Source organism: Janthinobacterium sp. GL_088, from assembly GCF_057837845.1.
In genome coordinates this window covers 1,820,675-1,878,345 of sequence record NZ_CM174453.1, presented here as the reverse complement: position 1 = coordinate 1,878,345, position 57,671 = coordinate 1,820,675, and the positions used below count along the sequence as shown (strand labels likewise).

The window sequence follows — 57,671 nt, the reverse complement described above, 5'->3', positions numbered from 1 at the left end:
CAGCATATACCTAAAGTATTCTTTCAAGCATTAATATTAGTTTCAGCTCAGCCAATAATGTGCGTTTCGCGCCACATTTGCCATTTGACGGCGAGCCGGGTCGGCAGCAAACAGCACAAAGCCAGGGCCACCCACCAGTGACGCGACATGCCGCCGCTGGCGGCGCGACGCAGCCCGGCCAGCGCTTCGCCGCGCCGGCCCCGCGCCAGCGCCGCGCGCGCCACGCTGACGCGCGCATCCGACACCAGCCGCAAGGCGGAACGGCGCGCCGGATTGGCCGCCGGCCAGGCCCGGGCGCGCTGCTCCAGCCGTTCGAACGTGGGCGCCAGCACATCGACCGACTCGATCGCGCACAGGCTGCCGGCCACCTCGACACGGTAGGCCACCAGCTGTGCCGGCGTAAACGCCAGCGTCAGGCGCTCGGCCAGGCGGAACCACAGGTCCTGGTCCTCGCCAGCCGACTCGCCTTCCGGAAAGCACGGTTGCAAGGGCAACAAGTCGCGGCGCCAGATGGCCACCGAATTCGTGCAAAAAAACGGTCCGCCACGGCGGCGCCGCTCGAAAAAGTCGTCCAGCAGGCGCGTCTCGCGCACTGCCGCGCCCTGGTAGCTGAGCGCCGCCAGGCTGCTGTCCGGTATGCGTTCGAAGCCGCAGGCGAAAAATGACCCCGACGGATGCGCGCGCGCCATGGCCACCATGGTTTCCAGATACACGGGGCCATACCAGTCGTCCGCATCGAGAAAACAGATCAATTCGCCACGCGCTTCCTGGATGCCGCGGTTACGCGCGCGCGACACGCCGCCATTCGCCTGGCTTACCAGCCGCACGCGCGCATCGGCGCAGGCCAGCACGCGCTGCGCGCCATCATCGCTGGAACCATCATCGACCACCACCACTTCCCATTCGGCATGGGTTTGCGCCAGCACCGAGGCCAGCGCCGCTTCGATATACGGCCCCTTGTTATACAGCGGCACGATGACCGAGCACAGCATCAGGCCATCCCCGGCACGCGCACCTTGCGCGCCCTGACGGCCTGCTTGTCGGCCACCGGGAAATACGCCGTCACGATGATGAGCAACAGCAAATGCGTCATCGCCTCGGCGGCAAAGCCCGTCAGCGACAGCGGCACTTCGCTGATCGAACGGATGGCGATGAGGACGAACAGGGCCATCGACAGGCCCTGGCTGGCCCGCGCCGTGCGCGCGCAGGCATACAGCAGCGCCATGGCATACAGTACCAGGCCGATGGCGCCGATGGTGCCGGCGCTGGCCAGGCTCTGGTAAAACTGGCTATGCGCATGGGTGGCGTAGGGCATGCCGATGCTGACGCGGAACGCGTCATCCCACAGCGGCAAGCCGTAGCCGAAGACGGGATTCTTGTGCCATTCCTGCACCGCCACCTGCCAGATCACGTCGCGTCCCGTCAAGCTGATCAGGTCGAAGCCTTCGTTGCTCGAGGCAAAGCGCGCCAGCTTGGCGTCGAGATTGCCGAACATCACCAACAACATGCCCAGCACGCACAGCAGGATGAAGCAGAAGATGCCGATGATCGACAATTGCGGGCGGCGGTAATCGAACAGGCGCTCCTTGATCTGCTCGCGGAAACCGAAATACGCGACACAGGCAAAGCACAGGATACAGGCGACCCAGCTGGTTTTCGATTGCGCCAGCAACAGGCTGGCCAGGCCCATGCCCCAGGCGAACAGGTTCAGCAGGCGCGAAGCATAAGGCTTGCGCCACAAGCACAGCAGGAACACCACCACCATCGGTCCCAGGCTGTTGGCGTGATTGGCCAGGCCCGCATAGCGGATGCTGAGGAAGGGAATCAGGCCGTGGTAATTCTTGTTGATGACCATGTTCGGCTTCCAGGCAAACACGGCTGCGCTGAGCACCAGGAACAGCAAGGTAGCGTTGCGCATCGAGATGACGCTCAGGTCGACCTCCTTCGGCGTCATCAGCAAGGCCGCATAGCCGGCCAGGAACATGTACAGGTATTCATGCGACACATCGGTATGACGCCCCAGCAGGGCCGGGCTGACGATATTGCTGAGGAAATACACGAACAGCGCCCAGAACAGCAGCATCGGCATCGGCTGGACCTTGTCGCGCGAAGTCAGGCGGTGCAACATGCGCTCGCCGCAGGCAAAGATCACGAACAGGGACGTGAGCCGGCCAAACCAGGCGCTGGCCGGATGCCGCACCACCGTCTGCATGCCCAGCAGGAGGTCATTGCCCGAGATATCGCGGTTCGACAGGATGGCCGCCACGGCGATCGACAGCAGTACCGGATAGAACACATAGGGCACCAGTCCCGTCTCGCGCTTGCTGCCCCAATGAATGCTCAAGGCGATCACGAACACCACCACCAGCGCGGCGACCACGGCAAACAGGCCAAACAGTATTTCACTCATGTAGTTCTCGCGTATCCAGTAAGTTGTCGCGCGCGCCACAGCGGGCGCGCAGATAAGAGACCACCTTGGCCGGCAGCGGCGGGCTGAAGCGGGCCAGCATGCCCACCGCGCGCGCGCCCAGCAGTTCTGGCCAGGCCAGCACGGCCAGCAACAGGGTCAGGCCGCCGAACACCGCGCCGCCCAGGAAAGCGGGCAGCGGATGGCTGCCGCCCAGGCCGCCCAACACGGCGCCGCCACAGCTGCCGGCGGCGGCCAGCAAGCCCATGGCCAGGCCGCGCGCAGCCAGCGGCGCCAGGTCGCCCAGCCCCACCTGCAGGCGCACGCACGCCACCGTGCCCACCACCAGCGCCCGTGCCAGCAAGGTGCCGGCGGCGATCATGGCGACCACCGCCCCGCCCTGCCCCGCCCACAGCACCAGCGCCGCGCCGGCCAGCACGATCAGCGGCAGCTGCAGCAGGCTTTCCAGGTGCTTGCCGCCCGTATTCCATAAGATCGGCGTCGACATGCCCCACGTGATATACGCGGGCATGGCCAGCGCCAATATGCTCAGCACGATGCCCGACTCTTGCCACACCTTGCCGTACAACACGCCGATCAAGTCCGGCGCCGTCATCGCCAGCAGCACGAACAGCGGCAGGATGATGATCCAGATGGTCGCCAGCACCGACAGATAGGTGTCGCGCAGGCGCGGCAGATCGTCCTGCAGCTTGGCGCCCGTGGCCAGGAACGCCGGCTGCAAGGCGCTCAGGAACAGCGAATTGGGCGTATTGGCCAGGTTGTAGCCGACCGCATACACGCCCACCGCGTGGGCGTTGAGGAAGCGGCCCAGGAACACGCGGTCCATATTGTTCAGGCACCAGTTGCACAGATTCGTCACGAACACCGTCACGCCCACATTCGTCGAGCGCCGCGCGCCCTCGTACCACAGCAGCGGCTTGAGCGAGAAACGCGTGCGCGCATACGTCAGCACCAGCGCCGTGGCCGCTTGCCCCAGCCAGGCGCACACGAGAGTCCACACGCCGGCGCCAGCATACGCGAGCGGCAAGCCCACCAGCAGGTAGCCGACGATATAGCTGCTCACCTGGATGATGTTGAGCCAGCGGAAATCGAGGGCGCGCCGCAGCAGGCTGCTGCCCGGCGCCGTCAGGGCATTCAGCAGGCAGGTTAGGCTCATCCAGGCGATCACGGGCGCGATGCGCGGCTCCTTGAAATACGCGGCGATCCAGGGCGCCATGAAAAACAGCAAGGTCATGGCCGCCAGGCCCGTCAGCGCCTGCCACGTCACCGTGAAGCGCACGTCTTCCTCGCTGAGCGTGCGGTTTTGCACCAGCCCCCAGGAAAAGCCGAAATCGGCCAGGAAGTTGCTAAATGTCAGCACGATCAGTCCCATGGCAAACAAGCCGTAGTTTTCCGGCCCCAGCAGGCGCGCCAGCACCACTTGCGTGACCAGCTGCAGGCCAAACATGAGGACCGTGCCCATCGCCGCCCACTTGACGGCGCTGACGCTTTTCTTGTTGATGTCGCTGCTCATGATTCTCGCTGTCTGCCGCGCCGTGCCACGCCCGCTGGCACGCTCTCATCGTTCAAGCCATGCCTCATCCGGGCGGCGCGCCGATCAGGCGGCTACGCTGCGCCGGCGGCATGCTGGCCAGCAAGCCGTTGACGAAATCGGCCTGCAGGCGGTACGCGCGCGGCAAATCCGTATCGATGCTCGACACGCGGAACAGCATGGCGTCGGCGACGGTGCCCGTCAGGCCATAGCGCAATTGTTCCAGGCGCTGCTGCATGCCCACCTTGCTGATCTTGTCGCCGATGGTGATCCAGTATGTGATGGGCTCGCTGCGGTTGCCATTCACGGCCAACAAGCGCTTCACGGGCAGGCTGCCGTAGGCCGAAGCCAGCTCGCCATATTCGTCGCGTTCGACCTGGAAACCCTGCGCCGCGTAGCACACTTCCGGCTTATGCACGCCCATGTTGTCGCTCTGGTCGCCGCCGTAGGCGATCGACAGCATCACCCGTTCGCCGTGCGCATTGATGTAGGTGCGCGACAGGGTCTGGTTGTAGATCTTGTTCAGGCGTTCCTGGGTTTCCGGGTCCACCTGCAGCGGCACGATGGAACTGTCGACGCGCCACTCGCCGAAGGCTTGCGGTATCGCCGCTTCGAGCGAAAAACTCGGGCGCTGGTCGGCCATCTTCACGCCCGGCGCCACGCCGTGGCTGAGGATGGCCGCGCCCAGCAGCAAGGCGCCCAGCAGCATATTCATGCGCAGTGCCGCGTTCATGTCGACGCTCCCACGGTTGGCGCGCGGTCCGCCTGGCGCTTGCGCACGATCCACTGCAGCAAGCTGTCGACACTGAGGATCAGCAGCAGCGCGGAAATGAACAGCACCATGCCGGCGAAGCCATGCAGGAAGCCCTGCCCGGCCGCGTCGCCGAAGTAATACGTGATCAGGGTCAGCACGATCACGCGGATGACATTGGCCGTGAAGGAAATCGGCACGATCAGCAGGGCCAGCACGATGTTGCGGAACGGCGAAGTATGCCGCACCAGGTTCAGGTAAAACAGGCCCAGCGCTTCAAGCGTCAGCAAGGTCTGCAAGCCGGCGCAGGCGTCGGCCACCAGCAGCTGGTACTGGCCGATCTGCAGGATCACGCCATTGCGGGCGATCGGATAGCCGGCCAGGAAAAGCAGGTGTTCGGTCACATACGAAACCGCCATTTTCATCGGCATGGTCAGGGTCGTCACCAGCGGCAGCGGCAGCGGCACCATGAACAGCATGAAAAAGAAGGGAAACCACAGAATGCGCGCGGCAATCCAGCCGCGCTTGAGCAGCAGCAACGCCAGGCCGGTGCCGATCAGGGCGAGGATTTCCAGCGACAGGATGTGCTGCGAACGGCCCAGCACATACAGCAGCAGCGCGGCGGCCAGCAGCGGCCAGCCGGCGCGGGCCGGACGGGCGCCAGCGCTCTGCGCCAGCATCTCCGGCCATTTGCGGTAGATCAGCCACAGCGACAGGACCAGGATGATGGGGCCGTGCGCCTGCTCTTCGGTCGACCAGATGCCACGGAACAGCCCGACCAGGCTGGGCGCGAGCATGGCAAGAAAGCCCAACGCCAGCGGCAGCCAGTCCGGCACGGCGGAGCGGCCGGCCTGTGCCGGCGGCATGGCGTGGCCAGGCGCAGCCATCAAAAGTCGACCATCACGGAACCGACCACCTGGGCGCCGCTATGCGTCATTTGCTCGGCCATGGCCGCCACTTCCGCCATCGGCGTCTTGTTCTTGCGCGCCACCAGCAGCACGCCGCCGGCACGCGCGGCCACGGCCAGCGCATCGGAACCGGTGGCATACGCCGGCACGTCGTACAGCACCACGTCATAGCGGCTTTCCAGCTGCTTGTTGAGCGTGACAAAGGAGGTGCGGCTGAGCAATTCCTGCGGATTCGGCGGCAAGGTGCCGGCAGCCAGCACCGACAGCGCGACAAACGATTCCACCTTGGCGATGATATCGAGTTCGGCGCGGCCGGCCAGCACGTCGGACAGGCCCTGGCGCGTCTTCAGGTCGAAGATTTCCTGCTGGCGCGGCGCGCGCAGGTTGGCGTCGACCAGCAAGGTGTGCTCGCCCAGCTGGGAAAACACCACGGCCAGGTTGGCCGCGAACAGGCTGGCGCCGTCGCCCGGCTCCATGCCCAGCACCACCAGCGACTTGCTGCCGCGGGCGAACCAGCGCAGCATCAGCTGGCTGCGCACGGCGCGCAGGGTTTCCACCTGGTGGCTGAAAGGCTGGTAGGCGGCCACCAGTTCCTGCGGATACTTGCCGGCGCCCGGCTGCAGGTAGGGATAGTCGAACTGGCGCGCCAGCACCTGCTCGATATCGGCTTCCGTGATCAGGCCCAGGCGCAGGGCAGCTTCGCCGAAGCGGATGCCCAGTTCCTTTTGCATGCGCAGCACGCGTTCGGCGTTTTCCGGCGTGATCTTGCCCGATTCGAGCAACAGGCCGCCAATGCTGGAATCGGCGCCGCGCACCAGGGGTGCAGTAGTATTGAGGAGGTGTGGACTTGAAGTCATGATAGGTTCCATCTCAGTTCAGGCGCAAACGGCGCGGCAGCATGCCGCGCATGCGACGCTGTTTAGGTTTCCAGTCGACCACGCCGAACACGGGAATCTGCAGCACTTCGCTCAGATCCTGGTCGGAACGGATACGGCGGTCCAGCAATTCGGCCAGCAGTGCGATGCCGCAGCCCAGCATGAGGCCGAGGAAGATCGACAGCAGCACGTTGCGGGGAATCTTCGGGCTGTCCGGCTCGATCGGCGCCGTGGCCGGGTTGAGCATGGCGATATCGGACTGCTCCGCCTGGCCTTCGATGCGCGTCTGCGACAGGCGCTGCGAAGTCACGTCGAAGGCGCGCTGGGCGCTTTCCACATCCTTGCTCAGCACGCCCATTTCATCGCGCGTCCGGTTCAGTTCCAGCACCTTGGCTTTTTGCGCCGCCAGTGCGGCGCGGATCGCGCCTTCGCGCTGCTGCAGGATCTGTGCATTGTTGCCCACGCTTTGCGAGGTGGCGCGCGTCTGCTCGGCCAGGTCGCGGCGCAGCTTGTCCACTTCCGCCTTGGCGCTCTGGTATTGCGGGTGATTGCGGTCCAGGCGCTGGCCCAGTTCGGCCAATTTACCCTCGGCATTGCCCAGGCCCAGCTTCAGGCTCTGGATCAGCGGATTCGACGCCACGTCCGGCGATTCGGACAGGTTGCCGCCCTGCGCCATGCGCTGGCGCGAATTGGCTTCCATGGCCTGGCCCTGCGCCAGCACCAGTTGCGCCGACAGGTCGTTCAAGCGGTTCGATTCCACGTCCAGGCGGTTGTCGACGCTGACGATGCCGTTATCCTGCTGGTATTTCGACAAACGGCTTTGCGCGCGCTCGACGTTATCGCGCAGCAATTTGGTCTGGTCATCGAAGTAAGTCGTCGCCTTGCGCATCGGATCGACCTTCAGCTGGATGCTGACCTTTTGGTACTGTTCCGCAAAGGCGTTCGAGACGGCCGCGACGAATTGCGGGTCGGCGCCCTTGAAGCTGACATCGACCACGCTGCTTTCGCGCGACGGCATCACTTCGAGTTTCTTCAGCAGTAAGTCGGCCAGCCAGTCGCGCACCGTGCCCTTGCCTTGTGCCGCGTCATTGAACTGGGCGATCACGGCAGGGCTGCGCGCCAGTTCCAGCTGGTCGACGACGCGCAAGGCCACGTTCTTGCTGCCGATAATATCGACCTGGGTCGCCATGTAGCCAGGCAGCAACTGCCCCGGCATGGTCATGCCCGTCAAGGGATCGACGCCCTTGTAGTTCAGCAGCAGGGTGCTGGTGGCCTTGTAGGTCTTCGGCAGCACCAGGCTGACGCCCAGCGCCAGCGCCACGGTGATCATCAAGGTCAGCAGCACAATCTTCTTGCGCGCCCGAAGGATCAGCAATAGTTGGGTGAGGTTCATTTGGAAACTTTCAATACAAAAAGGTAGGGAGCCAGTTGCTCTTAGAACAGGCTTTCCTGGACATACACGACATCGTCGACGCGCAGCAGGTCGTCATGCTTGACCGGCAGCACTTCCATCTCGCCGGCCGCATTGCGGCGCTTGACGCGCACGCCGCGTTCGGTGCCGCGCAAGGTCAGGCCACCGCCCACGGACAAGGCTTGCAGCACGGTCATGTTGCGTTCCAGGCGGAAGGCGCCCGGACGCTGGACTTCGCCGTAGATGTAGAAGCGCGGCGCGCGTTCCACGTAGATGATGTCGTTGCCGCCCACTTCCATGTCGCCCTTCAGGTCGCCGTTGCGCACGATGTCGAGGATATCGGCCACGTCGCGCGTGGCAGTGCCGCTGCGCTTGCGGATCACGGTGATCTGGTCGGCGCCGTCAGGACTGACGCCGCCGGCCATGGCCAGCATGTCCATCACGCTGCGCTTGCCTTCCACCGGGTAACGGCCCGGGCGGTTCACCTGGCCCAGCACGGATGCCTGCTGGCTTTGCAGACTGGTGACGATGATGTTGACTTGCGCCTTGCGCAGGAAGCCGCCGCTCTCGAGCAGGCCGCCCAGTTTCTTTTCCGCTGCCGACGTGGACAGGCCGCCGACGGCCACCGCGCCCACCAGCGGGAAGGTGATTTCCCCCGCTTCGCTGACGCGCGTCTCCAGGCCCAGATCCGGGTTGCCGTAGACGGAAATTTTCAGCACATCACCAGCCCCAAGGGGGACATCGGCTGCACCGGCCATGCCTGCGGCGAGGGCCAGAAAGGCCGCCATCATCCAGTTTGCGAGTCGTTTCATGATTGCAGATTCCCGTTGGTAGATTGCTGATGTTTAACTACTTGTCGATAAGTCACTTATTTCAATCCCGCTACGCCGCGCTCATTGGCTTCATGCGCGCTGTTCACCGGCGCCGCTGCCGCAGGTGCCGCTGCCGATGCGCTGGCCGAGGCCGCCGCATCCTTGTTGAAATACTCGATCTTGGCGCTGGCGCGCAAACGCTTCAGTTCCGCTTCGGCCGCATCCTTGTTCTTCTTGTTGGCCAGGAACTGTTCGATTTGCGGCGCGGCCGCGTCCAGGCCCACCGGAGTGTCCTTGATATCGGCCAGCGCGATGAGCAGGCTGCGCTCGCCTTCGCGCACGATGAACAGCTGGCCCTTCGGCATCGATTGCAGTTTGCTGCTCAGTTCGGGCGCCAGGTCGGCGCTGGTGCGCGACACCTGGGTGCGGCCGAACGCGATCTTGTGCTCGTCGAGCCATTGCGCCACGTCTTCCAGCGACTTGGCGCGGTCCATGACGGCTTTGAGCTCATCGTTCAGCGCCGCCGTCGGGATGACCAGCTCGCGCAAATCGAATTGCTTGCGCTGGCTGAAGAACAGGGGATTTTTCGCGAAGTACTCTTCCACTTCGGTCTTGCTCGGGCGGGTGGCCGCGCCGATGCGCTTTTGCATGTATGCCTGGGCAACGATCAGCGCCTTGGCGCGCTCGATGGCTTGCATGACTTTCGGATCGCGGTCGACCTTTTCCTTGGCCGCTTCGTTCTGCAGCAACTGGCGGTCGATCAGCGACTCGAGCAACTGCTTGCTGGCCGCGGCCTGCTGCGGCGCCTGCACGCCGGCGCGTTGCAACTCTTCATTCAACTGCAGGACGGTGATTTCTTCGCCGTTCACGCTGGCCAGCGCCTGGCCAGCCTTTTTTTCCTTGTTGCCGCAGGCGGACAGGCCAGCAGCGGCCAGCAGAACCAGGGCGGCGCACAACAAACGTGGCGCGGGGCGGGAGTGAATAAAATGATTCAAGCGTGCTCCTTCGGATGACAGGTATGACGGGTGGAAAATCCGGCGCAGTATAACGGCCCATGGCCAGGCTGCACCGCACAGACGCCCCGAAAAAAATAGTTATTCGTCAAATAATTAACAATATTGTAAACATAATACACATAATGCATGACGACAAGCAAAATATTTGCTTAAAAATCTACTAATGAGATATAAAAACAACTATTTCCACAGTCTACTTGATTGCAAAAAATTATGTATTGCGTGGCTCAGACTGACTTTAATAACGATAGTTGGCGCGTGCCGTCCCTGACGGCTGCCCGTCCGGGTGACGCACGACCGGCAGGGGCAAGGCCGGATACTGCACACATCGTGAACCCTTTCCAAGAGGAAAGTAATGGCGCATGGCCGGCACGACTCGTGGCAAGGTGAGCGCGGAGTGGTCGCGTAATGCGCTGGTGCTCTATAGATGCTCCATTTTAACGCGTATTGACTCCGTGCAAAGTATATTCAAACGCTATTTTTTCCTGCTGGCAGCATACTGACGCTCAATGGGCGTTCTCGCGCGCCAGCACCACTTTGACCGTGCGCGCGATAATCCACAGATCCAGCCACAGCGACCAGTTGCGCAGGTAATCGAGGTCGAAATGGATGCGCGCCTCCATCTTGTCGAGCGTTTCCGTCTCGCCCCGCAAACCGTTGACCTGGGCCCAGCCCGTAATGCCGGGCTTGACCTTGTGGCGCAACATGTAACCCTTGATCAGCTTGCGGTACTGCTCGTTGTGCACGACGGCATGCGGGCGCGGCCCGACGATGCTCATGCGGCCCTGCAAGACGTTGAGAAATTGTGGCAACTCATCGAGCGAGCTGCGGCGCAGGAAAGCGCCGACACGCGTCACGCGCTGGTCGTTCTTGGTGGCCTGCACCACCGTGTCGCCATCTTCGCCCACCGTCATGGAACGGAACTTGTAGACGACGATCTCTTCGCCATACAGGCCATAGCGGCGCTGGCGGAAAATCACGGGGCCTTTCGAGGTGGTCTTGACGGCGATGGCGATGACCAGCATCACCGGCAGCAGCATGACCTGGATTACCAGCCCCAGCACGATATCGCTGCCCCGCTTGACCATGCTGTTAAAGCCCGTGAACGGCGATTCGCGGATGGCGATGACGGGCATGCCGCCCACGTTGTCGAAACGCGCCTGCATCAGGTCGAAGATATAAATATCGGGCAAGAAATATACGGAAGCCGTCGTATCTTCGAGCTCATCGAGCATCTTGCGGATGCGCGGCTGGGCCGAAATCGGCTGGCTGATGAAGATCATCTTGATATTGTGTTCGCGCACGTAGGTGGCGATGTCATCCATGCGTCCCAGCATGGGTTCGCGCATCTTTTCCGGCCAGCGGTCGTCCGTGCGGTCATCGAAAAAGCCATGCACCTGCATGAAGAGGTTGGCATTGCGCTCGACGGTGGCGGCAAACTTCAGGCTGGCGTCGTTGGCGCCGATGATGACCACCGAGCGCACTTCGCTGTCGCCGTCCGGGCGCAGGCTGAACCTGCGCCCGGCCAGGTGCCCGGCCAGCAGCACGAAGGGCGTGAGGACAAACCAGGCCAGCACCACTTCGGTATCGAAATGATAGGCCAGGCCCGTGGCCGAGCCCAGGAAGATGAGGATCAGCGCGACGATGGTCCAGCCGACGAGAATATCGCGCGCATAGGCCAGCATGCGGCCGCTGCGCCAGGTACGGTAGGGGTCGACATGCTGGAACACCGTCGACGAAATGAAGACGGCCAGTATCATCAGCACCAGCGTATAGCCAGTGAATGTCGAACCCGACAAAACCGTCATCAGGTACAGCAAGCCCATGATGATGATCGGGTCGAGGACGCGCTGGAAAAACGAAATCAGGGGTATATCATTGACAGTCATGTTGATCTTTAAAACTGTACGCTGCCATTGAAGGAAATGCCCTTGGCCCGGTAGCTGCCGCTATCGATGATGGCGACGCCTTCACGCCGCTCCTGGAACACGCGCACGCCCAGCTGGATTTTCCGGTGCGGCGCGTACGTCGCGCCCAGCGAGGCCGTGCGCGTGGTGTCGCGCCCGTCGCCCGGCAGCACCAGGCCGCTGACGGCCTCGAAATCGCGCCGTTCCTGGCGCAGCTGCGCATCGACGCGCACCTTCGACGTGGCCGTCCACGTCGCGCCCAGGCTGGCGCCCGTGTTCAGGCTGCTTGTCACCAGCGAATTGTCGACGGAACCGAATTCGCGCCAGACGATACCCGTGAAATTGACCTTGCCCAGAGGCTTCCAGTACACGCTCAACCGGCCATTCGTGCCGCTGGTGTCGCGCCCGGACAGCAAGTTGTTGCGATGGCGTACCCAGCCACCGAGGAACTCCACCTGCGTGATGTCGCTGTAATCCCAGAAGACATTGGCCTTGATCTCGTCCTGGCGATAGCCGTTGCCGTACACATTGGCATCGAACGCGCCGCGGTTCGGATACTTGCCATTCAGGTGGCGCAACTGCAGGCCGACGCGGCTATTGCTGCGTGCCAGGTAGTCAACGCCAAATTCCGTCGCGTCTTCCGTCCAGTTGGAAAACGATTGCGAGGGCAAGTCATACGAGTAGCGGTCGCGCGACAGGCCGCCGCGCACGCGCCAGCTGGGGTGGAAGCGCCAAGCGCCATTCACGTACTCGCGGCGCTGCGTGCGCAAATTGCGCACCGTGCTCTGGAAGTCGCTGAACGGCGTCAGGGTCTGCGAATAACTGGCGCCCACATGGCCTTCCAGGTGATTGGCGATGTGCCACTCCAGGTCGGCCAGGTAATCCTTGCCATCGTAGTCGAACTGGCTGAAGCGGTTGAAGCTCACCTTCGACCACTTGGCCTGGCCCGTCAGTATCTGGCGGCCGATGGGACGGTTGAACAGGAAGCCCGCCTGCAGCATCCGCGACGTATCCGAGCGGGGGCCGGAAAAGCCCGGCACGTCGTCCGGCAAGCGCATCAGGTTGTCGTCGTACGAATACGCAGTGGCAACGAAAGGCTTGATGGTGTCGCTGATATCGGCCACGGCGCCGCCGCTGGCCAGGGTACCTAAGAGTAACAGCGCAACCGGCAAACGTGGGCTGGCCGTGAAGGCGGCGGCAACGGCTTTTTTACGCAAGGAATTCAACATGGATTTTGTCTTTGAAAGATCACACAGTTGATAGGCAATACTACCAGTAAATCCAGTGCCCACCAGAAATAATCCAGAGCCCCAACACGCCGTTCGTCACGCCGTGCGCGAGGATGGGCGACCACAGGGACTGGCTACGCATGTACAACACACTATAGGCCGCACCGGCCATAATGCCGGCCAGCCATAAATTATGCTCAAAGCCAAACAGCAACACGCTGATGGCGAAGGCCTTGGCGCTGGCCAGGCGCGGATCGGCCCGCAAAAAATCCGGCTTGTCGATCCAGCGCAGCAGGAAAGAGCGCCAGAACAGCTCCTCCATCACGGGCACCACCAGCGCCGCGCCAGCGATGCGCAGCACCACCAGGCTCCACTCGATGCGGCCATCGGTGCGGGGATCGAAGCCGTCCGGGTTGCCGATGCGCATCCAGCTGGCGTCGAGATTGATCCACAGCAAAAAAACAACAATACCGCTGGCCAGCGCTCCGAGAATGGCACGCGCGCCCAACGGCGTCCACAGCAATTCCGTATAACTGCGGCGCCAGTACAACAACAAGCCCAGCACGACGCCGATCTTGACTGCATACAGCCAGCGCATATCCTGCGCGGCAACGCCCAGGCGGCCGAGCATGTCGGCAATAAAAATGAAGGAGAGATAGGCCAGGAATGGCGCTACCCGGGGCAAGGCGGCGCGGTCAAACATGCTGCTGCGCATCGGAGGTGAAGCCACGCGCCGGACGCGGTGGTCCGGAGCGCATGTTTTTCATGACAAACATGCATCCCCCGATGTAATAAATATAATTATATAATTATATCAAGCAGAACCGTTGCCGTGGCAAATAATCCTGACTTAATTACAACAGGGTATGCAAAAAAGCATCAGCTATTGGCGCGCGCCTCGATCTGCTCCCACTTTTCCAGCGCTTCCAGCAGTTCGCCTTCGATCTCGGCCACGCGCGCATTCAGGCGCTTGCCTTCGGCTGGCGTCTTCTTGTAGAAGTCCGGATGCGACAACTCGGCGGCCAGCACCGATTGCTCGTCTTCCAGCTTGGCGATCAGTTTCGGCAACTCTTCGAGTTCGCGCTGTTCCTTGTAGCTGAGCTTTTTCTGCTTGGCGGCCGGTGCGGCAGCCTCGACCTTGACGGCCGGCTTGCTGGCTGGCGCCGTGGCGATCGGCAAGGTGCGCACGCGCTCCCAGTCCGTGTAACCGCCGACGAATTCGCGCCACTTGCCCTCGCCTTCGGCGACGATCACTTGCGTGACCACGTTGTCGAGGAAGGTGCGGTCATGGCTGACGAGGAAGACGGTGCCCGTGTATTCTTCCAGCAACTCTTCCAGCAATTCCAGCGTATCGATATCCAAGTCATTGGTCGGCTCATCGAGTACCAGCACGTTGGCCGGCTTGGCGAACAAGCGCGCCAGCAGCAAACGGTTGCGCTCGCCACCGGACAGCGACTTGACGGGCGAACGGGCGCGTTCCGGCGCGAACAGGAAGTCGTTCAAATATGTCATCACGTGGCGGCGCTGGCCATTGATCTCGACCCAGTCACTGCCTGGCGCGATGGTTTCCATCAGGTTCGCTTCTTCATTCAACTGCGTGCGCATCTGGTCGAAATACGCCACTTGCAGCTTGGTACCCAGGCGGATGCTGCCCGTGTCCGACTCTTCCTGGCCCAGGATCATCTTCAGCAGGGTAGTCTTGCCGGCGCCGTTGGCGCCGATCAGGCCGACCTTGTCGCCGCGCAAGATGGTGGCGCTGAAATCCTTGACGATGACCTTGTCGCCATAAATCTTGGAAACGTTTTCCAGGTCCGCCACGATCTTGCCCGAGCGTTCGCCGGCCGAGACGTCCAGCTTGACTTGTCCCTGCTGGTCGCGGCGCGCATTGCGCGTCAGACGCAGCGCTTCCAGACGGCGCACGCGGCCTTCGTCACGCACGCGGCGGGCCTTGACGCCCTTGCGTATCCACACTTCTTCCTGCGCCAGGAACTTGTCGAACTTGGCGTTTTCCACTTCCTCGATTTCCAGTTGCTCCGCCTTGCGGGTCTGGTAAGCCGTGAAGTTGCCTGGATACGACAGCAAGCGGCCGCGGTCGAGTTCGATGATGCGCGTGGCAACGTTATCGAGGAAGGAGCGGTCATGGGTAATGAACAGCACGCTGCCCTTGAAGTCGCGCAACAAGCCTTCCAGCCACAGGATGGAGCTGAAGTCCAGATGGTTGGTCGGCTCATCGAGCAGCAGCACGTCGGGCGCCGACACCAGCGCGCGCGCCAGCGCCACGCGCTTCTGCATCCCGCCGGACAAGGTTTTCATCAGCATGTCGCCCGTCAAGTTCAAACGGTCGAGCACGGTTTCCACCTTGTTCGGCAAGCTCCACGCATCGGCCGCATCGAGTTTGACCTGGATGTCGTGCATGCGTTCCATCAGTTCGTCGTCATTGCCCTGGCCAAACTGGCCCGTCAGCGCATCGTATTCCTTCAGCCACGCCTGCGATTCGCCCATGCCGGAAGCGACGGCATCGAACACGGACATGTCCGGGTCGAATTGCGGTTCCTGCTCCACATACGCGATCTTGATGCCTTGCTGCATCACCAACAAGCCGTCATCGAGCTTGAACTTGCCCGAAATAACCTTCAACAGCGACGATTTACCCGTGCCGTTGCGGCCGATCAAGCCGACCCGCTCCGTGGTTTCCAGTGAAAATTCCGCGTGATCGAGCAGCGCGACGTGACCGAACGCAAGTTGCGCCGATGAAAGAGAAATGACAGCCATAATGAGTAAGAGTGCTCGGGCGCCGTCTCGCGCACACCGCGTGGTGTGCAAAACAGCCGCCGATTAGATGAATGAAGCACGCATTGTACCGATACTCGCGCAAGCATAGGCATATCTTGCAAACTGTCGGCTATAATTGCGCTCGATTCGCGACACATGGGACGTCTTGCACGCCCCGTGCCGCCGGATCCGGCATGGCAGCTTGCCACGCCTGAGCGTCCTCCCCGTAGCACAATGGATAGTGCACATGCCTCCTAAGCGTGGGATACTGGTTCGATTCCAGTCGGGGGGACCAATCACCTGCCACCGCGCCCTGCCGTACCCAAGCAATTCATCATCGAAACAAATTAACGAAGATCAATCCTCAAGCACGGGCGGCCCTGCGGCGCCAGCCTGCCAGCGACACGAGTCCCAGCAGCATCAGCGCATAGCTTGCCGGTTCCGGCACGGCGCTGACGCTAAATACTTGCATGGCGCCAAACGTGACATTCGGATAAGAGCCGTACGGCGCGCCATCGAGCAAGCTTGCGCCAAAGATGCCATTGACCGGATCGATGTACGAGTAACGCGAAGAAATACCATTGGTGCTCAGATCCGCCGACATGCCCAGGTCGGCGCCGATGCCGAACGTGGGGCCGGCGTTGATGTCATTGAAGGTTTGATACGATCCCACCGTGTCCAGCGCATAGGTTTTCGGCGTTTGCCGGAAATACTGGCCCGACGTCAGGTTGAAGATGAAGGCTGTGCGGTCGCGGTCTTCCGGCGTCATGTTGTAGTTGCCCGACGAATTCCAGCTTTGCGGGTTGTAACCGCCCACCAGCCAGGTCTGGCCGGCGGCGTTGCTCGCCTGCATCACGGAAAACGTGCGTCCCTTGCCGTCGGCGGCCAGGTGGAAGTCGCGCGAGGTGTCGCCCGCCGACTTCGTGTAGATGGCCGTCAGCGCCAGCGGCCCTTCGCCCAGCCAGGCGGACAGCTGCGCTTCCTGCGCGCCGTTGAGCAAGGATTGCGCCGAGGCGGCAGGAACGCTACCGATGCACAGCAAGGCACCGGCGAGCAAGGTGACGGGCTGCACCGCCTTGATTTTCAGCATGATTTGTTGTTGCATCGCTCCCCCTGTGTGATTACCGCGAATTTTCGGCATATCAATATAGCACAAGGAAATGCATTAATTGCATTAATTTATTTCAATTGAAATGCACTTAATACAACAGTTTACTGCAGCCATCATGGCGGCAGCACGGCCGTCACCTCGATTTCCACCCTGGCGCGATCCTCGATCAGGCCGGCTACCTGCACGGCCGTCATGGCAGGAAAATGCTTGCCGATCAGCTCGCGGTACGCCACGCCGATTTGCGGATACGCCGCCACATATTCCTTCTTGTCGAGCACATACCAGTTCATGCGCACGATGTGCTCGGGCAAGGCGCCCGCCTCGGCCAGCACGGCGACGATATTCTGCAAGGCCTGGCGCACCTGTCCCGCAAAATCATCCGTATGGAACTGGCCCTGCGCATCCCAGCCTATCATGCCGCTGACATACACCGTGCGTCCGCTGGCGGCGATACCATTCGCATAGCCGCGCGGCCTGGCCCATCCCGGTGGTTGTAAAACTTGCATATTGCTTTCCTCGTTGTTGATGCTGGTCATGCGTCCGCCGCCTCGCGCAGCAATTCGCGCGCGATGATCAATTGCTGTACTTCGCTGGCGCCTTCATAGATGCGCAAGGCGCGGATTTCGCGGTACAGGCGCTCGACCGGATGGTCGCTGACCACGCCCATGCCGCCGAACAGCTGCACGGCCGCGTCGATTACCTGCTGCGCCGTTTCCGTCGCCGTCAGCTTGGCCATGGCCGCTTCCTTCGTCACCTTGCGGCCCTGGTCGCGCTGCCAGGCGGCGCGGTAGGTGAGCAGCGCGGCCGCGTCGATACCGGTGGCCATCTGCGCCAATTTTGCCTGCGTCAGCTGGAAGTCCGCCAGGGTCTGGCCAAACATCTGGCGCTTTGTCGCGTGGCGCAGCGCTTCATCGAAGGCGCGCCGCGCAAAACCCAGGGCGGCGGCGGCCACCGACGTGCGGAACACGTCGAGGGTCGCCATGGCCACCTTGAAGCCCTGCCCCGCCTCGCCCAGGCGCTGCGACACGGGCACGCGGCAATTGGCAAAGCGCAGGCGCGCCAGCGGATGCGGCGCGATCACGGCGATGCGCTCGGCGACTTCCAGCCCGGGATTGTCGGCGTCGACGATGAAGGCGCTGATGCCGCGCGCGCCGGGCGCCTCGCCCGTGCGGGCGAACACCACGTAAAAGTCGGCGATGCCGCCATTCGAGATCCACGTCTTTTCGCCATCGAGCACATACTCGTCGCCGTCGCGCCGCGCCGCGCACGCCATGGCAGCCACGTCGGACCCGGCCTGCGGCTCGGACAGGGCAAAGGCGGCGATGCGCTTGCCGCTGGCCACGTCCGGCAAATAGCGCGCCTTGTTCTCCAAGCTGCCGAACAGGCCGATGGCGCCGGAACCGAGTCCCTGCATGGCGAAGGCGAAATCGGCCAGGCCGTTGTGGCGCGCCAGGGTTTCGCGCATCAGGCAAATGGCGCGCGTGTCGATCTTGCCATCGGTGCCCGTGGCGTATGTCAGCCAGCCGCCCTGCCCCAGTTGCGCCACCAGCGCGCGGCAAGCCGCATCGACGTCGGCACCATGCGCGTCGTCCAGGTGCTGCGTCGCCCAGGCATCGAGCTCGCGTTCAAGTTCGGCATGATGCGTTTCGAAAAACGGCCAGTCCAGATAGCTCATGTCACGCATGTCAGTTACCCTCGAATTGTGGTTTTTCCTTCGCCACGAAGGCGTGATAGGCGCGGTGGAAATCGTTGGTGGCCATGCAAATGGCCTGCGCCTGCGCTTCCGCCTCGATGGCTTCGTCGACGCCCATGTTCCACTCCTGCTGCAGCATTTTTTTCGTCATGCCGTGCGCGAAGGTAGGGCCGCTGGCCAGGCCGGCCGCGAGCAGCTGCGCCGCCTCGGCCAGCTCCCCGGGTTCGACCAGGCGGTTGAGCCAGCCCCAGCGCTCGGCCTCGGCTCCAGCCAGGGAGCGCCCCGTGTACAGCAGTTCGGCGGCGCGGCCCTGGCCGATCACGCGCGGCAGCAAGGCGCAGGCGCCCATGTCGCAGCCGGCCAGTCCCACGCGGGTAAACAAAAAGGCCGTCTTGCTGCGCGCCGTGCCGAGGCGGATATCGGAGGCCAGCGCCAGCATGGCGCCAGCGCCCGCGCAAATGCCGTCGATGGCGGCGATGATGGGCTGCGGGCAGGCGCGCATGGCTTTCACCACGTCGCCCGTCATGCGGGTAAACGCCAGCAAGCCTGGCATGTCGAGTTTTGTCAGCGGGCCGATGATGTCGTGCACATCGCCGCCCGAGCAGAAATTGTCACCGCTGCCCGTGATGATGACGGCCTTGACGTCGTCCGCATGCGCCAGCGCGCGAAACAGCTCGCGCAATTCCGCATACGAGTCAAAAGTGAGCGGATTCTTGCGCTCGGGCCGGTGCAAGGTCAATGTGGCGACGCCTGCGTCGACGGAAAACAGAAAATGCCGCGCGGCGTAGCCGGCCAGGCTGGCGCGGTTGCCTGGCAGGTCTTGCGGCTGGCCGGGTAAATGGCGCATGGTCAGTCCTTTGGGGGGGTGTTATTCAACTGCTGCTTCATGTGCGACAGCAGGTCGATCAATCGGGTTTTGTCGTCGGGCGTCACGCCGTGCAGCAGTTCCGCGATCCAGCCTTCGTGCACGCGCGCCATCTCGTCGAACGCGCGCCGGCCAGCCGGCGTCAGCTTGACGCTGTACGAGCGGCGGTCCTTCGGATCGACCACGCGCGCCACCAGTTTTTCCTGCTCCAGCTGGTCGGTGATGCCCGTGATATTGCCGCCCGTGACCATCATGCGCCGGGACAGTTCGCCCATGCGCAAGCCTTCGGGAAAGCGTTCAAGCTGCGCCATCAAATCGAAGCGGGGCAAGGTGATGCCGAAGGTGGCGCGCAGGCGCGTGCGCACCTCGTTTTCAATCTTCACCGTGCATGACAGCATGCGCAGCCACAGCTTGAGCGACTGGTGGTGGTCCTGCGTCAGCCTGCTGGCCAGGTCCAGCACGGGTTCGTCCTGTACGGATTCGTCCTGCATGTTATCGGGTTCTTTATCCATGGTCTTCATTCCGTTACATGACTTCGCCGCCGGCGACGGCGATCGATTGTCCATTCATGGCGGCCGACGCGGGCAGGCAGAGCCACGCCACCGCATCGGCCACTTCGCGCGGCTGCACCAGCCGCTGCTGCGGATTGCTGGCCGCCAGTTCCGCGCGCGCCGCGTCTTCGCCGCGCCCCGTCTTGCGCACGATGTTTTGCACGGCATGCGCCACCATGTCCGTTTCCGTGTAGCCGGGGCAGACGGCGTTGACGGTGACGCCGCGCGGCGCCACTTCCAGCGCCAGCGCGCGCGTCAGGCCGATCACGCCATGCTTGGCGGCGACATAGGCGCTGACATAGCGATAACCCTTCAGGCCCGCCGTCGACGCCACGTTGACGATGCGCCCCCAACCCGCTTCCAGCATGCCCGGCATGACTGCCTGGCAGCAGTGGAACACGCCCGTCAGGTTCACGGCCAGCATCTGCTGCCAGATGGCGGCATCCGTCTTGCCGAACGGCGCCGCATGCGCCTGGCCCGCGTTATTGATCAAAATATCGATGCGGCCGAAATGCGCGGCCGCATGCGCAAACCCCGCTTGCACGGACGCTTCCACGGCCACGTCGAGCACGCAGATGGCGACCCGGCCCGCATGGCCCGCCTCTTCCAGCTGCATGCGCGCGCGCGCCAGCCGCTCGCCATCGCGTCCAGCCAGGGTGACCCGCGCGCCCGCATCCAGCAAAGCGCCCGCGCACGCGAAGCCGATGCCGCTGCCAGCGCCCGTCACCAGCGCGTGTTTATCGGCCAATGCGCCGTCCAGTTGTTCCTTGCTCATGTCATCCTTCCAGCAGCCGCGCGGCCACCTGTTGCGGGCTGAGGCCCGTATTGGCGGCGGCCAGTTGCCGCTCGCGCTGCAGATTGCGTTCCAGTTGCTGCTGGCCCGGCCGGTACTGTTTCGGCCACGCTGCGCCTGTCCCTGCGCCTGCACCGCTGTAGCCGATGCGCGCCATTTCCGTCAGGGTCCAGGCCGGGTTGGCCAGGTGCGGCCGGCCCACGGCGCACAGGTCGGCGCGCCCGGCGGCGATGATGCTGTTGGCGTGGTCGGCCTCGAAGATCGAGCCGACGGCCATGCTGGCGATGCCCGCCTCGTTGCGCACGCGGTCGGCAAACGGCGCCTGGAACATGCGTCCGTACACGGGCTGTTCGAGTTTACTCACCTGGCCCGAGGAGCAGTCGATCAAATCGGCGCCCGCCTGCTTGAACAGGCGCGCGATGACGACAGCGTCGTCGGGCGTGATGCCGCCTTCCACCCAGTCGTGGGCCGAGATGCGCACGCTCATCGGTTTATCCTGCGGCCAGGCGGCGCGCATGGCGCGAAATACGCGCAGCGGATAACGGCAGCGGTTTTCCAGGCTGCCGCCATAGTCGTCCGTGCGGCGGTTGGTCAGCGGCGAGATAAAACTCGACAGCAGGTAGCCATGCGCGCAATGCAGTTCCAGCCAGTCGAAACCGGCGACGGCGGCGGCCAGGGTGGCGCGCACGAAGTCCTGTTCGATGCGCGCCAGGTCGCTTTCCGTGGCCGCGCGTGCCGTTTGCGACACGCCGGCCAGGTACTGCTGTTCCGACGCCGAGGTCAAAGGCCAGTTACCGTCCGTCAAAGGCAGGTCGATGCCATCCCACATGGGGCGCGTCGAGCCTTTCGCCCCCGCGTGGCCCAGCTGCAGGGCGATCTTCGCATCGCTGTTCGCATGCACGAAATCGACGATGCGGCGCCACGCCTGCGTGTGCGCTTCGCTGTACATGCCGGGACAGGCGGGCGTGATGCGCGCATCGGCCGATACGCACGTCATCTCGGCAAACACGAGCCCCGCGCCGCCCATGGCGCGCGCGCCCAGGTGCATCAGATGGTAGTCGCCCGCCACGCCATCGACGGCGCTGTACTGCGCCATCGGCGAGACGGCGATGCGGTTTTTCAGCAGCACGCCGCGCAGGCGGAAGGGCGTGAGCATGGGTGGCAAAGCCTCGTCCCGCACAGGTTCTTGCGGAAACACAACGCCAGCCTGCTCGCCCGCGCGCCGCGCCAGCCATTGTTCGTAGCCAGCCACATACGCGGGGTCGCGCAGGCGCAGGTTTTCATGCGAAATGCGCTGGCTGCGCGTGAGCATGGAATAGGCGAACTGCGGCGCCTCCATGGCGCTGTAGCGCTCGACGTTTTCAAACCATTCCATGGAATTGCGCGCCGCGCTCTGGATTTTCAGCACTTCGATGGCGCGCAGCTGCTGGTAGGCGGCCAGCGCGGCAGCCGTCCCGGCATGCTGGCCGAAGCAGCGCGCCAGCTCGATCGCGTCTTCCAGCGCCAGCTTGGTGCCCGAGCCAATGGAATAATGCGCCGTGTGGGCCGCGTCGCCCATCAGCACGACGGGCACGCCCTGCTCGTGATGCACCCATTGGCGGCAAACGATGCGGGGGAAGGTGATCCACTGGGCCGAGCCGCGCAAGTGCGGCGAATTGCTCAGTAAACCGTGGCCATCGAGTTCCTCGGCGAACAGCGCTTCGCAAAAGGCGATACCCTCTTCCTGGCTCATGGCATCCAAACCCGCCGCGCGCCACACGTGTTCCGGCGTTTCGACGATGAAGGTCGAGGTTTCGCCGTCATACTGGTAGATATGCGCCTGGAACCAGCCGTGCGGCGTCTGGCGGAAGGCAAACGTGAACGCCTCGAATTTCTTGCGCGTGCCGAGCCAGACGAAACGGCAATGCCGCTGGTCGATCTCGGGCTGGTAGCTGGCCGCATAGCGCGTGCGGATGCGGCTGTTCAAGCCGTCGCTGGCGATCACCAGGTCGGCGCCATACTGGCGCGCGATGGCCTGGTCGTCCTGCACTTCCGTCTCGAAGACAAGTTCCACGCCAAGTTCCTCGCAACGCGCCTGCAGGATGTTGAGCAGGCGCTTGCGGCCGATGCCGCAAAAGCCATGGCCGCCCGAGCGCACGGTCGCGCCCTTGAAGTGGATCTCGATATCGTCCCAGTGGTTGAACGCCTGCAGGATGGCGCGCGCCGTCGGCTCGTCCGCATTGGCCAGGTTGCCCAGGGTCTGGTCGGAAAACACGACGCCCCAGCCAAACGTGTCGTACGGGCGGTTGCGCTCGATGACGGTGATGCGGTGATGCGGGTTCTGCTTTTTCATGAGCAGGCTGAAATACAGGCCGGCGGGACCGCCGCCGATGCAGACAATATTCATGGGGTGTCCGTGCGAAGTTTGAAGCGCTGCAGCTTGCCCGTTTCCGTGCGCGGCAGGGATGGCAGGAAACGGATGGCGCGCGGGTATTTATAGGGAGCGATCTGCTGGCGCACGAAGTCCTGCAGTTCGGCCGCCAGCGCATCGCTGGCCTGGCAGCCCTCCTTGAGCACCACGTGCGCTTCGACAATCTGGCCACGCTCGGCATCGGCGCGCCCGACCACGCCGCATTCGGCGACGGCCGGGTGGCGCAGCAGCGCCTCTTCCACTTCCGGGCCGGCGATGTTGTAGCCGGCCGAGACGATCATGTCGTCGCTGCGCGAGCGGTAATAGAAATAGCCGTCGGCATCCATCTCGAAAGTGTCGCCCGTCAGGTTCCAGCCGTTCTGCACATACTCGCGCTGGCGCGGGTCGGACAGATAGCGGCAACCGGTAGGGCCTTTCACGGCCAGGCGGCCCGTCACGCCGGGCGGCTGCGGCACGCCGGCATCGTCGACGATGCATGCCTGGTAGCCTGGGATGGCCTTGCCGATGGCGCCGCGGCGGATGCCCTCGCCCGTGGCGGAAATGAAAATGTGCAGCATCTCGGTGGCGCCGATGCCATCCGTCATGGCCAGGCCCGTCGCCGCCTGCCAGGCGTCGCGCGTGGCCAGCGGCAGCGCCTCGCCGGCCGACACGCACAAGCGCAGGCTGCGCAGGTCGTGCTGCGCGGCCAGGGGCGCCATCTGGCGGTAAAAGGTGGGCGCCGTGAAGCAGATGGTGGCCTGATAGGCGCCGATGGCGCGCAGCAGGCCCTCGGGCGTGAGTTTTTCCAGCAGCACGGCGCAAGCGCCAAAGCGCAGGGGAAACAGCAGCAAGCCGCCGAGGCCAAAGGTGAACGCCAGCGGCGGCGTGCCGATGAAGATATCGTCGGCACATACCTGCAGCATGGAGCGGGGAAAGCAATCGCAGATGGCCAGCAAGTCGCGGTGCATGTGCATGGTGCCTTTGGGGACGCCCGTCGTGCCCGAGGTAAAGCTGATCAGGCAGACGTCGTCGGCCGCCGTATCGCACGCGGCAAACGGTGCAGCGTGGGCCGCCATGCGCTGCTCCAGTTCCGCGTCATCGGCGCCAAAGCACAGCATGGCCGGCAAGCCGGGCACGCCATCGAGCTCCGCGCGCAAGCCTTGCGCGCACAACACGGCATTGACTTCCGCCTTGATGATAATCGTGGACAGTTCGCGCGCGCGCAGCAGCGGCATGGTGGGCACGGCGATGCAGCCGGCCTTCAGCACGGCCAGCAGGCAGGCAGCCATCATGGGGGTATTTGCGCCGCGCAGCAGCACGCGGTTGCCGGGGATCAGGCGCAGGTCGGCCCGCAGCACGTGGGCGATGCGGTCGACCAGCTGCGCCAGCTGCGCGTAAGTCCAGCGCTGGCCGTCGGCGAGGATGGCGGTGCGCCCGCCACCGCCACTGGCCACGGCCCCGTCGAGCAGCGCGGCGACGCAATTGAGGCGCGGCGGATACTGCAGCTCGGGCAAGTCAAGGCACAACTGCGGCCAGAGTGCGCGCGGCGGCAAGTGCGCGCGCGCAAAGTCGTCCTGGGGAGATGCGGTGGTAGGCGAAGGGTCGCTGCTCATGCTCATCCTGGCTGATAGCGGGCGCACGCACAAGGCCCGGAAGCAGATACTTTAAACCTAAAGTATTTTTCCAGCAAGCGGAAAACAGCAGATTCAGTCGGCGCCGTCATCCTGGCGCAGCAAGCGCGCCTGCTGCCCCACGCTGCGCGCCAGCGCGGCCAGGGCCGTTTGCATCTGGTCGCCATCGAGCACTGCGGCCTGCAACAGGGCCATCATGCCAGCTTCCGCCCCATGCAAACCCAGGGTGCGGCAACCGAGGTGCAGCCGTTCGAGTTGCTGGCGCGCCTGGGCCGGTTCGCCGCGCGCCAGCAAGGCGTCGACCTGTTCGCTCGCGGCGTCGATCTGTCCCTGGAAGCCCGTCAGATACGCCAGCAGGCGGTCGCTGTCGATGCCCAGCCGCTGCAAGGTGTCGCGCGGCGCCTCGGCCGGCAAGGCCGAGACGTCGAAGCAGGCGTCGATATGCTGGCGCACTTGCTCCGGCTGGAAAGGCTTGACGATGTAGCCGGCGGCGCCGGCCTGCACGGCGTCGCGCACCGTGTCCTGGTCATTGGCCGACGACACGAGCACCAGCGGCATGGCGTCGAGCGCGCTGTCGGAACGGATTTTCTGCAGCAGTTCCATGCCGGACAGGCGCGGCATGCGCAAATCGCAGAAGCACAGCGACGGGCGCAAGCCGCCTTCGAGCTGTTCCCACGCCGCCGCGCCATCCTCCGCTTCCACGATATCGTGCACGCCGCAGCTGTCGATCAGATGCATCAATACCATGCGCGACACGACATCATCGTCAACCACCAGTACTTTCATTGCTTTCTCCATTGGCGGCAGCGTCAAGGTGCCTGGCCGTATTCTACCCAGTTTCGCCGCGCGTTCGATGGCCGGCATTGCCTATTTTACATTTCCTTGCCCGAAACGGCTATTTGCGTCAACAGTGCGCGCAATTGCGGCAAATGCAAGGCCACCTGCGTCCAGCGACCGCCGTCCGCCGCTTCTTCCATTTCCGTGCACAGCATGTGCAGCTGCGTTTCATCGAGATAGGCGGCGCTGCCCTTCAAGCCGTGCAGCAGGCGCCCGGCGTTGTCCTTGTCCTGCGCCGCCAGGGCGGCGTCGAGCTCACGCAAACGTCCCTCCAGGTCGGCGACGAAGGCGACGCGGATGCGCCGTTGCAGTTCGCCGCTGCGAATGGACTGGGCAGGCGCCGCGACGGGAAGCGCCGGCGCGATGCCGAACAGGGCGTCGAGCTCCGCCTGCCCCCGTGACGCGCCGCGCGGCGCGTTCGACGGCATGCGCGGCAACAGGAAACCGCGCTGCAGCTGGCGCTCGATGGCACGCGCCAGCAAGCCATGCAGCACCGCCTCATCGACGGGTTTGCTGAGGAAATCATCCATACCGACGCCAAGATAGCGGCTGCGGTCTTCTTCGCTGGCATTCGCCGTCAGGGCCACGATCATCAATTCCTGATCGCGCACGGGCTGGTCCGGCCAGCCACCCACGCGTATCAAACGCGTCGCCGTGGCGCCGTCCATCTCCGGCATGCGCCCGTCCATCAGGATCAGGTCATAGCGCGTATGCACGCAGGCCGCCACCGCCAGCACGCCGTTGGCGACCACGTCGACCCGGTGCCCCAGTTCTTCGAGCATGACGCGGATGATGATCTGGTTGGTGGGGAAGTCTTCCGCGCACAGCACGCGCAACTGGTGACTGTGCGGCGCCAGCGCCACCTGCGGCATCAGCGGCGGCGCCACGCCATCGGCCAGCGGCAAGGTGAAGGCAAACGTGCTGCCCTGCCCCGGCGTGCTGGCCACCTCGATCTGGCCATCCATCAGTTCGACCAGCTGGCGGCAGATCGCCAGGCCCAGTCCCGTGCCGCCGTAGCGCCGCGTGGTGCTGGCGTCGGCCTGCTCGAATTTCTGGAACAGGCGCGCCATGGCCTCGGCATCGATGCCGATGCCGCTGTCGCTGACCGTAAAGCGGATCAGGTTGACCTTGCGTCCGCCGCTGCCGCTGGCCACGCCGGTCCGCTCGACGGATACACTGACGCCGCCGCGCTGGGTGAACTTGAAGGCATTGCCGACCAGGTTGACCAGCACCTGGCGCAAGCGGGTCGGGTCGCCCACCACGAAGGGCGGCAGGTCGGGCGCGAAATCGATGGCGAAACCGATGCTGCGCGCGGCCGCCTGCTCCTCGAACAGGGTGACGACCGTCTCGATCGCCGCGCCGAGCGCGAAATCGATGTTTTCGATACTCAGCTTGCCCGCCTCGATCTTGGAAAAATCGAGCAAGTCATTGATGATCACGAGCAGCGACTGGGCATTGGCCTGGCCGCGCAAAATCTGCTCGCGCGTGGCGTCGTGCAGCTGCTCGTCGCGCAAGGCAAAGCCCAGCATGCCGATCACGCCGGCCAGCGGCGTGCGCATCTCGTGGCTCATATTGGCCAGAAATTCCGACTTCTGGCGCGTCGCATCCTCGGCCTTGCGCTTGGCCTGGCGCAGGCTTTCCTCGTTTTTCGTCAGGCTGCTGTTCACTTGCGCCAGCTTTTCCGACTGGGCCAGCACTTCGATTTCCTTGCTCTGCAACTCCGCCGTGCGTTCGCTGACCTGTTTTTCCAGTTCATTCTGTTGATGCCTCAGCGCGCGCACGCGCTGGCGGTACGCGCCATAGATGGCGCCCAGCAGCAGCGCCGCCATCAGCGTGCGGAACCACCAGGTTTTCCAGAACGGCGGCAGGATCGTGATGGCCAGGGTGGCGCCGCTCTCGTTCCACACGCCGTCCTTGTTGGCCGCCTTGACGCGAAACACGTAGTTGCCGGCATCGAGGTTGGTGTACGTGGCAAAGCGCCGCCGCGCATCCGTCATGACCCAGTCCTGGTCGAAGCCTTCGAGCCGGTAGGCGAACATGTTGCGCTGGGGCGCGGCGAAATGCAGGGCCGCGAATTCCAGCGAAAAGACGCTTTCGCGGCTGGTCAGCACCAGCTGGCGCGTATGATCGATGGCCGTCCTGAGCACGTGCGCAAACTCGCCGCGGCCGATGGCCACCGGCTTGTTGAAGATTTGCAGCTCCGTGATGGCCACCAGCGGCGGCACGCGGTTGTCGTGGATATCCTGCGGCACGAACGCCGTCATGCCGTTAAAACCGCCAAAATACATGGTGCCGTCGGACGCGCGCAGGGCCGCGCCATCGAAGTACGAGCCTTCCACCGTACCATCGGCACTGTCGTAGTTGCGAAACAGGCCGCTGCGCATGTCGAGCCGCGTGATGCCGCTGTTCGTACTTAGCCACAGCTGCTCGTTGTCGTCGCCGAGGATGCTGGCGACGGCGTCGTCGGCCATGCCATCCTTGCGCACGAAGCGCCGGAAGCGGATCTCGCCCTTCGCGTCGACGTCCATGCGGTTCAAGCCATTGGCCGTGCCCACCCACAGCACGCCGCGCTTGTCTTCGTGCAGGAAATGCACTTCGTCGTGGCTCAGACTCTGCGGATTTTGCGGATCGTGGCGAAAATGGCGGAAGTGGCCGCTGGCGCGGTCCAGCAAGTCCAGGCCGTGGAAGGAACCGATCCACAAGCGCCCCTTGCCGTCTTCCAGCACGGGCCGCACCATGTTGTCGGACAGGCTGTTCGGGTTGGCCGGGTCGTGGCGGTAGGTGGTAAAGCGCTTGGTAACAGGGTCGAAGCGGTGCACGCCGCCCCGCGTCGAGACCCACAGCATGCCGCTGCGGTCGCTCACGATATTGCGGATCGTGTCGCTGTTCGGGTCTCCGGCGGCAAAGCGCATGGTAAAAAACCGCCCGAGGGCCGGATCGAAGCGGTGCAAGCCCGTCGAGCCGCCCACCCACAACACGCCGTCCGGCGCCTTGTACAGGGTGGTGACCTGCTCGTCGCGCGACATGCCGGGCGAGCTGCGCAGGTCGAACAGCCGCGAGCTGCCATCGCGCGTGTCGTACAGTTTCAGGCCGCCCTTGGTGGCCAGCCACAGCTTGCCATCGCCCGCGTCAGCCACGGCACGCACTTTCTTGTCCGCCAGCGCACCCACGTCGCCGGGTGCGCGTGCCATGCGCGAAAAGCCGCCACTACCCAGGTCGACCCGGCTCACGCCGCTGTACCAGGAACCGACCCAGAAGGTGCCGGCGCGGTCGCGGTACAGCGACGACAGCTGGTTGTCGGCGACGCTGAATTTGTCGCCCGTCTGGTGCCGGTATTGCAGGAAGGTGTCGTTCCCTGGCAGCCAGCGGAACAGGCCATCGGCATTGCTGCCCAGCCAGACGGTGGCGTCGACATCCTGGTACAGGCTGGCCACGCGGATGGCGGAAAAGCCATGTTTCTCACCGAAGCGCACGCGCGACTGCGGCGCCTCGCCAGCACCGCCCAGGCGCCAGCGCTCTGCACCCGCCATGGTGCCGATCCACAGGTTCTGCTGGCGGTCGATCAGCAGCGACTGGATCACGTTGTACTTCGAACCGGGCTCCGCGTCGACGGCGAAATGCTCGAAGCGCTCGCTGCCCGGCGCCAGCATGTCCAGGCCCGTTACCGTGCCGATCCACAGGCGCTGCTGCGCGTCCAGCGCCAGCGCCTTGATTTCATTGTCGCCCAGGCTGTGCGGGTTGCCTTCTTCATGGTGCCAGGTGCGGAAGGCGCCCGTGGCGGGGTCGAAATGCTGCAAGCCGTCCGAAGTGGCGATCCAGAAGCCGCGCGCGCCATCGTCGAGGATGGCGTGGATATGCCGGTTACCGTTGCCGCGCTTGCTCTTTTCGGCCGGGACGTAATGGATGAAGGTCTGACTGGCGGCGTCGAAGCGGTCCAGTCCATTGTCGGTACCGACCCACAACTGGCCCTGGCTATCGACATGCAGCTCGCCCACCCAGTTGTCGGCCAGGCTGGTCTTGTCGCCCTCGATATTCTTGTAGACGACCATGCGGTAGCCGTCGTAGCGGCTCAGGCCAGACTGGCTGCCGAACCACATATAGCCCTGCCGGTCCTGGGCGATGGCCAGCACCGATTCCTGCGCCAGGCCCTGGTCGACGCCGAGCTGGTCGAAACGCAGGGTGGGCGCAGGCGCCGCCGCGGCCGGGACGCCCAGCAGCAGAATTAACAGTAAGGCAACATCGAAAACACGTCGAAATACCAGCACAATCGTCCTGTCAAAAAAAACGCGAAAAACCCGCACGCCGCTCCAAGGGCCGTCTCAGGAACCAAAGAACGCCAGGACATCATCCTTGCGGGCTTGCGTATCGCGCTGTCCAAGACGGATCAACTCGTTAGTATACGTCGATTCGAACAATAAATACGATGCCAGCGCCGCGCCGCGCGCTTCGGCCGCGCCGATGCCCGACAACATGGTGCGGATGGGACGCGGCAAACTGCCGATATGCCGGCTGGCGATGGCGTCGAGCCGCTCCGACGGCGCGATGACCAGCAACTCCACCGGCCGCAAGGCCGTCTTGCCCAGCAATTCGGGCGGCAGCATCGACAGGGTCAGGTTGATGCGGTTCAGGCGTTCGATGTCGACGGCCAGGCCATCGAGGAAAATCGACGACAGCGCATGGCCGGCGATCTGCGCCAGGCTCGGGTAGCGCGCCGCTTCGGACGCGGCGGGTGCCGGTTCCGTCATGCGCCCCGCGCCCACCACCAGCACCTTGTTCGCGCCCAGGTGGATGGCCGGCGAGATCGGCGCCAGCTGGCGCATGGAACCGTCGCCGCAGTATTCACGCTGGCCGCCCACGTACAGGGGCACGGCAGGGAAGATGAAAGGGATGGCGGCCGAGGCGAGCAAGTGCTCCACGCCGATCTGGTCCGGCAGGGCCAGGCGCTGCGTGCGCACCCAGGGCGCGATATCCTCGGCCGTCTGGTAAAACGTCATGTGGCGGCTGCCCGAGTACGACGACGCCGTCACGGCCAGCGCATGCAGCAAGCCATCGGCCAGGGCCGCGTCCAGGCGCGGCAGGTCAAGCATGCGGTGCAGCAGGCTGACCAACGGGGTATTGTCGAGCAGGGAACTGGGCGGCGACGCATGCCACTGGCGCAGCAGCCAGCCGAACGACAGCAACGACAGCCAGCGCGCGCCCGAGCGGATCACGCCCAGCGAATCGGCGCGGTAGACTTGCTCGACCTCGATGTGCTGCCACACGTCGAGCAGCTTTTGCACGCCTTCGCCGAAATTATCGGCACGGCAGGCCAGCGCCGTGGCGTTGATGGCGCCGGCCGAAGTGCCGCAGATGATGTCGAACGGGTTGCGCGCCGGCGCCCAGCCCGCCTCCCACAGAATCGCTGAAATCGCCTGCAGCACGCCCACCTGATAGGCGGCACGGGCGCCTCCTCCCGTGAGTATCAAGCCTGTTTTATTTTGCATTCCCATGCCGGCAGATTAGCAGGGTCTGGATGCTTTGTGGAAAAGTTTAGGGCTAATTAATCGCCCCGAACCATTCCCTCTCTTCTCGGATCCGCCCCGCCAAACCAGAAATCCTTGCCGTGCGCGTTCAGACGCATGATGCCCTGCAGGCCGGAATTCTGTTCGATCACGCGCACCTCATGGCCCATCGCCTGCAGCGCCTCGACTTGCGCGGCCGGCGCACGGCCCTTTTCCAGTTCCGTCGGACCATTGCGGCTGCCGAAGTTCGGCAGGCTGATCGCCTGTTGCACATTCAGGCCCCAGTCCATGGTGCCGACCAGGACCTTGGCGACATAGTTGATGATGGACGAACCGCCGGGCGAACCCGTCGCCAGCACCAGCTTGTGCGTGCCCTTCTCGAATACGAGGGTGGGCGACATGGCGCTGCGCGGACGCTTGCCCGCTTCGACCCGGTTGGCGATGGGGCCGTCGGCATCGCGCGAATCGAACGAGAAATCCGTCAGCTGGTTATTCAGCAAAAAGCCGTCGACCATCTGGCGCGAGCCGAACGCGTCTTCCACGCTGGTGGTCATCGACAGGCCGCCCCCAAAAGCATCGACGGCCACCAGGTGCGAGGTCGACGGGCGCTGCAGCGCGTTGTCCATGCCCCACGCCACCTGCATGCCGGGCGGCGTGCCGGGCAAGGCGCGGCCCATGGATTTGTCACCGATCAGCGAGGCGCGCTGCGCCAGATAGGTTTTATCGAGCATCGAGGCGATACCGTTGCCGGGCAGCGGCACGAAGTCCGTGTCGGCCACGTAGCGGTTGCGGTCCGCGTAGGCCAGGCGCCCCGCTTCCGAGAACAAATGGATCGCCTGCGCATCGAGCACGCCGTCGACGGGCGCATACGGGCGGATATCCTTCACTTCCAGCATGCCCAGCATCTGCGCGATGGCGATGCCGCCCGACGATGGCGGCGGCATGCCGCACACGGTCCATGCCTTGTAATCGCTGCAGACGGGTTCGCGTACCTTGGCCCGGTAGCCGGCGATGTCCTGCGCCGTCAGCTTGCCAGGATTGGTCGGGTGCGACGCCACCTTGGCGGCGATGTCGCGCGCGATGCGGCCGCTGTAAAACGCGTCGGCGCCGCCACGCGCGATCTCGCGCAGGGTGCGCGCCAGCTGCGGGTTTTTCAGCACGTGGCCGACGGGCCAGGCCTTGCCGTCCTGGTCATAGAAATAGGCGGCGGCGACAGGGTCGCGCTTCAATGCCTGGTCCCAGTTCAACAAGCCGTTGAGGCGCTGGCTGACGGGAAAGCCGCCGTGCGCCAGCTTGATGGCGGGACCGAACAGGGTCGCCCACGGCAGCTTGCCATGCTCCTTGTGCGCCAGTTCCAGCATGCGCAGCACGCCCGGCGCACCCACGGAACGCCCGCCCACCACGCCCGTGGCGCGCGAGACGGGACTGCCGTCCGCATTCTGGAACAGGTGTTCATCGGCGGCGGCAGGCGCCGTTTCGCGTCCGTCAAACGCCTGCACGCCCTTGGTCGTGGAATACAGAAGGAAAGCGCCGCCGCCGATGCCCGACGATTGCGGTTCGACCAGGGTCAGCACCAGTTGCGTGGCGATGGCCGCATCGATGGCGCTGCCGCCCTTTTTCAGCATCTGATAGCCGGCATCGGCGGCCAGCGGATTGGCGGCGGCGACCATGAATTTCTGTGCCGCCCAGCCCGATTTTTCCGCATACGCGGTAGCGATTTCCGGCGCCTTTTGCGGCACCTCGGCAAATACGGGACTGGCAGCGAGGGCTCCCAGCAAGGTCAGGCTCAGCGCCAGCGGCTTCAATGTGATCATGGATTCTCCGATAAAAAAAGGGCGCACAGCCAGGCAAGGCTGTACGCCCCATACGGGGGTATCCTACATCAAATCGCGCCAGGCTTATTTGGGCTGCATGCGGATAGCGCCATCTAAACGTATTGTCTCGCCATTGAGCATGACGTTTTCCACGATGGCTTTCACCAGTTGCGCGTACTCTCCGGGCTTGCCCAGGCGCGAAGGGAACGGCACCATCTTGCCCAGCGCGTCCTGCACTTCGGCCGGCATGCCGAGCAGCATCGGCGTTTCGAAAATACCGGGCGCCACCGTCATCACGCGGATGCCGTTGCGCGACAGGTCGCGCGCCATCGGCAGGGTCAGGCCCACCACGGCCGCCTTCGACGACGCATACGCGGCCTGGCCGATCTGGCCATCGTAGGCCGCCACGGACGCCGTGTTGATGATGATGCCGCGCTCGCCCTCGGCCGTCGCATCCTGTTTCGCCATGGCGTCGGCCGCCAGGCGGCACATATTGAAGGTGCCCACCAGGTTGATGTTGACGACCTTCTGGAACAGGGCCAGCGGATGCGGGCCATCCTTGCCCACGGTTTTCACGGCAGGCGCCACGCCGGCGCAGTTGACCAGGCCGCGCAAGGTACCCAGTTGAGTTGCCGCGGCCACCACGGCCAGGCCGTCTTCTTCCGACGTCACGTCGCACTGCACGAACACGCCGTTCAACTGCGCGGCCAGCGCCTGGCCCGCCTCAGTCTGCACGTCGGCCAGCACGACCTTGCCGCCGGCTGCCGTCAGCATGCGCGCCGTGGCCGCGCCCAGGCCCGATGCGCCGCCCGTGATGATGAATACATTGTCCTGAATCTGCATGAAATCTCCTGAGTGGTAAGGGCCGTGTTCCCGGCGCCTGATAGTTACATGGTGCCATAGTTACGTTTACGTAAACGTAATGTCGGCGACAATTGTAGCCATTTTTGAGCGCACCGAGCGAAAACTTGCAACGCTGGCGCATGGAAAGGTTAAAAACACTGGATGAAAGCACCGTTGCGGTGGCAGATGCGCCCGTTCGCATCGAGCGTGGCGTTGCCCGCGCCGTTGTAGCGCGCGCCTGCCGCATCGCGGCAACCGCCTGTATCGCAGGAACCGATGGGCTGCGGCGCGCGCGGCATCGGCACGGCCGGGCTGGGCGGCAGGGGCGCCATGGGCACGACCGGTGGCGCAGGCTGCGCCGGCATGCGGCCGATCACCTGCGCCACGGAACGGCGCGGCTGCACGGGCGGCGCCGGGCGGCATGGCTCCACGGCCAGCTTGCCGCTGTCGCGCGGGTCGAGCTGGCACACGGGCAGTTGATCGAGTGCCGCCGGCTCCTGCGCCCATGCATGGCCGCCAGCGAGCAGGATGGCGCAAGCCAGCGCCGGTATGGTTTTTATCATCGTCTTCATGCCACCTCCCCAAGCATCGATCTTACCGCTTTCATTATTGGCACACACGACGCCAGATACCATGCACATGCTGCAACGGTGTTTTATTTCCTTTCATCACTTTCTTTCTTGCTAGCATGGCATTACAATAAGAACGATTCTTATTCTCATTCGTAAAATGAGAGCGCAGTTTGTTCTCTTTTCATTCATTCATACCCGAGCCACCCGGAAGGCAGCCAGGAAATAACAACATCCGGAAAGTTCACCATGACCAAGCGTAGTCCCGCCTTCGCAACCTTCGTAGCTCCTGTCGCCACTCCCGTCCGCGCCCATTCCGCCGCCCTGCTCCTGCCCTGTCTGCTGTCGCTGGCCGTCAGCAGCGCCTGGGCCGAAGGCAATGTGGCCGCCGATCCCACCATGAACACGGTAGTCGTCACCGCGTCCGGCACGGCCATCGATATCAAGGATGCGCCGGCCAGCATCAGCGTCATCACGCGCGAGGAAATCGAGCGCCAGCCCGTGTATGACCTCAGTACCTTGCTGCGCCGCATCCCCGGCGTGACGGGCGGCACCGGTCCCGAAGGCGAAGCGTCGAAGATCAAGCTGCGCGGCTTGCCCGACAAATACACCTTGATCCTGGTCGATGGCAAGCGCGTGGGCAGCTCGGCTGACACGGCTTACCGCCCGGACCTGGGCCGCCAGGACTTGAACTGGATTTCGCCCGACATGATCGAACGCATCGAAGTGGTGCGCGGACCCATGTCCTCGCTGTACGGCTCGGACGCCATGGGCGGCGTGATCAACATCATCACGCGCAAGGTGCCGGGCAAGTGGAACGGCTCGGCCACGGCCAACTACACGCAGCCGCAGGACAGCGGCCGCGGCACGGCGCACCAGCTGGGCGTAAACCTGGCCGGCCCCCTGTCGGACACGGTCGGCATGCGCCTGGGCGTGAGCCAGACGCGCCAGAATCCCGATGAAAAATTCTTCGACAAAGCGGGCAGCATGGGCGGCGAACGCAACCAGACTGTCTCGGGCCAGCTGACCTGGGCGCTGAGCAAGAAACAGAACCTGTCGCTGGACGCCAGCTATGGCAGGCAGGAAGCCAGCACTTCGAGTGCGCGTGATGCGGACGGCGAACCGCTGGTCGACAGCTGGGGCGCCAACAAGCTGATACGCAAGAGCGTCAGCCTCGGCTACGAAGGCCGCTGGGACTTCGGCAAGACGACGGTCAACCTGTATCACAATGACTTCGATAACCAGGACGTCGGCACGGTGGCGAAATCCAAGGACAGCACCCTCGATGCCAGCCTGGAAAAACGGCTCGGCTGGGGCGGCATCGAGCAGATGCTGGTGATGGGCGGCCAGTGGAAGCACCAGGAACTGACGAACACGAATACCATCGGCACCGTGCCCACCGATTACCTGGGCAACACCGTGAGTGGCGCGACCTTGTCCGGCACCACTTCGGCCCTGTTTGCGGAAGATCAGCTGTTCCTGCGCGACAACCTGACGGCCACGGCCGGCCTGCGCCTCGATCACCACAGCAAGTTCGGCAACCACTACAGCCCGCGCCTGTACCTGGTGTACCATCCTGCCCCCGCCTGGACCATCAAGGGTGGCGTCTCGCAAGGCTTCCGCGCCCCGAGCCTGAAGGAAAACTCGCCAGCGGCAGCGACCAACTCGGCCGGACGCGGTTGCGGCAGCCTCAAACCGCTGGGCTACATCACCGGTTCCTGCTACATGGCCGGCAATGCGGACTTGAAGCCGGAAACGAGCACGGCCGGCGAGATCGGCGTGGCGTGGGAACAGAATGGCTGGGACGTGGGCCTGACCTACTTCCACACGGATTTCAAGAACAAGATCGACTATGCGCCGCTGGGCTTTTACCAGCAGCGCTGGTGGACCAAGATGACGAATATCCAGAAGGCGCGCACCAGCGGCCTGGAAGCGACGGCCACCATCCCGCTGACGAAAAACCTGAACTGGCGTAACAACGTGACCTACATGGCGGAAGCGAAAAACCTGACCACGGGCGCCAACCTGCTGTCCACGCCAAAACTGTCGTGGTACTCGGCGCTGGGCTGGCAAGTCAACGACCAGCTGTTCGGCGAAGTATCGGCCCAGTACACGGGCAAGGAACTCGATGCGGGCAAGCTGGCCGACAAGGCCTACACCATCGTCGACACCGTCGTGTCGTACAAGGTCACGCCGCAGTGGACCGTGCGTGGCGGTGTGCAAAACCTGTTCAAGAAGGGGCCGATGGCCGATGGACTGGTCGACTATTATGTGCCGGGACGGCGCATGTTTGTCGGCCTGACGTCGCGCTTCTGACGTTCAGGGCACGCTGGCCGGCACCACGGCGCGCCAGGGTGTCATGCAGCGCGCCACGTACGGGTACCGCGCGCAGTAATACCACACGTCCGGTTCCGGATACACGGGCGGCGGCACGATGACCGTGCCGCCGTAGTAGTCAACACGGGGATAGCTATGCCAGGGATTGCCATACCAGCGCGGTCCGTGGCCATGGTGCCATCCATGGCCGGCCCATGCGCCGCCATGCACGCGGCCGTGAAAATGACCGTGGCCGCCATGGCCAACGGGCGTGGCCCAGGCATCGCCTGCCAGCACCAAGCCCGCTACCAGCAGCGCCAGCCATAGGCCACGTCTTTTGTGCTTGCTGTCCATGACATCCTCCTGCCGTGCAAGACTTTCATCATCCTCTCTCCATTATTGGCAAACGGGCGACGCAAGCCAAGCTGCCGTAACAATTGCTCACCTTTTAGACGCCGGGAACAAGGGCAACCGGGAGCTGCGCCCCATACAAACGCAAACAGCCCCGCGGCGCGGGCCACGGGGCTGCAGGGAGCGACCAGTTATTGCGCCGGCAAGCTTTGCACGGGTGTCGCAGGTGCCAGGATGGGCGGCACGGGCGCGTGGATGGGCGCCGGCGCCTTGACCGCCAGCCAGCCCGTGGCTGGCAGCAGCGGCACCAGCAGCAGGGCCACGATATTGATGATCTTGATCAAGGGGTTCACTGCCGGGCCGGCCGTGTCCTTGTACGGGTCGCCCACGGTGTCGCCCGTGACGGCCGCCTTGTGGGCGTCCGAACCCTTGCCACCGAAGTGGCCATCCTCGATGTATTTCTTCGCATTGTCCCAGGCGCCGCCGCCCGTGGTCATGGAGATGGCCACGAACAGGCCCGTGACGATGGTCCCCATCAAGAGGCCACCCAGCGCCGCAGGCCCCAGCAGCATGCCCACGACGATGGGCACCACCACGGGCAGCAGGGACGGCACGATCATTTCACGGATGGCCGACGCCGTCAGCATGTCGACGGCCTTGTCGTATTCGGGCCGTGCCGTGCCTTCCATGATGCCCTTGATGTCGCGGAACTGGCGCCGCACCTCGACCACCACAGCGCCGGCCGCGCGGCCCACGGCTTCCATCGCCATGGCGCCGAACAGGTAGGGAATCAGGCCACCGATGAACAGGCCGACGATGACCATGGGGTTCGACAGGTCAAACGTGATGTGCTGGCCCACGGATTCGAGCGCATGCGTGTAGTCGGCAAACAGCACCAGCGCGGCCAGGCCCGCCGAGCCGATGGCATAGCCCTTGGTGACGGCCTTGGTGGTATTGCCGACGGCATCCAGAGGGTCGGTAATGGCACGCACGGAGTCGGGCAGGCCCGACATTTCCGCGATACCGCCCGCGTTATCCGTGATGGGGCCATACGCGTCGAGCGCGACGATGATGCCCGCCATCGACAGCATCGAGGTGGCCGCGATGGCGATGCCGTACAGGCCCGCCAATTGATACGAGACGAGGATGGCGACGCAGACGGCCAGCACCGGATACGCGGTGGACTTCATCGACACGCCCAGGCCGGCGATGATGTTGGTGCCGTGGCCCGTCGTCGACGCTTCAGCGATGTGGCGCACGGGCTTGAAGTCCGTGCCCGTGTAGTACTCGGTGATGTACACCATCAGCCCCGTGAGGACGATGCCGACGACGGTGGCGCCCAGCATCTTGTAGCGCATGGCGTCATCGGGCCACAGCAGCCACGTGACGACGGCAAAGCCGACCAGTGACAGGCCGGCGGCCCACCACAAGCCCGTGTACAGGGCCGACATGATTTTCGCGCCCGGCTTGGTCTTGACCATCGAGCAGCCGACGATGGACGCGAGGATGGAGACGGCGCCCAGCAGCAGCGGGTAGATGATGGCCGTGCCGCTGGCCTCGGCCATCAGCAGTGCACCCAGCAGCATGGTGGCGATCAGGGTCACGACATAGGTTTCGAACAGGTCGGCCGCCATGCCGGCGCAGTCGCCCACGTTGTCGCCCACGTTGTCGGCGATGACGGCCGGGTTGCGCGGATCGTCCTCGGGAATGCCCGCCTCCACCTTGCCCACCAGGTCCGCGCCCACGTCGGCACCCTTGGTGAAGATGCCGCCGCCGAGCCGCGCGAAGATGGAAATGAGCGAGGCGCCGAAGGCCAGGCCGATCAAAGGCTTGATCAGGTCATGCTGCGTGAGGCCGGGCGCGCCCGTCGTCACCAGCAGCCAGTAGAACAGGGTCACGCCCAGCAGGCCCAGTCCGACGACCAGCATGCCCGTGATCGCCCCGCCCTTGAAAGCCACGTTCAGGGCCTGGTTGATACCCAGGGTGGCCGCCTGCGCCGTGCGCACATTGGCCCGCACCGAGACATTCATGCCGATGAAGCCGCAGGCGCCCGACAGCACGGCGCCGATCAAAAACCCCAGCGCCGTGTGCAGACCAAGCAGCGCATAGATGGCGATCAGGAGCACCACGCCGACGATGGCGATGGTGCGGTACTGGCGCGCCAGGTAGGCGGCCGCGCCCTGCTGGATGGCCAGCGCGATTTCCTGCATGCGCGCGTTGCCGGGATCCTGCCGCAGGATCCAGCTGCGCGACACCAAACCATAAATGACTGCGACCACGCCGCAGGCTACCGCAAACCACAAACTGGCTGCCATATCGTCCCCTTCTGTTTTTATCCGACGTCATTGCCAACAGCTGCAGACCGCACCGGGTAGGCACGCGCAGCCAGGAAAACACGACCTGCAAAAAACCTGAACCACGAAAACGATACGGCGCCCGCCTCAAGCGCGGGCACAAAAAAAGCGGACACTCAGGTCCGCTTTTCAATACTGCTTATTCCGCCAGGGCGGCAAATGCGCTGTCGCGGATTTGCTCGACCGGACCGACGCCGGCGATGCGGCGGTATTTCGGTGCGCCTGGCAGGCCGGACTTGGCCCAGTCATTGTAGTAGCCCAACAAGACCTTGGTCTGGTTGTGATACACGTCCAGGCGCTTCTTGACCGTTTCCGCCTTGTCGTCGTCGCGCTGGATCAGCGGTTCGCCGGTGATGTCATCGACGCCGTCGACCTTGGGCGGATTGAATTTGACGTGGTAGACGCGGCCCGAACCCGGGTGGCTGCGGCGGCCATCCATGCGCTCGATGATCGAAGCGTCAGGCACGTCGATTTCCAGCACATAGTCGACATTGATGCCGGCATCTTTCATGGCGTCCGCTTGCGCGATCGTGCGCGGGAAGCCGTCGAACAGGTAGCCATTGGCGCAATCGGCATCCTGCAGGCGATTCTTGACCAGGCCGATCATGATGTCGTCCGACACGAGGCCGCCCGCATCCATGACTTTTTTCGCGGCCAGGCCCAGTTCCGTGCCTTCCTTGATCGCCGCGCGCAGCATGTCGCCCGTGGAGATTTGTGGAATGTTGTATTTTTCTTTGATGAAATTAGCTTGGGTGCCCTTGCCGGCACCGGGTGCTCCTAAAAGTATCAGACGCATTGAAAAGTTCCTAAAAAACAGATTTTGGATGGTGGTATGTGTAATTATTTTTAGATGGTGTTGCCAAGGCTATCTTTCCGTACGAAACTTACCACAAAAATTCCCCGGAACGCCAGTTTGCTATCGAATTGCTATGCCCTGATTGATCAAAGCCAGCAATTCGCGCGGCGCACGTTTCAAAATGTGGTTTTTACTGCAGGCGCACAAAATTATATTTGCACGCCTGCCGTTTTGCGGGTAGCGCTTACAGGGCGCCGTAGTGGGCTTGCACCCTGGCAAGATCTTCCGGCGTGTCGACACCGGCGGCCGGCGCCGAGTCCGTGACGTGCACGGCAATGGCAACACCGTGCCACAAGACGCGCAACTGCTCCAGCGCCTCGATGGCTTCCAGCGGCGACGCGGACAATTGCGGATATTCTTGCAAGAACGCATTGCTGTACGCATACAGGCCGATATGCCGCAGCGGCACGTAGCCTGCCGGCAAGCTGTCTTTTGCTTGCGCGAAGCCGTCGCGGTGCCAGGGAATCGTCGCGCGCGAGAAATACAAGGCGCGGCCGTTCTTGTCCAGCACGACCTTCACCACGTTCGGATTGAACGCGTCAACCACGTCGTGCAGCGGATGCGCGCACGTGGCCATGGGAACGGCGGCGCTGATCTGCGCCGCGCAGGCAGCCAGCAGGGACGGATCGATCAGCGGTTCGTCGCCCTGCAGGTTGACGACGACGGCGTCCGGCGGCAAGCCGAGCGTGCGCGCCACTTCGGCGATGCGGTCCGTGCCCGACGGATGGTCGCTGCGCGTCATGCACACTTCCACGCCATGCGCGGCGCAGGCTACGCGGATGCTGTCATGGTCGGTGGCGACGATGACGCGCGCGGCGCCCGACAGGGCTGCCTGCTCGGCCACGCGCACCACCATGGGTTTGCCGCCCAGGTCAGCCAGCGGCTTGCCCGGCAGCCGCGTCGAGGCCAGCCGGGCCGGGATGATGACGATGAACGCCATCGTTATTCCACTGCGTCTTGCAGGGTGCGCGCTTCGTCCGCCCACATGATGGGGATGCCATCGCGGATAGGATAGGCCAGGCGGTCGGCGCGGCAAATCAGTTCCTGCGCCTTCTTATCGTGTTCAAGCGGACCCTTGCAAACAGGGCAGACCAGGATATCAAGCAGTCGAGCGTCCACGACATTTCTCCACAATTTGTTGGGCCAGCGCGCTATCGATGCGCGCACTGACGGGGACGACCCACAGTCTCGGGTCATCTTTGAGATGTTCAATTTGCGCACATTTTACTGCATCCTTCTCGGTGATCAAGATCACATCCGTGTCGAGCGCCGCAAATGGCTGGTCGAGGAAGTCGTGATGATCGGGCAAGGGCAGTTCCATGAAGTCCAGTCCGGCCCCGCGCAGCATGGCAAAGAAGCGCTGGGGATTGCCGATGCCGGCCGCCGCCACGATGCGCTGGCCGCTGGCCGCCAAGGATTCAAGCGGCATGCGCTCATTGCGGTTCACCATGCGTTCGGCCACGCCACCGGCCAGCAGCATCTGCACCACCAGCCCGCCCTGCGGCGCGACCCTGGCTACCAGTGCCGGCGCCAGCTCGGGCGCATTGATCACCGTCACGTCGCGCCGGCGGCGCGGCGATTCGCGCAAAGGTCCCGCCGGCAGCAACCAGCCATTGCCCGCGCCGCGGCCGTCGAACAGCACGATTTCCACGTCGCGCTGCAAGGCGTAATGCTGCAAGCCGTCGTCCGTCACCAGCACGTCGACCTCCGGGTGCGCGGTCAGCAGGGCCCGGCCCGCTTGCGCGCGGTCGCGCCCCACCATCACGGGGCAGCCGCCGCGCTGGAAGATCAGCAGCGGCTCGTCGCCCACCTGCTGCGGCGTGGAACTGGCGCTGACGGCGCGCGGCGACCGGTCGGCGCTGCCATGGCCGCGCGAAATGACGCCCGGGCGCATGCCCGCGTCGCGCAAGGCTTGCACCAGCCAGATCGTCAGCGGCGTCTTGCCCGTGCCGCCGATAAAAATATTGCCGACGACGACGACGGGCACGGGCAGGCGCGCCGATGTCAGGATATTGGCCCGGTACAGGCCGCGCCGCACGGCGCTCAGCGCGCCAAACAGCAGCGACACGGGCCACAGCGCGCACGCCAGCGGGCCGCGCGTCAGCCAGGTGCGGGTCAATGTGGATTCAAGCTTGGCGGGAGAGGATGTGGGCATGCGGTGAGGGGTAAAGGGCTGGGGTCTGACCCGGCGGGCCAGACCCCAATTTTGTTGCCGGTAACGGTCGGAACTTACTTGCCACCCGCCTGCGCCGCAAACGTCAGCTTTTCATAGCCGGCCAGGCGCGCCGCTTCCATCACGTGGATGACCATCTGGTGCATGGCGAACTGGTCGGCGTTGACCACCACGACGGGCGTCTGCGCCGGCGCCTTGCCGCCGTTGGCCGCTTTCGCCGCGTCCTGCAGGGCGTCGGCCAGGCCGGCCACGTCGCGGAACGACACCGGTTCGCGGTTGACCGTGTAATTGCCCTTGGCATCGATGGTGACGTCGAGCTGCTGCGGCTTGTCCTTGGCTTGCTCGGCGTCGGCCGTCGGCAAGGTGATCTGCAGCTCCGTAAACTTGCTGTAGGTGGTGCTGACCATCAAAAAGATCAGGATCACCAGCAGCACGTCGATAAACGGGATCAGGTTGATTTCGGGGTCTTCACGCCCCTTGCCTTTGCGGAAGTTCATTTGCGGCCACTGTGGACGATATCGACGAATTTGACCGCTTGCTGCTCCATGTCAATGACGAAGCTGTCGACGAGAGCGCGGAAGTGGCGGTAGAAGACGAGGGTCGGCATGGCGATGGCCAGGCCAAAGCCCGTGTTATACAAGGCCACCGAGATGCCGTGGGCCAATTGTGCGGGATTCGAGCCGCTGGCGTTTTGCGAACCGAAGATTTCGATCATGCCCACCACCGTGCCGAACAGGCCCATCAGCGGCGCCAGGGTGGCGATGGTGCCCAGGGTCGTCAGGAAACGTTCCAGTGTGTGGGCCACGCCGCTGCCCGCCTCTTCGATCGATTCCTTCATCACTTCGCGCGGCGCGTCGACATTGCGCAGGGCGGCGGCCAGCACCACGCCCAGCGGCGAATTGTCTTCCAGCTTGGCCACCGTGTCCGGCGTGATCTTGCCGCTGCGATACACCTGCACCACTTCATCAAACAGCTTGCGGGGCAGGATCTTGGCGCGTCGCAAATACAGCAGGCGCTCGATAATCAAGGCCAGGGCGACGATGGAAGCGATCAACAACAGCCAGATGGGCCAGCCAGCGGCTTGAAATATAGCGAGCAAAAGGAACTCCTGGTAAAGGGAAGGCGGTGAATCACCCGAACAGCCTGTATTGTACCGAGCGCCGAAGACCGATTCGACGTCCGCGCGGGAATGGCGCAATGTAGCGCGTTGCCGCGCCGGCGGCAAGTGGCGCCCGCATGGCACTTGTCCACACGGCGCGTCGGGCGCACGCTGCCGCCGCACAGTTTTGCACACTTTGTGTGGATAAGATTGTGAGCAAGCATGAAGTCCAGCATGCAAGCCCTTGATTTACATGAGAATTACTGCACTGCGCAAAATACAGGCATAGCAGCTCATCGCCATTAGTCAATGTCACAAAATCAAGAATTCAAGAGTTCTGCACATTTACTGTGGACAAGATTGTGCGCAAAGCCGAGGAATTCAATCAAGTCATTGATTTTAAAGGAAATTAAATCGATGAGTAAAAAAGTGGCAGCCAGCACGAAATCGGTGGCAAACAGGCGGTCAAAGTTCTGCACACAATCTGTGGACAAGATTGTGTGCAAGCGCAAGGATACGCGCCAAGTACATTGATTTATATCGTTTTTATTGCCATGCATAAAAATGTAGCAAGGGCTGGAAAGCGGGCTTTTATCGCTCCGATTGCACTTCAACACGGCAGTTTTCCACCGCAACAGCAGTTCCGCACATAAAGTGTGGATAAGATTGTGAGCAAGCGGATTGACTCCATGCAAACACCTTGATTTTAAAGGAGTTTTTTTCAATGCTGAAAAATTAGGCAGCGCAACTCCCTGGCCGCGTGGTGGAAAACCAGGTCAACAGGCGAAACGGTTTATGCAGTTTTGCACACATTCTGTGGATAAGATTGTGAGCAAGGCGCACGGCATGGTGCTACACCATTGATTTATATGGCTATTTTTATGCTGCGCAAAATTCAGGCAAGCGATGCCATGGCTCTTCCAGTGGATAAATCCGGCGCCGTGCCAGAGTTCTGCACATTTTTTGTGGATAAGATTGTGCGCAAGGCCATGCATGGCATACTAAGCATTTGATTCCTATAGACTTTATTTCCGTGCGCAAAAATGTAGCAAGGCACTTTTATCGGTCAATGTTGGCTTGCCGGGCCATGTTTGTCCAAGGCAAAAAGTTCCGCACACTTTCTGTGGATAACTTTGTGCGTAAGTGGCAGGGGCTGTACTGATGTGCTTGATATTAAAGGTTTTTTTCCCTGTGCACGCAAATCAGGCATACGGGAATTCATCATGAAATCAAATACTTAGAAATAGAACTTGTTGTTTTGCACGATATATGACATAAGCATGACCTCGCCGATAATATGTGGACAGTTCCCTCCCCCATAGCACCAGATGATGACTGATACTCCAACTGACAGCGGCTTTGCCGCCCCGCCCGTGCTGACCGTCAGCGCCCTGAACCAGGCCGTTGCGCGTCTGCTCGAACGCTCATTTCCCCTGACCTGGATCGCCGGCGAGATTTCCAACTTCACGCGCGCCGCTTCCGGCCACTGGTATTTCACCTTGAAGGACGATGGCGCCCAGGTGCGCGCCGTGATGTTCCGCGGCCGCGCCCAGTTTGCCGGCTTCACGCCGCGCGAAGGCGACAAGGTGGAAGTGCGCGCCCTCGTCACCCTGTACGGCGCGCGCGGCGATTACCAGATCAACGTGGAAGCCATCCGCCGCGCCGGCGTGGGCGCCCTGTATGAAGCGTTCCAGCGGCTGAAGGAAAAGCTGGCCGCGCAGGGCTTGTTCGACCAGGAACGCAAGCGCGCCATCCCCATGTTCGCGCGCAGCATCGGCATCGTCACCAGCCCGCAGGCGGCAGCCCTGCGCGACGTGCTGATCGCGCTCAAGCGCCGCGCGCCGCACGTCAACATCATCCTGTATCCCACGCCCGTGCAGGGCCAGCAGGCGCCGGAAAAAATCGCGCACGCCATCCGCACGGCATCCACAAGGGCCGAGTGCGACGTGCTGCTGGTGTGCCGTGGCGGCGGCAGTATCGAAGATTTGTGGTCGTTCAACGATGAAGCCGTAGCCCATGCCATTGCCGATTGTTCCATGCCCGTGATCAGCGGCGTGGGACACGAGACGGATTTCACCATCGCCGACTTCGCGGCCGACCTGCGCGCAGCCACGCCGACGGCGGCGGCCGAACTAGCGGCCACGCCGCGCGCCGACTGGATGGCTTCCCTGCGCGCCGATGCGGCCGACCTGCGCCGCGCCATGCGCCGCAGCCTCGACGATGCGGCGCAGACCCTGGACCGCCACAGCCGCCGCCTGCTCAACCCGAAGGCGCAGCTGCAACAGCAGCGCTTGCAGCTGCTGGCCCTGTCGACGGCCATGACGCATGCGGCGCGCGCGCCCGTCAACCAATCGCAGTACGCGCTGGAACGCCTGCGCTCGCGCTGGGCCAACCTGCGGCCCGACGTCACGGCGCCGCGCACGCGCCTGGCGGACATGCTGCGGCGCAGCGGCGCGGCCATGGCGCAGCAGCTGGGCCAGCGGCGCCACCGCCTCGACGGCCTGGCAGCGCAGCTGGAGCTGCTCAATCCCCAGCGCACGCTGGAGCGCGGCTACGCGATCCTGCGCGATGAAAAGGGAAATATCGTGCGCTCGCCGGCGCAGCTGCAGGCGCGCCAGAATGTCAATGTGCGCCTGGCCGAAGGCAGCGCGCAGGTCGGCATCGCCAGCGTGCAGGCGACGTTAGAATAAAAAAGGCCGGGGAAGAACCCCGGCCCAACACCTTCCCTACTGAGTGGACTGCTACCGCAACTGCCCTTTCACACGGCCTGATTAAAACTTCATCGACACGCGCGCGCCAAAGGTGCGCGGCGCGTTGTAGAAGGCGCCGTAGATCTGCTGCGTCGGCTGGCATGGCATGCCGACGTCCGTGCAGATTTCATTGACGTCCAGCTTGACGGCCTTGTCGGTGGCGTTCTGCACGAACGCTTCGACCGTGTACGCCTTGTTCGCCGGCTGGAAGCGCAGGCTCAGGTCCAGGGTCGTGTAGGCTTCCTGGCGCTTGACGCCGGCATGGCCCGGCACGTCGCCGTTGAACGCGCCCGCGCCCACATACGACATGGTTTCATAGTGCACCGACGCGCGCGGCGTGAGCTGGCCGCCGGCGACACTGAAATCATGCTCGTACTGGACGGTCGTGGAAAACTTCGGTGCATGCTTCATGGTGCTGCCGCCCACGTTCACCAGTGGCGCCGTCGAACCGCAGGACTGGCCATTCGCACGCGCCGCATCGACGTCGCACGACATGAAGTCGTCGTACACGGCTTTGAGCCAGGTGGCGTTGCCCGTCAGGCGGTCGACCTTCGTTGGCCGCCACACCCATTCCGCTTCCAGCCCCTTGACGGTGGCGCCGGCCGCGTTGAAGTTGGCCAGCACACTGTTGACCACCTGCGATTCGAGCTTGTCCTTGTACTTCATCAAAAACGCATCGAGGTTCAGGGTCAGTTCACGGTTCAGCAGGTCGGACTTGAAGCCGATTTCATAGCTGGTCAGCTTTTCCGGCTTGGTGGTGGCGCCGCCGTCGCCGATGGCTGGCGAATGGAAGCCCGTCGTCACGGAGCCGAACAGCAGGATATCGGAGCGCAGCTTGTACTCGATGCGACCCAGCCAGGTGGCCTGGCCGTATTTCAGGTCGGCCGTGTTGTCGCCTGGCGTATTGCCGCAGGTGGCGGCCGTGATGGCGCCGCCAGGGCCGATATTGTGCGTGTTGGCCAGGCCCGTGCCGGGCGTGACCAGCTGGCGCAGCTGGTCGGCAGTGAGCACGGTGGTGCCCAACGGCGTATTCGCGGGCCAGTTCGGGCAGGCCCAATTCTGGCCGCCGATGTCGAATTTGTGGTCTTTCGTGTAGCGCGCGCCGGCCGTCAGCTTAAGTGTATCGGTCACTTGCTGGCTGACCTGGCCGAATACGGCCTTCGATTTGAGCTGGCGGTCGCCCTGGATGAAGGACATCGACGAGGCGTACTGGCCCACGGTCGGCTGCACGAAGATCACGGCGCCGTTGGCGATATCCTGCTGCACGGCGGCCTGCGAAATCTGGCTGCGGTCGATATCGAAGCGCACCTTGTTCTTTTCGTTGAACAGGAACAGGCCGGCCACCCACTGGAACGGCGCATCGTCGTCCGAGCGCGCCTGCAGCTCGTGCGAATAGCTGTCGAACTGCGCCCAGTCGGTGCGGTTTTCCGATTTGAAGCCGGGGAACAGGCCCGCATCGGAATCGTTGCTGTTCTGGCGCTTGTAGCGGCTCCAACTGCCCAGGTACGTGAAGTCCAGCGCGTCCGTCGGCTTGTAATTGAGCTTGCCCTTGTAGGTCAGAATCGACTGGTCCAGGGTGCCCGGCGTGTCGATCAGTGCCGAACGCAGCTTCTCGCCCGGCTTCGGTTCTGCCGCCAGGTAGACGTTGCCGGCACCCTGGTCGAGGAAATAGTCGGCGATGAAGGTGCCGCGCAGCTGCGGCGTGAACTTCCACAGCAGCGAGGCGCGCACGCCCATCTGGTCGCCGGCGCCATACTTGGCCGTGCCCGGCATGACGTTCGAGCCGCGGCGGAAGTCCACCGTGCCGTCATGGCTATCCTTGATGGCCGCGATGCGCAGCGCCACGTCGTCGGAAAACGGGATATTGATCATGCCCTGCGTCTGCAGATGGCGCTTGTCGCCCACGGTGATGCCGGCCGAGCCCATGAACTTCGCCGTGCTTGGCGCGGCCGAGACGAGGTTGACGGCGCCGGCCGTCGAATTGCGGCCATTTAAAGTGCCCTGCGGTCCGCGCGCTACCTCGACGTGGGACAGGTCATACATCAGCGCCGTGGCGCCCTGGGGACGCGGCGAATACACGCCGTCGACATAAAAGGCGACGGCCGGGTCGCCCAGCTCCGTGTGATTGGCCGAACCGACGCCGCGCATGTAGACGTGCACGCCACCCGAGTCGCCATGCTGCTCGACGACGAGGCTCGGCACCATGGTGGCCAGCGATGCCAGATCCTTGACCTGGTTGTTTTGCAGCGTGTCCTGGTTGAAGGCGGTGACGGCCAGCGGCGTCTCCTGCACGAAGGTATTGCGGCGCGTGGCCGTGACGACGATGCGGTCCATCTGTTCGGCGGCCGGTTTTGCCGCGTCCGTGACTGGCGTGGTGCTGGCCGAATCCTGGGCCATGGCGGCGCCGCTGCCCAGCAAGATGAACTGGGCGAAGGTCGCATGCGCCAGACTGAGGGCGATGGTGTTGCGTTTGAGCTGTTGCATTGTTGTTGTCTCCTGTACCGCTGGTTGATTGATGATCACATAGCTCTTTGGCTATTGCTGCACATTTTTTGGGTGTCAATCTGAAGTCATGTCGCCTCCGTGCGGGGTCAATGGGTAGCCACGGCGCGCCCGGCCGTGTCAAATAGAAAGGCATGGCCCTCTTCCGGCGCGAAGCCGATGGCGCTGCCCTGCGCCAGCGCGTGGCGCGCCTCGCCGTGCAGCTTGATGGCCACCGCATGCGGACTGTTATCGAGGGTCGCGTGGATGATCTGCGCATCGCCCAGCTGCTCGATCAGGGTCACCGTGGCGCCATAGCCTTCGTGGCGCGGCACCAGGCGCAGGTGTTCCGGGCGTATGCCGACCAGCATGCCCGCCTCGCCGCCAAGCTGGCTGGCCAGCGCGGGGACGGCGGCGCACGGCAAAAAATTCATGCGCAGAGCGCCGATGAAGCCTGCCACGAACTGGCTGGCCGGATGGCGGTACAGGTCCAGGGGCGCGCCTACCTGCTCCAGGTGGCCGCCATGGAAGACGGCGACCCTGTCGCCGAGGGTCATGGCCTCGACCTGGTCGTGGGTGACGTAAATCATGGTTGTGCCCAGTTCCTGGTGCAGCTTGGCCAGCTCGATGCGCGTCTGCACCCGCAAGGAGGCGTCGAGGTTGGACAAAGGCTCGTCAAAAAGGAATACCTTGGGCTGGCGCACGATGGAGCGGCCGATGGCCACGCGCTGGCGCTCGCCGCCCGACAAGGCCTTGGGTTTGCGGTCGAGCAGGTGCGTGATCTGCAAAATCTCGGCCACCTTGCCGACGGCCGCGCGCACTTCCGCTTCCGGCTTGCCCGCCAGTTTCAAGGCAAAGCCCATGTTGTCGCGCGCCGTCATGTGCGGATACAGGGCGTAGCTCTGGAAGACCATGGCGATGCCCCGCTCGGCCGGCGCCACGTCATTGGCCAGCAAGTCGCCGATGCGCAGCTGGCCCGCGCTGATGTCTTCCAGTCCCGCGATCATGCGCAGCAGGGTCGACTTGCCGCAACCGGACGGCCCGACGAAGACCATGAATTCGCCGTCGTGGATATCGAGGTCCAGGCCCTTGACGATTTCCGGGCCGTCGCCGTAGGTCTTGCGGATGCCGCGCAGGGAAATGGCGGCCATGTCAGTGCGCCTCCACCAGGACAGCGGCGTGGGATGCGCGCTGGGCGGCGATGAAGTCGCGGTACCACAGGGCGCTGTCCTTGAAGCTGCGTTGTTGCGTGGCGTAGTCGACGTACAACATGCCGAAGCGCTTGGCGTAGCCGGAGTTCCATTCGAAGTTATCCATCAGGCTCCAGTAGAAATAACCGCGCACGTCGATGCCCTGCGCGATCACGGCGCGCAAGGCGTCCAGGTGCAACTGCACGTACTCGATGCGCGGCGCGTCATGGATCTTGCCGTCGACGGGCTTGTCGGCCACGGCCATGCCGTTTTCCGTGATGTAGACGGGCGGCAGACGGTATTCGCGGTGCAGGCCAACCAGCAGTTCCGTCAAGCCTTGCGGATAGGTTTCCCAGCCCATGTCGTTGACACCGAGCTTGCATTCCGGCTTGCGCGGCGGCGTCTCGGCGCTCATGAAAGCGCGCGTGTAGTAGTTCACGCCGAGGAAATCGATGGGCTGTTTAATATCCATGAAATCGTTTTCAAAGATGGATAAAGCAGAAGCGTCGACGTGTTTCAGAGCCAGGGCCGGGTAGCGGCCCTTGAAGATGGCGTCCATATACCACTGCACCGAGCGCGCATATTCAAGCTCGGCCAGCTCCCGGTCCTGGGCGCTGTCGGTGGCCGGCGTGGCCGTCCATTGATTGAGCACGATGCCCAGCTTCGCCGGCGCGTTCACTGTGCGCATCGCTTGCATGGCCAGGCCGTGCGACAGCAGCAGATGGTGCGACACTTGCACGGCGGCGGCCGGGTCGGCCATGCCGGGGGCGAACTGGCCCGTGCCGTGGCCCAGCACGGCCGTGCACCACGGTTCGTTATGGGTGGCGATGCTGGCGACCTTGTGGCCAAAGCGGCGCGCCACTTCGGCAGCGTAGGCGGCGAAGTGGTAGCAGGTGGCGCGATTGAGCCAGCCGCCCTCGTCCTGCAAGGCTTGCGGCAAGTCCCAGTGGTACAGGGTCAGGTGCGCATCGAGCCCCTTGGCAGCCAGGGCGTCGAGCAAACGCCCATAAAAGTCGAAGCCGGCCTCGTTCCAGGCGCCGGAACCCGTCGGCTGCACGCGCGACCAGGACATGGAAAAGCGGTAGGTGTTGACGCCCAGGCTGGCGATCAGCTCCACGTCATCAAAGTAGCGGTGATAGTGGTCGCAGGCCACGTCGCCATTGCTGCCGTCGATGATCTTGCCATCCGTGTGGCTGAAGGTATCCCAGATGGATGGGCCGCGACCATCGATGGCGGCGGCGCCCTCGATCTGGTAGGCGCTGGTGGCCACGCCCCAGGTGAAGGTGGCGGGAAAGTTGGTATCGGTGTCGTCGTTATGCATGGTGGTCATGTCAGTGTGAGTGGATTAAGAGAGTGCTAGCCTTTGACGGCGCCTTGCGTGAGGCCCTCGATCAGGCGCTTGGAGGCAACAAAAAACATCAGCAGCAGCGGCAGCACGGCAATCGCGGCGCCCGTCATCAGCGCGCCCCACTCCGTGTTGTTCGGCGCCTGCATGCTGCGCAGGGCCAACGGGATCGTGTAGTTCTCGACCGAGCGCATGACGACCAGCGGCGTGATGAAATTGTTCCACGAGTTGATGAAGGTGATCAGGCCCAGGGTCCCCATGGCAGGGCCGATCAGCGGCAGCACGACCCGCCAGTAGATGGCGAATTCGCCGCAGCCGTCGATGCGCGCCGCCTCGATCAGGTCCTTTGGTATCGCCGTGCCGATGTACTGGCGCATCAGGAAAATGCCCAGCGCGCCGGCCGCTCCCGGCACGTACAAGGCGCGCGGCTGGTCCAGCCAGCCGAGGAAATCCATCAGCATGAAGGTCGGAATCATGTTCATGAACGAGGGGATGATCATCGACGCCATCACCAGGGTAAACAAGGGCCGCTTGAAGCGGAACTCGTACATGGCGAAGGCATAGCCGCCCAGCGAGCAAAAGAACAAGGTCAGCGCCGTCGTCATCAGGGCCACGTACAGGCTGATGCCGATATTGCGCCAGAACGGCAGGCGCTCCTGCAGCAATTCCAGGTTGTTGAGCAGGGCCGTGCCGAACCAGCGCGGCGGCGGCAGGCTGTAGATCTCGGCGCTCGTATGCGTGGCGAAGACGAACATGAAGTAGAACGGCGCGACCATGATCAGGGCGCCGATGGCCACCATGGCGTAGGCCGTCCAGCGGGTGGTTTTCATCGGACCTCCTTGCGCTCATTGCGTTCATTGCGGCTGAAAATGCGGTTGTTGACCCAAGTGGTGCTGGCGATGATCAAAAACAGCAGCCAGGAAATGGCCGACGCCGTGCCGAAGTCGCCCGAGGAAAACGCCGTCTTGTAGACGAAGATGGCCGTCGTCATCACGGACTGGCTCACGCCGCTCGATTCGGCCACCAGCACGAACGGTTCCTCGAATAGCTGCAGATTGCCCATGATGGTGAGTGTCACGGCCAGGTAGATCATGGGCCGCAGCTGCGGCAGGGTGATGTACCAGAACTGCTGGCGTTTCGAGGCGCCGTCGATGGTGGCCGCCTCGTACAGATCCTTCGGGATCACCTGCAGCGCGGACAGATACAGCACCAGGTTCCAGCCCAGGTAGCGCCAGAAAATCACGAAAGCGACGGCCGGCTTGATGAACAGCGAGCTGCCCAGCCAGTCGATCGATTCGGCGGGGAACAAGCCGCCCACCAGCGGCAGGCTGGCGCACCATTGGATCAGCACATTGATCTGGCCATAGTCGCGCGAAAACAGCGTATTGAAGACCATGGCGATGGCCACGCTGGACGTGATGAACGGTAAAAAGTAAATGCCGATCACCAGGTTGCGCGAGCGCTTGAAGCTGTTGTGGATGAAGGCCGCCAGTGGAATGGCCACCAGGTGCTGCGGCACGCCCGAGGCCAGCGCCAGCCAGATGGTATTGCCCAGCGAGCGCAAGAACCACGGATCGCTCAAGGCGTACTTGTAGTTATCCAGCCCCACCCACTGCATGGCTTCCACGCCGCTGGCTGCTTCCCACTGGTTGAACGACAAATAGATGGAAAACAGCAGCGGAAACAGGCTGAAGACGGCGAACAAAATGAAGAAGGGGCTGATGAAGATGTACGGCGCCCATTGCTTCATGTTGTAGCGTTTTTTGGCGGGCCGCGCTGCAGCAGCAGCGGGCGCGCCCTCGGTACAAGGCATGGAGGTAGTCATGCTGCTCCTAGCGCCGCGCGCGGTGGGTGATCAGGGCCTTGGCGTCGGCCAGCGCCGTCTTGATATCCTTGTTTTGCGCCAGCACGCTTTCCAGTTCCATGTTGACGATGTCGCGCGCCACGGCGTCGAACTTGTCGACGCGGATGACGGGAATTTTCGCCGCCGTGTCGCGTGCCAGCAAACGCGTCTTCTGGCCGCCGAAATACGGCTGCGGCTCGTCCATCATCGGGTCCGCATACGCTGCCTTGAGGGCCGGGAAGGCGCCGATCTCTTTCAGCGAGTGCAGCTGGATATCCTTGTTGACGGTCATGAACTTGATGAATTCCCAGGCTTGGACCTTGTTGCTGGCCTTTTTCGGGATGCCGTAAAAGGAGCCGCCATACGACGCCAGCGCGCCGGCCGGCAGGTTCGCCGCGCGCCACTGGCCTTTGGAGTCGGGTGCCAGCCACTTGGCCAGGTGGCCGCTGAGCCAGGAACCCATCATCTGGCTGGCCACTTTGTCGCGTTTGAAGCCTTCGGCCCACTCGCCCGTCCAGGCCACCGTTCGCGCATCGATGCCGGCCACCCGCGCCGCCTTCGCCAGCTCGAAGGCCTTGACGAAGCGGGGCGAGTCGACCAGCACCTGTCCCTTGTCGCCAAAATAGATGCCTTCGCCATCTTTCAGATTGGCGCGTATATAAATGTCGGCCAGGTCGCTGGCGCCGGCCAGCAGATAGGTGCCGGTGGCGGCCTTGAGCTTCTTGCCGGCGGCGATATACGATTCCCACGATTGCGTCAGGTCGCTTTCCTTGATGCCCGCCTTGTCCATCAAGTCCTTGCGGTAGAACAGGGTGCCCGGTCCCAGGTCGGCCGGCATGGCGCCCAGGGTGCCGCGCGAACTGGTCGCCTGCACGAAGGTGAATGGCACGAACTGGGCGCGGTACTGCCCTGCCCCGTAGGGCGGCTGCAGCAAATCTTCCATGCCCTTCGATTCGGCAAAGCTGCCGACATAGCGGAAGTCGATGGCCATCACGTCGGGCAGGCGCGCGCCGGCCGCCAGCGCCGTCGTCATCGAGTTATGGTGGTCGTCGATCTGCAGGCTGACCAGCTTGACCTTCACTTGCGGGTAGAGTTTTTCCCACAGGGGCAAGGCCGTCTTGACGGCGCGGTCCAGGTCGGGAAACGAGGCGACGGTAATCGTGGCCGGGGCCAGCGCAGGCAGGGCTGCAGCCGGCGGGACGGCTGCGGGTGCAGCGGCCACACCAAACGACAGGGTCAGCGCTGCCAGCGGGGCGGCGCCAAGAATGCTTGACTTCATTATTTCATCTCCGTTTATTGAGCGTCTTCTATCTTGAAAACGTTTTCACAACATGTATCCATTTAACACCGCAAAGAAAATCAAGTCAACCGAAAAAGTTGTCATTTTTATTGATGGCAGCGTGGCGAGATGGATGACATGGCGCGTGTCCCCCTATGAAAAAGCACAAAAAACCGCCATTTCAAGATGCTGTTGTTTTTTGTGAAAACGTTTTCAAGCATAGGCCGGATTAGCGGGGCCGCCGAAGTGCGCAAGCGCGTAACCCGACGTGCACGGCCAACAATATGTCGGGTTACGCCCGCAGGGCTAACCCGACCTGCGGCCCTTTGGGCATTTATGGTAATCTTTCGATGAAAAGGTTTTCAGAGCACTGACAACCAGCCATCTTGATACCCAGGAATCACCTTGAACGATAGCGCCCACGCTGCTCCCCCTTCCACCCTGCTCGACGTGGCCCGCCAGGCCGGCGTGTCGCCCAGTACCGTCTCGCGCATCCTCAATGGCACGGCCAAAGTGTCCGATGACAAGCGCGACGCCGTGCTGGCCGCCATTGCGCACATGAAATTCGCGCCGAACCAGATGGCGCAAGGTCTGAAAAAAGGCCGCTCGATGACCATCGGCATCGTGGTGCAGGATATTTCCAGCCCCTTCTTCGACGAAAGCCTGCGCGGCGTGGACGATGGCTTGAAAGACACGGGCTATGCCTCCGTCATCGTCAGCGGTCACTGGAATGCACAGGAAGAGGCCGACCGCATCCGTTTGCTGCTGGCAAGGAAGGTCGACGGCATCATCCTGCTGTCGGGACGCATCTCGGACGAGAGCGTGCTCGATTTCTCGCAGCAGCGCCCCATCGTCTCGACGGGCCGCCTGCTGGCCACGAAAAGCGCCATCGGCTTCAAGCTCGACAACGAATACGGCGCCTACCTGGCCGTGCGCCACCTGGTGGAACTGGGCCACCGCCGCATCGCGTTCGTGGCCGGCCCCGCCAACAACACGGATGCGGCCGAGCGCCTGACGGGCTACCAGCGCGCGCTGCGCGAAGCGGACATCGCCATCGATCCGAAGCTGATGGTGGAAGGTGATTTCCACGAGGCAAGCGGGATGCTGGCCATGAACCATTTGTTCGATACGCAGCAGCAATTCAGCGCCGTCTTCGCCGCCAATGACCTGTCCGCCTACGGCGTGCGCCTGTGCCTGTACCGCAAGGGCATCCGCGTGCCCGACGATATCTCGCTCGTCGGTTTCGATGACTTGCCCGGCTCGTCCTACACGACGCCGCCGCTGACGACCATCCACCAGCCTCTGTACGACATCGGCCGCATCGCCACGGAAGCGCTGCTGGGGCTGATCAATGGCGAAGCCGTGCAGGCGGCGATACCGCCTTTGGAACTGATCGTCAGGGAAACCACCCGGCGTGTTCGCTAGGCTTGGCGCTAAACGAGAATCACTACGCAAACAGCATCCGCAACGCGTGCGGGAATCTGCAGCAATGGCGCATCCGCTTTACAATAGTGGCTCGTTCAGCAAGAATGCTTGCTTCAAGCAAGCTTGGCTCAACCCTCCGGCCGCAGGCTGGAAGACTCCGAACACTCACCACAAAGGGACATCACATGGAACATACTCTGCCACCACTGCCGTATGAAATGGACGCTCTGGCGCCGCATATTTCGAAAGAAACCCTGGAATACCACTATGCCAAGCATCACCAGGCGTATGTCACCAACTTGAACAACCTGATCAAGGGTACCGAGTTCGAGAACCTGTCGCTGGAAGACATCATCAAGAAATCGTCGGGCGGCATCTTCAACAATGCAGCGCAAGTATGGAACCACACCTTCTACTGGAACGGCATGAAGCCGGCCGGCGGCGGCGCACCTGCCGGTGCCGTGGCTGACGCGATCAACGCCAAATGGTCGTCGTTCGACAAGTTCAAGGAAGAATTCACCAAGTCGTGCGTGGGCAACTTCGGTTCGGGCTGGACCTGGCTGGTGCAAAAAGCCGACGGCTCCGTTGACATCGTCAACACCTCGAACGCCGGCTGCCCGCTGACCACCGGCGACAAGCCGCTGCTGACCTGCGACGTCTGGGAACACGCCTACTACATCGACTACCGCAACCTGCGCGCCAAGTACGTGGAAACGTTCTGGGGCTTGGTCAACTGGGACTTCGTTGCCAAGAACTTCGCGTAAGCGACTCTTGTCAACGTAGGGCGAAAGAAGCCTGCGCCGCCCCGCGCAGGCTTTTTTTCGCCTGCTGAAAAGCACGGCGCTGCGCTACAATCACTGCCCCGCCACCGCTATCTCCCTCTGCCCCGATGTCCGCTCGCCTGCTGCGCCGCCTGTTGATCCTGCCCCTGCTGGCGTGCCACCTGCACGCATGCGCGGCCGCCCCATCGCCCCTGCTGTCCGACTATACCCACAACGCCTGGGGCGCCCTGCAAGGCGCGCCCGTCGATGTGTTGAAATTCGCCCAGGGCAAGGATGGCTGGCTGTGGATCGCCACGGCCACCGGCTTGTACCGCTACGATGGCGTGCGCTTCGAGCGCGTCGACAGCGTATATGGCCACCGCTTACCGTCAAGCAATGTGCTGGGCCTGGCCACGCCGCAGGACGGCGCCGTGTGGGTCGGCTACCGCCTCGGCGGCGTCAGCGTCTTTCGCCAGGGCGCCACGCGCACCTACCGGGAAGCGGATGGCTTACCGTCGGGCGCCGTGTTCCATATCGAGGCAGCGCCCGACGGCGCCATCTGGGTCGGCACGCGCGATGGCGCGGCGCGCCTGGCGCCTGGCGCGGACCGCTTCGTTGCACAAGCCGCTAACGTGGGCCTGCCCAACAAGCGCGTGTACCAGATCCTGTTCGGGCGCGATGGCACGCAGTGGATGGGCACCATGCATGGCGTGTATTTCAGGAAGCCGGGCCAGACGCGCTTTTCGCATGCCTGGCCGCGCACCATGCTCACCAGCATGGATGAAGCGCCCGATGGCGCCATCTGGGCCGTCGACAGCCAGAGCAATTACTATCGCGTGCGCACCAGCGCGCCACACGGCGATGCACTCATCCGTCCCGACGCCAGGGGCAACAGCCTCCGCTTCGACCGCGCCGGCACCATGTGGCTGATGCAGCCCGACGGCATCGAGCGCAAGTTCGACCCTTCCGGTCCCAGCCTGCCGGCCCAGCGCCTGACGCGCCAGAACGGCATCAGCGGCCCGCTGCCGCAAACCTCGTTCCAGGACCGCGAAGGCAATCTGTGGTTTGGCACGTCGACGGGACTGGACCGGCTGCGGCCGAACCGCCTGCAAACCTTGCCCGTCGCCGTACCCTTCGACCATCCCGGCATGCTGCCGGGGCCCGATGGCGACGTGTGGATCGGCGACTACGTGGGCGACGTGCGCAGCTTT

47 protein-coding genes and 1 tRNA gene (1 of these 48 cut by a window edge) are annotated in these 57,671 nt (G+C 63.5%); 7 read left to right on the top strand and 41 right to left on the bottom strand.

Annotated features, from left to right (window positions below):
• Positions 1 to 47: 47 nt before the first annotated feature.
• The 13 genes from AC3IQ7_RS08525 to AC3IQ7_RS08465 all read right to left on the bottom strand — a co-directional run bounded on the left by AC3IQ7_RS08525 (position 48) and on the right by AC3IQ7_RS08465 (position 15,640).
• The gene (locus AC3IQ7_RS08525; RefSeq protein ID WP_322427636.1) at positions 48 to 992 is read right to left on the bottom strand and encodes a glycosyltransferase family 2 protein; all 945 of its coding nucleotides are present in this window, start codon (positions 990 to 992) and stop codon (positions 48 to 50) included.
• A complete protein-coding gene (locus AC3IQ7_RS08520; protein WP_489208992.1) occupies positions 992 to 2,410 on the bottom strand; it encodes an O-antigen ligase family protein in 1,419 nt (472 codons plus the stop codon). Before AC3IQ7_RS08520 ends, AC3IQ7_RS08525 begins: the two co-directional genes overlap by 1 nt.
• Positions 2,403 to 3,941, bottom strand: coding sequence for a lipopolysaccharide biosynthesis protein (locus tag AC3IQ7_RS08515; RefSeq protein WP_489208991.1), 1,539 nt, complete (start codon positions 3,939 to 3,941; stop codon positions 2,403 to 2,405). The genes AC3IQ7_RS08520 and AC3IQ7_RS08515 overlap by 8 nt, the downstream gene beginning before the upstream one ends.
• Positions 3,942 to 4,005: 64 nt before the next feature.
• The gene (epsI, locus tag AC3IQ7_RS08510; RefSeq protein ID WP_322427634.1) at positions 4,006 to 4,692 is read right to left on the bottom strand and encodes an exosortase-associated protein EpsI, B-type; all 687 of its coding nucleotides are present in this window, start codon (positions 4,690 to 4,692) and stop codon (positions 4,006 to 4,008) included.
• Complete coding sequence (gene xrtB, locus AC3IQ7_RS08505) at positions 4,689 to 5,576, bottom strand: exosortase B (protein WP_489208990.1); 888 nt, start codon at positions 5,574 to 5,576, stop codon at positions 4,689 to 4,691. Before xrtB ends, epsI begins: the two co-directional genes overlap by 4 nt.
• 20 nt (positions 5,577 to 5,596) lie before the next feature.
• Complete coding sequence (gene epsG / locus AC3IQ7_RS08500; RefSeq protein WP_035828798.1) at positions 5,597 to 6,475, bottom strand: chain length determinant protein tyrosine kinase EpsG; 879 nt, start codon at positions 6,473 to 6,475, stop codon at positions 5,597 to 5,599.
• 13 nt (positions 6,476 to 6,488) lie between these two features.
• Positions 6,489 to 7,886, bottom strand: a complete 1,398-nt coding sequence (epsF, locus tag AC3IQ7_RS08495; protein WP_099378953.1) for a chain length determinant protein EpsF — start codon at positions 7,884 to 7,886, stop codon at positions 6,489 to 6,491.
• Between the two features lie 41 nt (positions 7,887 to 7,927).
• Positions 7,928 to 8,716, bottom strand: a complete 789-nt coding sequence (epsE, locus tag AC3IQ7_RS08490; RefSeq protein WP_099378952.1) for a polysaccharide export protein EpsE — start codon at positions 8,714 to 8,716, stop codon at positions 7,928 to 7,930.
• 56 nt (positions 8,717 to 8,772) lie between these two features.
• Complete coding sequence (locus tag AC3IQ7_RS08485) at positions 8,773 to 9,711, bottom strand: EpsD family peptidyl-prolyl cis-trans isomerase (protein WP_233516211.1); 939 nt, start codon at positions 9,709 to 9,711, stop codon at positions 8,773 to 8,775.
• Between the two features lie 527 nt (positions 9,712 to 10,238).
• Entirely contained in the window at positions 10,239 to 11,621 is a 1,383-nt protein-coding gene (locus AC3IQ7_RS08480) for an undecaprenyl-phosphate glucose phosphotransferase (RefSeq protein ID WP_099378951.1), read from the bottom strand.
• Between the two features lie 8 nt (positions 11,622 to 11,629).
• Positions 11,630 to 12,868, bottom strand: coding sequence for an XrtB/PEP-CTERM-associated polysaccharide biosynthesis outer membrane protein EpsL (epsL, locus tag AC3IQ7_RS08475; protein WP_489208987.1), 1,239 nt, complete (start codon positions 12,866 to 12,868; stop codon positions 11,630 to 11,632).
• A 40-nt stretch (positions 12,869 to 12,908) separates the two neighbouring features.
• Positions 12,909 to 13,571: a CAAX prenyl protease-related protein gene (locus AC3IQ7_RS08470; protein WP_489208985.1), complete on the bottom strand. Its 663-nt coding sequence runs from the start codon at positions 13,569 to 13,571 to the stop codon at positions 12,909 to 12,911.
• Positions 13,572 to 13,747: 176 nt separating this feature from the next.
• A complete protein-coding gene (locus AC3IQ7_RS08465) occupies positions 13,748 to 15,640 on the bottom strand; it encodes an ATP-binding cassette domain-containing protein (RefSeq protein ID WP_489208983.1) in 1,893 nt (630 codons plus the stop codon).
• Between the two features lie 220 nt (positions 15,641 to 15,860).
• On the opposite strand from AC3IQ7_RS08465, the gene AC3IQ7_RS08460 reads away from it, so the two are divergent.
• Positions 15,861 to 15,935: transfer RNA gene (locus tag AC3IQ7_RS08460), tRNA-Arg, on the top strand.
• Between the two features lie 69 nt (positions 15,936 to 16,004).
• Here the strand turns inward: AC3IQ7_RS08460 and AC3IQ7_RS08455 are convergent.
• The 14 genes from AC3IQ7_RS08455 to AC3IQ7_RS08390 form a co-directional block, all read right to left on the bottom strand.
• A complete protein-coding gene (locus AC3IQ7_RS08455) occupies positions 16,005 to 16,745 on the bottom strand; it encodes a PEP_CTERM-anchored TLD domain-containing protein (RefSeq protein ID WP_233516209.1) in 741 nt (246 codons plus the stop codon).
• Positions 16,746 to 16,864: 119 nt separating this feature from the next.
• Positions 16,865 to 17,257: a RidA family protein gene (locus tag AC3IQ7_RS08450; RefSeq protein ID WP_322427684.1), complete on the bottom strand. Its 393-nt coding sequence runs from the start codon at positions 17,255 to 17,257 to the stop codon at positions 16,865 to 16,867.
• A 26-nt stretch (positions 17,258 to 17,283) separates the two neighbouring features.
• On the bottom strand, positions 17,284 to 18,435 hold the full coding sequence (locus AC3IQ7_RS08445) for an acyl-CoA dehydrogenase family protein (RefSeq protein ID WP_489208980.1): 1,152 nt from the start codon (positions 18,433 to 18,435) through the stop codon (positions 17,284 to 17,286).
• Position 18,436: 1 nt separating this feature from the next.
• Positions 18,437 to 19,291, bottom strand: a complete 855-nt coding sequence (locus tag AC3IQ7_RS08440) for an enoyl-CoA hydratase family protein (protein WP_099378946.1) — start codon at positions 19,289 to 19,291, stop codon at positions 18,437 to 18,439.
• 2 nt (positions 19,292 to 19,293) lie between these two features.
• Complete coding sequence (locus AC3IQ7_RS08435; RefSeq protein ID WP_489208978.1) at positions 19,294 to 19,821, bottom strand: MarR family winged helix-turn-helix transcriptional regulator; 528 nt, start codon at positions 19,819 to 19,821, stop codon at positions 19,294 to 19,296.
• Between the two features lie 13 nt (positions 19,822 to 19,834).
• Positions 19,835 to 20,635 (bottom strand): SDR family NAD(P)-dependent oxidoreductase, encoded by an 801-nt coding sequence (locus AC3IQ7_RS08430; RefSeq protein WP_489208976.1) that lies wholly within the window; start codon positions 20,633 to 20,635, stop codon positions 19,835 to 19,837.
• Position 20,636: 1 nt separating this feature from the next.
• Positions 20,637 to 23,039, bottom strand: coding sequence for a bifunctional salicylyl-CoA 5-hydroxylase/oxidoreductase (locus AC3IQ7_RS08425; protein ID WP_489208974.1), 2,403 nt, complete (start codon positions 23,037 to 23,039; stop codon positions 20,637 to 20,639).
• Positions 23,036 to 24,655, bottom strand: coding sequence for an AMP-binding protein (locus tag AC3IQ7_RS08420; protein WP_489208972.1), 1,620 nt, complete (start codon positions 24,653 to 24,655; stop codon positions 23,036 to 23,038). Before AC3IQ7_RS08420 ends, AC3IQ7_RS08425 begins: the two co-directional genes overlap by 4 nt.
• A gap of 93 nt (positions 24,656 to 24,748) precedes the next feature.
• Positions 24,749 to 25,459: a response regulator gene (locus tag AC3IQ7_RS08415; protein ID WP_099378942.1), complete on the bottom strand. Its 711-nt coding sequence runs from the start codon at positions 25,457 to 25,459 to the stop codon at positions 24,749 to 24,751.
• An 86-nt stretch (positions 25,460 to 25,545) separates the two neighbouring features.
• On the bottom strand, positions 25,546 to 29,775 hold the full coding sequence (locus tag AC3IQ7_RS08410) for a hybrid sensor histidine kinase/response regulator (protein ID WP_489208969.1): 4,230 nt from the start codon (positions 29,773 to 29,775) through the stop codon (positions 25,546 to 25,548).
• Between the two features lie 54 nt (positions 29,776 to 29,829).
• Positions 29,830 to 30,999 carry a patatin-like phospholipase family protein gene (locus AC3IQ7_RS08405; protein WP_034751717.1) on the bottom strand — a complete coding sequence of 390 codons (1,170 nt, stop codon included), beginning with the start codon at positions 30,997 to 30,999 and terminating at the stop codon, positions 29,830 to 29,832.
• A 50-nt stretch (positions 31,000 to 31,049) separates the two neighbouring features.
• A complete protein-coding gene (ggt, locus tag AC3IQ7_RS08400; RefSeq protein WP_099378941.1) occupies positions 31,050 to 32,825 on the bottom strand; it encodes a gamma-glutamyltransferase in 1,776 nt (591 codons plus the stop codon).
• Between the two features lie 84 nt (positions 32,826 to 32,909).
• Entirely contained in the window at positions 32,910 to 33,668 is a 759-nt protein-coding gene (locus AC3IQ7_RS08395) for a 3-hydroxyacyl-CoA dehydrogenase (RefSeq protein ID WP_489208966.1), read from the bottom strand.
• A 149-nt stretch (positions 33,669 to 33,817) separates the two neighbouring features.
• Positions 33,818 to 34,240 carry a hypothetical protein gene (locus AC3IQ7_RS08390; protein WP_233516206.1) on the bottom strand — a complete coding sequence of 141 codons (423 nt, stop codon included), beginning with the start codon at positions 34,238 to 34,240 and terminating at the stop codon, positions 33,818 to 33,820.
• 246 nt (positions 34,241 to 34,486) lie between these two features.
• On the opposite strand from AC3IQ7_RS08390, the gene AC3IQ7_RS08385 reads away from it, so the two are divergent.
• Entirely contained in the window at positions 34,487 to 36,553 is a 2,067-nt protein-coding gene (locus AC3IQ7_RS08385; protein ID WP_489208964.1) for a TonB-dependent receptor domain-containing protein, read from the top strand.
• Positions 36,554 to 36,556: 3 nt separating this feature from the next.
• On the opposite strand, the gene AC3IQ7_RS08380 is transcribed toward AC3IQ7_RS08385, so the two are convergent.
• The 8 genes from AC3IQ7_RS08380 to AC3IQ7_RS08345 form a co-directional block, all read right to left on the bottom strand.
• Complete coding sequence (locus tag AC3IQ7_RS08380) at positions 36,557 to 36,907, bottom strand: hypothetical protein (protein WP_489208962.1); 351 nt, start codon at positions 36,905 to 36,907, stop codon at positions 36,557 to 36,559.
• Positions 36,908 to 37,095: 188 nt separating this feature from the next.
• Positions 37,096 to 39,219 (bottom strand): sodium-translocating pyrophosphatase, encoded by a 2,124-nt coding sequence (locus tag AC3IQ7_RS08375; protein ID WP_322427621.1) that lies wholly within the window; start codon positions 39,217 to 39,219, stop codon positions 37,096 to 37,098.
• 178 nt (positions 39,220 to 39,397) lie between these two features.
• A complete protein-coding gene (adk, locus tag AC3IQ7_RS08370; protein ID WP_035825772.1) occupies positions 39,398 to 40,054 on the bottom strand; it encodes an adenylate kinase in 657 nt (218 codons plus the stop codon).
• A gap of 244 nt (positions 40,055 to 40,298) precedes the next feature.
• Entirely contained in the window at positions 40,299 to 41,054 is a 756-nt protein-coding gene (gene kdsB, locus AC3IQ7_RS08365) for a 3-deoxy-manno-octulosonate cytidylyltransferase (RefSeq protein ID WP_099378935.1), read from the bottom strand.
• 2 nt (positions 41,055 to 41,056) lie between these two features.
• Positions 41,057 to 41,233 carry a Trm112 family protein gene (locus AC3IQ7_RS08360; RefSeq protein ID WP_010395789.1) on the bottom strand — a complete coding sequence of 59 codons (177 nt, stop codon included), beginning with the start codon at positions 41,231 to 41,233 and terminating at the stop codon, positions 41,057 to 41,059.
• A complete protein-coding gene (gene lpxK, locus AC3IQ7_RS08355; protein WP_489208958.1) occupies positions 41,214 to 42,269 on the bottom strand; it encodes a tetraacyldisaccharide 4'-kinase in 1,056 nt (351 codons plus the stop codon). The genes AC3IQ7_RS08360 and lpxK overlap by 20 nt, the downstream gene beginning before the upstream one ends.
• A gap of 74 nt (positions 42,270 to 42,343) precedes the next feature.
• Positions 42,344 to 42,784 carry an ExbD/TolR family protein gene (locus tag AC3IQ7_RS08350; protein ID WP_035825768.1) on the bottom strand — a complete coding sequence of 147 codons (441 nt, stop codon included), beginning with the start codon at positions 42,782 to 42,784 and terminating at the stop codon, positions 42,344 to 42,346.
• The gene (locus AC3IQ7_RS08345) at positions 42,781 to 43,386 is read right to left on the bottom strand and encodes a MotA/TolQ/ExbB proton channel family protein (RefSeq protein ID WP_070224614.1); all 606 of its coding nucleotides are present in this window, start codon (positions 43,384 to 43,386) and stop codon (positions 42,781 to 42,783) included. The genes AC3IQ7_RS08350 and AC3IQ7_RS08345 overlap by 4 nt, the downstream gene beginning before the upstream one ends.
• Positions 43,387 to 44,267: 881 nt before the next feature.
• Between AC3IQ7_RS08345 and AC3IQ7_RS08340 the strand changes: the two genes are divergently transcribed.
• Positions 44,268 to 44,399 carry a hypothetical protein gene (locus AC3IQ7_RS08340; RefSeq protein WP_322427618.1) on the top strand — a complete coding sequence of 44 codons (132 nt, stop codon included), beginning with the start codon at positions 44,268 to 44,270 and terminating at the stop codon, positions 44,397 to 44,399.
• Positions 44,400 to 44,714: 315 nt separating this feature from the next.
• A complete protein-coding gene (gene xseA / locus AC3IQ7_RS08335) occupies positions 44,715 to 46,076 on the top strand; it encodes an exodeoxyribonuclease VII large subunit (protein WP_489208955.1) in 1,362 nt (453 codons plus the stop codon).
• A gap of 81 nt (positions 46,077 to 46,157) precedes the next feature.
• On the opposite strand, the gene AC3IQ7_RS08330 is transcribed toward xseA, so the two are convergent.
• From AC3IQ7_RS08330 to AC3IQ7_RS08305, 6 genes are all read right to left on the bottom strand, one after another.
• Positions 46,158 to 48,620: a TonB-dependent receptor gene (locus tag AC3IQ7_RS08330; RefSeq protein WP_322427616.1), complete on the bottom strand. Its 2,463-nt coding sequence runs from the start codon at positions 48,618 to 48,620 to the stop codon at positions 46,158 to 46,160.
• A 107-nt stretch (positions 48,621 to 48,727) separates the two neighbouring features.
• Positions 48,728 to 49,768, bottom strand: a complete 1,041-nt coding sequence (locus AC3IQ7_RS08325; RefSeq protein ID WP_219313082.1) for an ABC transporter ATP-binding protein — start codon at positions 49,766 to 49,768, stop codon at positions 48,728 to 48,730.
• Position 49,769: 1 nt separating this feature from the next.
• Positions 49,770 to 51,137, bottom strand: coding sequence for a GH1 family beta-glucosidase (locus AC3IQ7_RS08320; protein ID WP_489208952.1), 1,368 nt, complete (start codon positions 51,135 to 51,137; stop codon positions 49,770 to 49,772).
• Positions 51,138 to 51,163: 26 nt separating this feature from the next.
• Positions 51,164 to 51,982 carry a carbohydrate ABC transporter permease gene (locus AC3IQ7_RS08315; protein WP_034751746.1) on the bottom strand — a complete coding sequence of 273 codons (819 nt, stop codon included), beginning with the start codon at positions 51,980 to 51,982 and terminating at the stop codon, positions 51,164 to 51,166.
• On the bottom strand, positions 51,979 to 52,977 hold the full coding sequence (locus AC3IQ7_RS08310) for a carbohydrate ABC transporter permease (protein ID WP_489208950.1): 999 nt from the start codon (positions 52,975 to 52,977) through the stop codon (positions 51,979 to 51,981). Before AC3IQ7_RS08310 ends, AC3IQ7_RS08315 begins: the two co-directional genes overlap by 4 nt.
• Before the next feature lie 7 nt (positions 52,978 to 52,984).
• A complete protein-coding gene (locus AC3IQ7_RS08305) occupies positions 52,985 to 54,274 on the bottom strand; it encodes an ABC transporter substrate-binding protein (protein WP_322427612.1) in 1,290 nt (429 codons plus the stop codon).
• 405 nt (positions 54,275 to 54,679) lie between these two features.
• On the opposite strand from AC3IQ7_RS08305, the gene AC3IQ7_RS08300 reads away from it, so the two are divergent.
• The 3 genes from AC3IQ7_RS08300 to AC3IQ7_RS08290 all read left to right on the top strand — a co-directional run.
• On the top strand, positions 54,680 to 55,699 hold the full coding sequence (locus AC3IQ7_RS08300) for a LacI family DNA-binding transcriptional regulator (RefSeq protein ID WP_099378926.1): 1,020 nt from the start codon (positions 54,680 to 54,682) through the stop codon (positions 55,697 to 55,699).
• A gap of 185 nt (positions 55,700 to 55,884) precedes the next feature.
• A complete protein-coding gene (locus tag AC3IQ7_RS08295; RefSeq protein WP_099665109.1) occupies positions 55,885 to 56,463 on the top strand; it encodes a superoxide dismutase in 579 nt (192 codons plus the stop codon).
• 125 nt (positions 56,464 to 56,588) lie between these two features.
• Positions 56,589 to 57,671: the 5' portion of a sensor histidine kinase gene (locus AC3IQ7_RS08290; RefSeq protein WP_489208947.1), read on the top strand. It continues 1,890 nt past the right edge of the window; only the first 1,083 of its 2,973 coding nucleotides appear in the window; the start codon lies at positions 56,589 to 56,591; the stop codon falls past the right edge of the window.

Coding starts and splice junctions, on each gene's coding strand:
- AC3IQ7_RS08525 (WP_322427636.1), bottom strand. CDS start 992: ATGCTGTGCTCGGTCATCGTGCCGCTGTATAACAAGGGGCCGTATATC.
- AC3IQ7_RS08520 (WP_489208992.1), bottom strand. CDS start 2,410: ATGAGTGAAATACTGTTTGGCCTGTTTGCCGTGGTCGCCGCGCTGGTG.
- AC3IQ7_RS08515 (WP_489208991.1), bottom strand. CDS start 3,941: ATGAGCAGCGACATCAACAAGAAAAGCGTCAGCGCCGTCAAGTGGGCG.
- epsI (WP_322427634.1), bottom strand. CDS start 4,692: ATGAACGCGGCACTGCGCATGAATATGCTGCTGGGCGCCTTGCTGCTG.
- xrtB (WP_489208990.1), bottom strand. CDS start 5,576: ATGCCGCCGGCACAGGCCGGCCGCTCCGCCGTGCCGGACTGGCTGCCG.
- epsG (WP_035828798.1), bottom strand. CDS start 6,475: ATGACTTCAAGTCCACACCTCCTCAATACTACTGCACCCCTGGTGCGC.
- epsF (WP_099378953.1), bottom strand. CDS start 7,886: ATGAACCTCACCCAACTATTGCTGATCCTTCGGGCGCGCAAGAAGATT.
- epsE (WP_099378952.1), bottom strand. CDS start 8,716: ATGAAACGACTCGCAAACTGGATGATGGCGGCCTTTCTGGCCCTCGCC.
- AC3IQ7_RS08480 (WP_099378951.1), bottom strand. CDS start 11,621: ATGACTGTCAATGATATACCCCTGATTTCGTTTTTCCAGCGCGTCCTC.
- epsL (WP_489208987.1), bottom strand. CDS start 12,868: ATGTTGAATTCCTTGCGTAAAAAAGCCGTTGCCGCCGCCTTCACGGCC.
- AC3IQ7_RS08470 (WP_489208985.1), bottom strand. CDS start 13,571: ATGTTTGACCGCGCCGCCTTGCCCCGGGTAGCGCCATTCCTGGCCTAT.
- AC3IQ7_RS08465 (WP_489208983.1), bottom strand. CDS start 15,640: ATGGCTGTCATTTCTCTTTCATCGGCGCAACTTGCGTTCGGTCACGTC.
- AC3IQ7_RS08455 (WP_233516209.1), bottom strand. CDS start 16,745: ATGCAACAACAAATCATGCTGAAAATCAAGGCGGTGCAGCCCGTCACC.
- AC3IQ7_RS08450 (WP_322427684.1), bottom strand. CDS start 17,257: ATGCAAGTTTTACAACCACCGGGATGGGCCAGGCCGCGCGGCTATGCG.
- AC3IQ7_RS08445 (WP_489208980.1), bottom strand. CDS start 18,435: ATGCGTGACATGAGCTATCTGGACTGGCCGTTTTTCGAAACGCATCAT.
- AC3IQ7_RS08440 (WP_099378946.1), bottom strand. CDS start 19,291: ATGCGCCATTTACCCGGCCAGCCGCAAGACCTGCCAGGCAACCGCGCC.
- AC3IQ7_RS08435 (WP_489208978.1), bottom strand. CDS start 19,821: ATGGATAAAGAACCCGATAACATGCAGGACGAATCCGTACAGGACGAA.
- AC3IQ7_RS08430 (WP_489208976.1), bottom strand. CDS start 20,635: ATGAGCAAGGAACAACTGGACGGCGCATTGGCCGATAAACACGCGCTG.
- AC3IQ7_RS08425 (WP_489208974.1), bottom strand. CDS start 23,039: ATGAATATTGTCTGCATCGGCGGCGGTCCCGCCGGCCTGTATTTCAGC.
- AC3IQ7_RS08420 (WP_489208972.1), bottom strand. CDS start 24,655: ATGAGCAGCGACCCTTCGCCTACCACCGCATCTCCCCAGGACGACTTT.
- AC3IQ7_RS08415 (WP_099378942.1), bottom strand. CDS start 25,459: ATGAAAGTACTGGTGGTTGACGATGATGTCGTGTCGCGCATGGTATTG.
- AC3IQ7_RS08405 (WP_034751717.1), bottom strand. CDS start 30,999: ATGGGAATGCAAAATAAAACAGGCTTGATACTCACGGGAGGAGGCGCC.
- ggt (WP_099378941.1), bottom strand. CDS start 32,825: ATGATCACATTGAAGCCGCTGGCGCTGAGCCTGACCTTGCTGGGAGCC.
- AC3IQ7_RS08395 (WP_489208966.1), bottom strand. CDS start 33,668: ATGCAGATTCAGGACAATGTATTCATCATCACGGGCGGCGCATCGGGC.
- AC3IQ7_RS08390 (WP_233516206.1), bottom strand. CDS start 34,240: ATGAAGACGATGATAAAAACCATACCGGCGCTGGCTTGCGCCATCCTG.
- AC3IQ7_RS08385 (WP_489208964.1), top strand. CDS start 34,487: ATGACCAAGCGTAGTCCCGCCTTCGCAACCTTCGTAGCTCCTGTCGCC.
- AC3IQ7_RS08380 (WP_489208962.1), bottom strand. CDS start 36,907: ATGGACAGCAAGCACAAAAGACGTGGCCTATGGCTGGCGCTGCTGGTA.
- AC3IQ7_RS08375 (WP_322427621.1), bottom strand. CDS start 39,219: ATGGCAGCCAGTTTGTGGTTTGCGGTAGCCTGCGGCGTGGTCGCAGTC.
- adk (WP_035825772.1), bottom strand. CDS start 40,054: ATGCGTCTGATACTTTTAGGAGCACCCGGTGCCGGCAAGGGCACCCAA.
- kdsB (WP_099378935.1), bottom strand. CDS start 41,054: ATGGCGTTCATCGTCATCATCCCGGCCCGGCTGGCCTCGACGCGGCTG.
- lpxK (WP_489208958.1), bottom strand. CDS start 42,269: ATGCCCACATCCTCTCCCGCCAAGCTTGAATCCACATTGACCCGCACC.
- AC3IQ7_RS08350 (WP_035825768.1), bottom strand. CDS start 42,784: ATGAACTTCCGCAAAGGCAAGGGGCGTGAAGACCCCGAAATCAACCTG.
- AC3IQ7_RS08340 (WP_322427618.1), top strand. CDS start 44,268: ATGCTGCGCAAAATTCAGGCAAGCGATGCCATGGCTCTTCCAGTGGAT.
- xseA (WP_489208955.1), top strand. CDS start 44,715: ATGATGACTGATACTCCAACTGACAGCGGCTTTGCCGCCCCGCCCGTG.
- AC3IQ7_RS08330 (WP_322427616.1), bottom strand. CDS start 48,620: ATGCAACAGCTCAAACGCAACACCATCGCCCTCAGTCTGGCGCATGCG.
- AC3IQ7_RS08325 (WP_219313082.1), bottom strand. CDS start 49,768: ATGGCCGCCATTTCCCTGCGCGGCATCCGCAAGACCTACGGCGACGGC.
- AC3IQ7_RS08320 (WP_489208952.1), bottom strand. CDS start 51,137: ATGACCACCATGCATAACGACGACACCGATACCAACTTTCCCGCCACC.
- AC3IQ7_RS08315 (WP_034751746.1), bottom strand. CDS start 51,982: ATGAAAACCACCCGCTGGACGGCCTACGCCATGGTGGCCATCGGCGCC.
- AC3IQ7_RS08310 (WP_489208950.1), bottom strand. CDS start 52,977: ATGACTACCTCCATGCCTTGTACCGAGGGCGCGCCCGCTGCTGCTGCA.
- AC3IQ7_RS08305 (WP_322427612.1), bottom strand. CDS start 54,274: ATGAAGTCAAGCATTCTTGGCGCCGCCCCGCTGGCAGCGCTGACCCTG.
- AC3IQ7_RS08295 (WP_099665109.1), top strand. CDS start 55,885: ATGGAACATACTCTGCCACCACTGCCGTATGAAATGGACGCTCTGGCG.